Raw genomic sequence first — 45,943 nt, forward strand, 5'->3', positions numbered from 1 at the left:
GTGTCGAGAGGTCCAGCGCGCGGAGGCGCGCAGCGCCGAGCACGGTGGGCCTCTCGACACCGGCTTGAAGCGCCCCGAAGGCGACCGAACCAAAAGAGGGGCGAACGGCGCCTACCCAACACCGCCCCACCTCCCCGGCACCCACCCAACATCGCCCCAGTCAGCCCCCCCAACCCCCCCACCCCAAATCACCGCCCGATCAACCGGCAACGGCCGACCGGGCGGGAGCGTGCTGGGACCGATGTTCGTCCGGAAGGTCAACCTCGCTGACGAACCGCTGCGCAGGCTTCACCGCACCCACCCGACGCGCGGGCGTCGGTGCCGCCGCTGCCTCCGCAGGCGCTGTCGAGGGCGTAGCCGAAAGCATGAACCAAACAACCTTCCCGGACTCCCCCTCCGCCCGCACCCCCCAACTCTCGCTGACCGCAGCAACCATCGCGAGCCCCCGCCCACAAGTGGCAGTGGCCGCGACGTCGGAGATGTCGCCCACGACAGGGAGCCGGGGATCGTGGTCGTGCACGGAGACGACGAGGTGGTCGAGCAGCAGCTCGATCTCGACGGTGCACGTCTTGTCGGGCTGGGCGTGCCGGTGGACGTTGGTCAGAAGCTCGGTCACACCGAGCGCCGCCCGGTCTATGAGTGGATCGAGATGCCAGTAGCGCAACTGCGCAGATACGATTCTGCGGACCTGGCCGATCCGCGACGGCAGGGCTTGGAGCTCTACCGCGCAGTGCCTGCTTGGGTGAGTGATCACGGCTGCGACTCCCCGACGAGAGGCCCGGAAGAACACGGAGTTCGGATCCAGCAGGCTGGTCGAGGGAAATAGGCCGCCTGCTGTTGTGCCCGGCGGCTGGTTCGCAGCGTTATCGCCGGTAAACCCAGAGTGACGTGAGACCAGAGTGACGCAGGGGTGACGGTCTCGCAACTTGCCGCTGTTCACCGCCGGCTCGCGCCACGGTCAGCTGCCACCCTGCTCGGCCTGCCTGCCCGCCCGTCCCGCGCCGCCCGCCCGCCGACGGCACTCGGCACAGACCGGTCAGCCGCCCCCACGCCCGGCGGCCTTACGCACCGCCTCGATGAACCGCCGTGCCGCAGGAGGCCCGGGCTGCCCCGGTGCCGGGTCGTGCTCGCCGAGCGTCAACAGGTACCGATTCCCGTTCAGATCGGCCAGCGCCCGGTCCTCCGGGGCGAACCAGGGCTTCGACGCGCGTACCGCCTGCACCGGCGCGCTGTCGATCTCGCTGCCGTAACTGGTGAGCAACTCCAGTCGGCCGTCATTGATCCGGACCTGTCCGGCCCGGGTGAGTGACCGCAGCCGCTTCCCGATCCGCACGCCCGTGGCCGTGAACTCCGGCTCCGCCATGCTTCCCCGCCCCCTGTTCCAGGACATCCGGTGATCCAGTGTGATCCAGTGTGCGCCCCCGTTCAGGACGTTCGTCCCGCTCCGGTGCAGTCTGCCCGCACCGGGCGTCGAGCACCAGTACGTACAAGGCGGTCACGGTGAGTATCCGAAGCACTCGCACAAATGCGCCCCCAGGATCCGCGGTGATCGCTTCCCGGGATCCGCCGTGATCGCTCCCCAGGCTGCCTTTGAGCTCCCCAAAGGGACGTTTATGCAGGTGAGAAGCGTGCGGAAGGTGCATATGATCGAGGGGTCGGCCGCGCGACGCGCCGTCGGCGCGAAGCGTAAGGAGCCCCGCCGTGAGCACCACCCCACAGGCCCCGCCCGGTGCCACCCTCGATGTCGACCGCAGTGACACCGCCTACCGGAGCTGGCTGAAAGAAGCCGTCCGCAAAGTCCAGGCCGACGCGAACCGCTCCGCCGACACCCACCTCCTCCGCTTCCCGCTGCCCGAGCACTGGGGCATCGACCTGTACCTGAAGGACGAGTCGACCCACCCCACGGGCAGCCTCAAACACCGCCTGGCCCGCTCCCTCTTCCTCTACGGCCTGTGCAATGGCTGGATCCGGCCCACCCGCCCGGTGATCGAGGCGTCCAGCGGCTCCACCGCCGTCTCCGAGGCGTACTTCGCCAAGCTGATCGGCGTCCCCTTCATCGCGGTCATGCCGCGCACGACCAGCGCCGAGAAGATCCGCCTCATCGAATTCCACGGCGGCCGGTGCCACTTCGTGGACGACTCGCGCAGGATGTACGAGGAGTCGGCCACCCTGGCGGTGGAGACCGGCGGCCACTACATGGACCAGTTCACCTACGCGGAGCGGGCCACGGACTGGCGCGGCAACAACAACATCGCCGAATCCATCTTCCGCCAGCTGGAGTTGGAGCGTTTCCCGGAGCCCGCGTGGATCGTCGCCACGGCCGGTACCGGCGGCACCTCGGCGACGCTCGCGCGCTACGTCCACTACACGCAGCGCGACACCCTGGTCTGTGTCGCCGACCCGGAGAACTCCTGCTTCTTCGAGGGCTGGACCACCGGCGATCCGGACGTCACCTGCGACTGCGGCTCCCGTATCGAGGGCATCGGCCGCCCCCGCATGGAACCGAGCTTCGTGCCGGGCGCAGTGGACCGCATGATGAAGGTCCCGGACGCGGCCAGCGTCGCCGCCGTGCGAGCCCTGGAACAAGCCATAGGCCGCAAGGGGGGCGGCTCCACCGGCACCGGCCTCTGGAGCGCCCTGAAGATCATCGCCGAGATGGTGGCAGCAGGCCAACAAGGCAGCGTGGTAACCCTGTTGTGCGACCCGGGCGACCGCTATCTGGACAAGTACTACTCGGACACATGGCTGACGGAACAGGGCCTGGACATCACGCCGTACAGCAGGGCGATCACATCACTACTGAAGACGGGAGTATGGCCGAACTGACTTATGGACGCCGGTGGTGGAGCGCCCCGACAGGGGCGCGGGGAACTGCGCGCTCAGCCACAACGAACCCGCAGCCGAACAACGAGCCCTACCGCCCCAATCGCCGATCCAACTCAGCGACCGCCCCCTTGAACGCCCGCCCCAACCCAGGACCGGCCAACCGGACAACCCCCCGAAACACCGCAGTTCCGTCCGCGGCAAACGTCCACTGAACCCGAGTCCCGCCGTCCCCCGCAGGGACCAGTCGCCACTCCTCGGCCAACGCCCGCGCCCCCGGCGCATTCGTGACGTCGACCCGATACGCGTACACCTCCGCCTCCTTCGCCGCGATCACCGTCTCCCGGAAGTGGCCGCCACCCTTGAGCCGGATGTCGCGCCCGGCACCGTCGTCGACCGACTCGGCCCGGGTCACGGCCGCGAACCACTCGGCCCACCCCGGCACATCGTCGTTGAGGGCGTGGAAGACGGCGTCGGGCGCCGCCGACATCTCCTGCGCGAAGATCAGCCGTACCGGAGCGCTGTCGATGAAGTCGAGCCCGACGGGGCGGAGATGGTTGGCCATGAACGCGAACCCCCTTGACGGAGAAGGGAAGTTGACCCGAGCGACGTTGACCGAAACGACGTTGGCCGAAGCGAGGTCACGATAGCTGGCGATCCGTCAGATGTCTGCCCCGTCCCGTCAGATGTCGTCCTCGTCGTCGGGTTCGCCCGCCACCACGAGCCGCCGCAGATGCTCCGCGATGTCCTCGCGCGCCTCGGCCGGCAGCCCCGCGTCCGTCACCAGCGTGTCGACCTGCTCCAGCGCGGCGAACGAACTCAGGCCCACCGTCCCCCACTTGGTGTGGTCGGCGACCACCACGACCCGCCGCGCCGACTGCACGAGCCTGCGGTTGGTCTCGGCCTCCGCGAGGTTCGGCGTGGACAGCCCGGCCTCGACCGATATGCCGTGGACGCCGAGGAAGAGCATGTCGAAGTGGAGCGCCGCGATCGCCTGGTCGGCCACCGGTCCCACCAGCGAGTCGGAGGGGGTCCGCACCCCGCCGGTCAGGACGACCGTCGCCGCGCCCTGCCGCTGCCCCGAGGTGCGCTGTGCGGCATGGAAGACGTCCGCCACCCGCACCGAGTTGGTGACCACGGTGAGGTCGGGGACCTCCAGCAGGTGATGCGCGAGCGCATACGTCGTCGTACCGCCCGAGAGCGCGATCGCGGTACCGGGCGCGACCAGTTCCGCCGCGGCCCGCGCGATGTCCTCCTTGGCGGTGAGCTCAAGACCCGACTTCGCCTCGAAGCCCGGCTCGTGCGTGCTCGCCTCGACGACCGGTACCGCCCCGCCGTGCACCTTCTCCAGAACGCCCTGACGGGCCAGCGCGTCGAGGTCGCGGCGAACGGTCATGTCCGACACGCCGAGCTTGCGGGTCAGTTCGTTGACGCGGACGCCACCGCGGCGCCGGACCTCGTCCAGGATCAGGGCGCGCCGCTGCTCCGCGAGGAGGTTCTGATTCTCACTCACGTACGCTCCGGTCCTTTCGCCTCAACCCGTCCGACCGTCCGGCGCACCGGCTCGGAGCAGGACCTTCGTCCCGGCTGCGGTGCGCGGACGTCCCATCCTCGCACGCCCCCGCAAGCACTGCGCCATCGCCTGTCCCGACGCGCACATGTCATCGGGACCTCATCCGTCCCCCGCGTTGTCACCCGGATCGGGGGAGATTCGGTCACAGGGCGTGTGCGACGCGCCGAAAGGGGCGATCCTGGTGTGCACACGAACACAGTCAGACGGTACGTCACGGGGGATGTGCGAACAGTGGAGCGTGTGCAGGAACATGCCGTCACGAGCGGGGCCGACGAGCCCGCCGTACGGCCCGACCGGACCGAACCCGCCCTGGAACTCCTGGTCCACGGAGTCGGCGGCGCCACACCCGAGGAGATGCTCGGTGATCCGCGCACGGTGCGGATCACCGGCGACGACACGGCGGCCGTCTTCCGGCGCACCGCCGACGTCGACGCCGAGTCCAGAACCGCCGACGGCCGCGCCGGACCGATCCGCGAGGCGTACGTCTGGTGCAACCTGACCTCCGGAAACGGCACCCGCGCCCTGTGGCTGTTGCTGCTGCCGTTCATGGTCGTCAACCTCGCGCACTGGATGCGCCCCACCGCCCGCGACCGGAAGCGGACGGTGCGCTTCTACGGTCTGCTGGTGCGGCTCGCGGGACTCACCCTGACCGTGCTGCTCGTGGCGGCGGCCTGCGAGGTCGCCCTCGATCTCGCCGCCTGGCAGTGCGCCGGCACGCGCGCGTGCGCCGAGCGCCACTCCTGGCTGGGCTTCCTGTCGCCCGCCGTGTCGCACGACAGCTGGTGGAGCCGCCCCGGCCGCCGCCTCGCGCTCGCCGCCCTGGTGCCGACCGCGCTGACCGTCCTGCTCTGGTACCTCTCGCGCCGAACCTGGAGTGAGTACGAGTCCCAGCAGCCGATGCCCCGCAGAGCCGAACCCGACGACACGCCCGACAGCAGTGCCCTGGGCCGGCCCGGCTTCTGGTACGGCCGCCGCCTGGTCGCCCGACTCCGCGCCGCCCACACGGCGGCCGGCCTCCTGGTGGTCGCCGCTGCCGCCACCGTCTCGGCGGCCCGCTTCGACCGCGGACCCGACGGCTCCCACGCACTGGCCGGCCTCGGCGCGCTCCTGGAGACCGCGCTCGCCGGCCTCGCCTTCGTCGTGGTCTACGTCGTGTGCCGCCGGGGCCGCAGCGAGCACCGCCTCGACCAGGCCCTGGACCGCCGTCTCGTACGACGTTTGCCGCTCGGCGCGCTCCTGCTGCTCGCCCTCGCCCTGCTGTACGCAGGCTGGTCGCGTCCGGGATGGGAGTCCGCCGGGCGGCTGCCGGGCGACCCCGTCTTCGGCGGGATCGCCCTGGTCCAGGGTCTGCTGGTGATCGCCCTCGCGGTCGTCGCCCACCTGCTGCACCGCACCCACCCCGACCCGCGCGCCGCGATGCGCGGCCTCGGCGGACCGGCCGTCGCGATGCTGGCCTGCGCCCTGGGAGGTGTGATGTCCGGCGGGGTGTCCCAGCGGGTCTCCGACTGGCTGGACGGCACCGGCACGTCCATCGCGGGCCCGCCCGTCCTGCTCACCTGGCAGGCCTCGGTGATCCCGCTGCTCCTGGTCGTCGTACTCGTCCTCTGCGCCGTACTCGGGCACCGCACCTGGCGGCTGCGCCGCAGCGAACTGGCCGCCGTGGCGCTCGACTACCCGAGCGGGCGCAAGGACCGGGCGCGCACCGCCCGGATCGCGAGCACGCGCGCGATGGCCACGCTCACCGACCGTGGCCCCCTCCTTGTCGCCGTCACCGCGACCGCCACCCTGCTCCTGGGCGCCGGAGCGCTGATCGGCGCCTTCACGACCGACAGGACACCGTCGCGGGCGGGGCAGGGCGGCCACGCCTTCGTGCACGGTGCGGCCCAGACCTCCCAGGGCCTCGGCTCCTGGCTGATCGGGCTCGGCTTCATCCTCTTCGTCACCTGGGGCAGGCGCGCCTACAAGGACCCCTCCGCGCGGCGCACGATCGGCATCCTGTGGGACGTCGGCACCTTCTGGCCGCGCGCCGCCCACCCCTTCGCGCCGCCGTGCTACGCCGAGCGCGCGGTGCCCGACCTGACCTGGCGGATCGCCACCTGGACCCGGGCCACCGGCGGCCGGCTCGTGATCTCCGGCCACTCCCAGGGCAGCGTCCTGGCGGCAGCCGCGGCCTGGCAACTCAAACCGGCCCAGCGCAAACGAGTCGCCCTCCTGACCTACGGCTCACCCCTGGAGCGCCTCTACGGCCGCTGGTTCCCCGCCCACTTCGGACCGGCCGCGCTCAGCCGTCTGCACCACGAGGTCGACTGCTGGCGCAATCTCTACCGGCTCACCGACCCCATCGGCGGCCCGGTGCGCCTGTCCGGCGACTGCGGCCCCGAGGTGGACCACGGCCCCCTCAAGGACCCGCTGGAGTACGGCCGTACCGCCCAACACCCGCTGCCCGCACCGATCCTGGGCCACTCCGACTACCAGGCCGACCCGGCGTTCGCCGAGGAACGCGCACGGCTGCTGGCCCGGCTGCGGCCCGAGGTGCCGCCTCAGGGCAGCTCGGGCAGGTCCTCCGCGTAGAGCAGGGTCAGGTCGTCCGTGCTCGGCTCCTCGACCTGGGCGACCCGGCTCGCGTGCCGCTCCACCATCGCCTCGAAGGTCTGCCGCGCGGTACGGCCGTTGCCGAACGCGGCGCCCTTCGGGATCGCCGTGAAGTACTTCGTCAGTCCCTCGGACGCGCCCTCCGCGAGCCGGTACTCGTGCTCCTCGGCCTGCTGCTCGACGATCCTCAGCAGTTCCTCGGCGTTGTAGTCGCTGAAGGTGATGGTCCGTGAGAAGCGGGACGCCACACCGGGGTTGACGGACAGGAACCGCTCCATCTCGGCCGTGTAGCCCGCGACGATCACCACGACCGCGTCCCGGTGGTCCTCCATCAGCTTCACCAGCGTGTCGATGGCCTCTTTGCCGAAGTCGCGGCCCGAGTCCTCCGGGGAGAGCGCGTACGCCTCGTCGATGAACAGCACCCCGCCGCGCGCCTTGTCGAAGGCCTCCTGGGTGCGGATCGCCGTCGAGCCGATGTGTTCGCCGACCAGGTCGACCCGGGACACCTCGACGAGATGCCCCTTCTCCAGGACACCGAGCGAGGCGAGGATCTCGCCGTAGAGCCGGGCGACCGTCGTCTTGCCGGTGCCGGGGGAGCCGGTGAAGACCAGGTGCCGTTTGACGGAGGCCGCCTTGAGTCCGGCCTGCTGGCGGCGGCGGCCCACCTCGATCATGTCGATGAGGGAACGCACCTCGCGCTTGACGCTGTCCAGGCCGACAAGTCCGTCGAGTTCACCGAGGACCGCCTTGGAGGTGCGGGACTCCTTCTCCGGCTCCGGCGCGGCGACCGGGGGCGATTGTTCGGCGGTGCGCTGACCGGGGATGGCGCCCAGCACACTGGTCGCCTGGCTCGCCGTCTCCACGGCCGTCTCGTGGGCGGTCGGCTGCTTGAGGCCGCTCTCGTCGCTGGTGCAGTCCTCGACGACGGGCCCGGTGCCGGGCCCCGCGTCCGGTCCGGCGTCCGCGAACTCGTAACCACCGCGCGCGCACCGCTCCGTACGGCACTTCTTGAGCGTCGTACGACAACCGTCTATGACATGGAAGCCGTAGCCGCCGCTGCCCGTCACCCGGCAGCTCTGGAAGGTGCCCCGGCCGCCCGCGGAGACGTAGAAGCCGGCCTCGGCGGGGGAGTCGACCGTGCAGCGCTCGATGGTGGGGTCGGCGCCCTTGGTGACGATCACGCCGGTCTGGGTGGCGTCCACCGTGCAGTTGTTGAGGGTGCCGCCGCTGCCGTGGTCGCGGAACCAGGCGCCCGTGGCCGCGTCCCGGATCCGGCAGTCGTCGAGCTGCGCGGTCGCGCCGTCGCTCACTGACACGGCCGTGTTGCGCACCTGGGAGATGTCGCTGTCGACGACGTCCGCGCGGGAGCCGCGGTCGAGCACGAACAGTGCGTCCGGTACGTCGTGCACCCGGCAGGAGTCGAGGACCACCGTCGCCCCGTCGCTGACCCACACCGCCGGATAGTCACCCGTGCTGTCGAAGATCTCGCACTGGTTGGCGTCCACGCGCGTGCCCGGGTCCCACACCGACAGCCCGTTGCGCCCGAACTGACGCACCGTCGTCCGCGTCAGCGTCAGGACCGAGCGGGAGCGCAGGTCGACCGCGTTCTCCGGGATGTCGTGGATACGGCAGTCGGCGAGTGTCAGCACCGCGTCCGTGTCGAGCGTGACGCCGTCCGCGGCCGTACGGTGCACATCGCAGTCGGTGAGGTGCGCGGTGGCCCGGCCGGTGATCTGGACGCCGCTGCCGCGCGTCTCGTAGACCTCGCAACCCACCGCCTCCAGCGAGGAGTTCTCACCCGTCGCGGACAGGCCCACTCCCGAGGCGTGGTGGATGCGGCAGCGCTCCAGGCGCGGGTGGCCGCCGTCGCGGACCGCGACGCCCGCCTGGCCGGCCGAGACGACCTCGCACTCCTCGAACACCCCGCCACCGCCGTCGAGTACGGCGATCCCGATGCCTGCCGGGTTGTCGACCGTGCAGCGCCGCACGGTGGGTCGGGCACCGCCGCGCACCTCGATGCCGGACGCGGAGCGCGTGACGATCCGCAGATCCGTCAACTCCGGTGCACCGTCCTCGACAAGGAGGGCGGGCGCCGCCGAGTCCTGGCCCTCGACATGCAGGTCCTGGACGATCGCCGAGGCGCGCACGGTCAACGGCACGCCGTCCAGGGGCGCGATGCGCACCGAGCCGGGCGAACCCTCGGGGCCGCGCAGGGTCACCGACCGCTGCACGACGAGGTTCTCGCGGTAGGTGCCGGGAGCGACGGTCAGTACGTCGCCCTCGGCCGCGGCCTCCAGGGCGGCGGCGAGCGACGCGTACTCACCTGTGCGGCGCCGCCACCGCGATGTGCCGGTGTGCGTCACCTGGACCGTGCCCTGTGCCATGGCGCTGCTGTGCCCCCACCTCGTGGTACGCGGGTTGATGCCGAAGCCTTCGCCGGTCCACCGTAGCGTGCGTGCGGGCGGTGGGTTGACCAGAGCCGGAAGGCTGTCAGCTGCCGGTGCCGGTCCTGCCCCAGTCCGGGCCCGCCCGCTCCCATGCCCGGTCCCAACGCGCGTACCTGCGGCGGACCATGCGCCACAGCACGAACCGCCGTCCGCTGTCGACGAGCCCGGCGGTCAGCAGCGCCGCACCGAACCCGGCGAGCACGGCGTGCGTAGTCGCCGTGGCCGAGTCCAGCGGGCGGGCCACTATGTGCCCGTGCTGGTCCGTCCAGAGCCTGAAGTGGTCGCCCGCGTGCGGGGTGTTGAGGCTCGCCATCACCGCGCCGTGCTGGACGGTGCCGTCCGGCGCGGTCCAGTCGGCGAGGACCCGGGTGCGGACGTCCCGCGCGGTGGCCGAGTCGGGGTCGGGGTCCAGCTCGGCCCCCTTCAGCTTCTTGACCACCGTGGCCGTCACGACATGACGGTCCGCTCGCTGCTCACGCACCGACCGCTGCAGGCTGTCCTGCGCGACGGCGCCGACGAGCGAACCGATCAAGGGCGCGGCGACCAGGACCAGCAGCAGGACCACGAGGGCCAGCCAGGCCTCGACCAGATCGGTCGCGCGACGCAGTGGATTGCGCCGCCAGCGCCACAGACCCCTGATTGCTCCCACCGTCCCGCACCCCCTTCCCGCTCCGTGATAACTCCTGGGAGAGCCGTTCGCGCGAGACGAGCGTCGAAGAGAGAGCGAAATCACCTCTCCCCGGGCCTCTCATGAACTTCTCACGGATCTCAACGACCAGGCCCACGGGGAGGGTTCCCGCCCCGCACCTCCAACGACGGATCTTCGGCTACGCGAGAATCCGGACCGGATCACCGACGCGGATCGTGCCGGTGGACAGGGGCACCAGGTTCTGCCCGAAGATCAGCTTGCCGCCTATACGGCGGTGCCGGGCCAGGGTGCGCAACGGCTCCCTGCCGCGATCGGCGGTGCCCTGGTCGGTGGTGGTCACGACGCAGCGCCCGCACATCTTCGCGACCCGGAAGGTGACCTCGCCGATCGCGACGCGCGACCAGTCGTCCTCGGCCCAGGCGGCCGTGCCCGCCACGACCGCGTTGGGCCGGAACCGGTTCATGGGCAGCGGCCCCTCGGTGGGGTAATCGCCTTGCGCGATCAGGGAGTTGAGGGCGTCGAGGGAGGTCTCGGAGGTCAGCAGCAGCGGGTAGCCGTCGGCGAAGCCGACCGTCTCACCGGGAAGTCCGTACTCGGGGTCGACGGGGCGGCGGGTGGCGGGATCGTCCATGTGGACGAGACGGACCCGGAACCCCAGATAGGCGCCGCACCACACATGTGCGGCGGCGGAGGCCGGCACCGCGTCCACCTTGGTGCCGAAGATCTCCATCGCCACAGTGGCGACCGGCTCCGGGACGGGCACGGTCAGCGGGTCGAGGCCGGGCGCGGACAGACGAACACCGCCGCCGGGCAGAAGCTCGGCGGCGGCCAGTGCGAGACGCGGGTGCTCGCGTTGCGTGACGACCTTTCCCCCGTCGTCGATCAGCGCCCAGCGTCGGTCACCGGCCAGCCCCCAAGGCTCCACCTGAGCCTCCCGGGGCGAGAAGCCCCGGAGCGCCTTGACCGGATGAACGTGGACAGACCGCAGCTCCGCATTCCCCATCACTCCATCGTGCCAGGCGGCACCGACAGCGCAGGGTGCGGATCAGTAACCGCGGTACTGCTGGTTGTTGCTGTACGGGTCCTGCTGGTACGGAGCGGGAGCCGGGCGGGGAGCCGCCGGACGCATCGCCTCGTAGCCGGCCGGAGCCGCCATCGGACGCGGCTGCTGTTGCTGCTGGCCGTAGCCGCGCGGCGGGGCCTGCTGCGGGATGTAGGCGGCGGGCGCCTGCTGCAGCGGTGACGGCTGCTGCGCCTGCGGGTAGCCGTAGGGGGTCTGCGAGGGACCCGCCGGGAGGGCGGGCAGCGCCGACGGCAGCGCGGGCAGGTTGCTCCCCGGCATGTCGTACGCGGCGGGAACCCGGATCGGGGCGATCTGCGGGGTCCCCCGCTCGGCCACGAGGGAGTCGTAGATCGGAGTGTCCGGGAAGGAGGCGGAGTAGTAGCCGCCGCCATAAGTGGAGCGGGGGGAGGTCATGGCACATAAGTTAAGCCCACGATGTGGTGGTTGGGGAGACCGATTAGAGGGTTGTTTTCCGTGTCGGCAGTGGCATGGGATCCCCAATGCGAGCGAACTTGTCAAAATAGGGCATGGATCCGTGTTCTGATCGTGTAAAGCCCGAGTTCCCGGCGGGTTACCAGCGGTTGGCCGCGGGTGTTGGCGCGCTCCTCATGGGCGTTCGCGGCCCCGGGGAATAGGTTGTGCGAGTAGACACCCAATGGGCTGCCGGGGCGTGTCCTGGCACGGTGACACGCGATGGGGGCAGGACATGTCAATGCCGAAAGGATCGAATGTTCCGGTGCCGACGACGGCACTGCGCGTCGAATTGGGGTGGCGGCCAGGCCCCGGAGTCCCCGACGCGGACGCCTCGGCCCTGCTTCTGGTCGACGGGAAGGTCCGCACCGACGCCGACTTCGTCTTCTACAACCAGCCTGCGCACTCCTCCGGCGCGGTCCGCCACGAGGGCAAGAACAACGCCGGCGGGCGGATGACCGACACCCTGCTCGTCGACCTCGCGCGCGTGGAGCCCGCCGTGGAGCGTGTCGTCCTCGCCGCCTCCGCCGACGGCGGAACGTTTGGCCAGGTCCCCGATCTGTACATCGAGGTCCGGGACGCCGCGCAGAACACCGTCGTCGCCCGCTTCGACAGTACGGGCGCCACGGTCGAGACCGCCTTCGTGCTCGGCGAGTTCTACCGCCGCCAGGGCGCCTGGAAGTTCCGGGCCGTCGGCCAGGGCTACGGCACCGGGCTCGAAGGCCTGGCGACCGACTTCGGTATCACCGTGGACGAACCGCAGCAGGCGGCACAGGCCGTCACCATGCCGCCGCCCTCGGGACCACCGGTGAACCTGCCCCCGCCGCCCGTGACCGTGGCTCCGCCCGTGACGGTGACTCCGCCGCCCCCTCCGCCCCCGATGCCGCCCACCGCCCCCGTCCGGCTGTCCAAGGTGACGCTCACCAAGGCGGCCCCCTCGGTCTCCCTGACCAAGCAGGGCGGCACCTCGGGCGCCATGCGCGTGAACCTCAACTGGGAGGTGCGCAAGCAGTTCTCGGGCTGGGGCAGCAAGCGCGGCCGGGCGGTCGCGATGCACGCGGACCTCGACCTCGACCTGTGCGCCCTGTACGAACTCGCCGACGGCCGCAAGGGCGTCGTCCAGGCCCTGGGCAACGCGTACGGCTCCCTGCAAGGGCCTCCGTACATCCACCTCGACGGCGACGACCGCACCGGCGCGTCCGCGAGCGGCGAGAACCTCACCGTCAACCTCGACCACATCAAGGACTTCCGGCGCATCCTCGTCTTCGTGACCATCTACGAAGGCGCCCGTTCCTTCGCCGACCTGCACGCCACCGTCACCCTCCAGCCCCAGCACGGCGCCGCGATCGACTTCTCGCTCGACGAGTGCACTGTCCCCTCCACGGTGTGCGCCCTCGCCCTGATCACCAACACCGGGGGCGACCTCGTCGTCCAGCGCGAGGCCCGCTACCTCGTCCCCGACCGTGGCGTGAGCCCGCAGCGGACCGTGGACCGCGTCTACGGGTGGGGCATGAACTGGACCCCCGGCCGCAAGTGAGCGCTCAGCTCTCCTCGCCGACGACGGCGTCAGGACGCGCGTACGTGCGGCCCTTCCAGGCCGCACCGCGTCCCCTGTAGTGCTGCACCGCGGAATCGACCGTCATCAGGAGGTACAGAAACGCGGTGAACGGCAACAGGGGAGCGAGCCACAGCGGCTGTCCGTAGTAGCGGAGCATCGGGACGTACGTCCCCGTCATCACCAGCCACGCGAGCCCGCCGAGAACCGCGGCCCCCGAACTGCCCGCGCCCAGCCCCACGAACAGGGCCACCGGGGGCACGAGATACACCAGCGCCAGCCCCACGACGGTCCCCAGGAGGAGCAGCGGGTTGTGCCGCAGCTGCGCGTACGCGCTGCGCGAGACCATCCGCCACAGGTCGTGCAGCCGCGGATAGGGGCGCACACTGTCCACCCGCTCGGCGAGCCCCAGCCAGATGTGGCCCCCGCCGCCCTTGACGGCACGCGCGAGCGCCACGTCGTCGATCACCGCGTGCCTGATGGCGTCCGGGATCCGCGCCCGCTCGGCCGTGTCGGCACGCAACAGGACACAGCCGCCCGCCGCTGCCGCGGTGCGGGCCCCCTTCCGGCCGATCCGGCGGAACGGATACAGCTGCGCGAAGAAGTAGACGAACGCCGGCACCACCAGCCGCTCCCAGGGACTCTCCACGCGCAGCCGGGCCATCAGCGACACGGCGTCGAAGCCACCGGTGCGCGCCGCCGCCACCAACTCCCGAAGACTGTCCGGGGCGTGCGTGATGTCGGCGTCCGTCAGCAGCAGATACTCGGGGCCACGCGCGCGTGCCAGCTCGACACCGTGCCGTACGGCCCACAGCTTGCCCGTCCAGCCCGCCGGAGGTTCACCGGGGGAGTCCACGGTGAGCGGCAACCCGCCCCGCGTCCGCGCGAGTTCACGGGCCAGTTCCCCGGTGCCGTCCGAACTCCCGTCGTCGACAAGGAAGATCTCCGCCCGCCCCGGATAGTCCTGGGTGAGCAGCGAGGGCAGACTCTCCGGCAGTACGGCGGCCTCGTCACGGGCCGGCACGACCACGCAGACGGACGGCCAGTCGTCCGGGTCGGTGCGGGCCGGCAGTCTGACGTCCGTGCGCCAGAAGAAGCCCTGGCAGAGCAGCAGCCACAGCCAGGCGGCGAGTGATACGGCGGCGGTCCACACGAGGGTGCTCACGGCCGCAGTCTGCCCCAAGGGAGCGGCTCCACAGAGGCCATCGTCTATCGTGGCCGGGTGAAGATCGCGCTCATGGACTCCGGAATCGGCCTTCTGGCGGCCACCGCGGCGGTACGGCGCGTACGCCCCGACGCGGATCTCGTGCTCTCCTTGGACCCCGACGGCATGCCTTGGGGACCGAGGACTCCGGAAGACCTCACACGGCGCGCGCTCGCCGTCGCCGAGGCCGCCGCCGCGCACCGGCCCGACGCCCTGATCGTCGGGTGCAACACGGCGACGGTCCACGCCCTGACCGCACTGCGGGACCTCCTGGAGCCGGGCATCCCGGTCATCGGCACGGTCCCGGCGATCAAACCGGCCGCCGCCGGCGGCACGCCCTTCGCGATCTGGGCCACGCCCGCCACCACCGGCAGCCCCTACCAGCGCGGTCTCATCGAGGACTTCGCCGAAGGAGTGCCGGTGACGGAGGTCCCCTGCTGGGGACTGGCCGAGGCCGTGGAGCACGCGGACGAGACGGCCATCGACGCCGCCATCGCCGCGGCCGCCGCGCTCACCCCCGACGATGTAACGACCGTCGTCCTGGGCTGCACCCATTACGAAATCGTCGCCGAACGCATCCGGGCCGCCGTCCAGCGCCCCGACCGTCCGCCGCTCGTCCTGCACGGCTCCGCCGACGCGGTCGCCGCCCAGGCGCTGCGCCGGATCGGTGCGCAGCCCGCACCAGAGGCGCCGTCCGACGGCACGCTGACGGTGCTGCTGAGCGGTCGTGAGGGCGCGCTGCCCGTCGAGGCGGCGGCCTACGCGGAAGGCCGGCTGCTGCGGGCCGTCACCCCCGCCCACTGACGACCTGCGACGAAGCGGATGCTGTGCGTCCACGTTGTCGGCGCGCAAAACGGTCACCCTCCGCAACGCGGTACCCGCGCAGCGAAACCTGAGTAGTCTCGTAGGCATGAGGGACCACCCCCGCGACGAAACCTTCCCGCAGACCGAGATCTGGACCGGACGGGCCACCAACCGGTTCCAGTGGCTGCTGGCGCTCGCCGGTGCCGCCTGCATGGCGCTCGGCATCGAGCTGGCCGTGGACTCCGCGTGGACGTCCGGTGTCGCCCCGCTCGCCATGTCCGTCGTCGGGTGCATCGCGGCCGGACTGCTGATGCTGTTCGGCACGCTCGCCTTCGTGCACGTCGCCCTGAAGGTGGACACGGAGACCCTCGAAGTGCGCTGCGGCCACATCGGTGTGCCGCGCCGCCGTATCCCCCTCGCCAGCGTCGCGGGCGCCGAGTTCGCCCCGCACGTCACTCCGCGCCAGTGGGGCGGCTGGGGCTACCGCTGGCGGCCCGAGAAGGGCACCGCCGTCGTCGTACGGCGTGGTGAGGGTATTGTGCTGCGGCTGTGGGACGGGCACACGTTCACCATCACCGTGGACAACGCGGAGGCGGCCGTAAGGATCATCACGGACCGGCTGGTGCCGCCCGCGCCCGGCGCGGTGCACTGACGTCACCCTCGCCCCTCATGGGGCAAGGCGGTCGCCACGCGCGCGTGCGTCCGGGGCGGTGCGTGAGGCGTCGTCGGTGATCGGGTGGGCCGTGGCCAGCCCGGCGAGGAAACCCGCGCCTGCCGTGACCGCGGTGAAGCTCAGCGCGTTGCCCACCGAGGCGATGACCGCGAGGCCCGTCAGCGCTGCCCCTGCGGTGAGCGCGACCGGGGTGGAGCGCGGAGTGCGCCACAACGCGTGGAGCACCCAGCAGAAGGCCGCCGCCAGCAGGAGCACGCCGACGATCCCCTGCTCGGCCGCCATCTGGAAGGGCGCCGAGTGCGGCTTCCCGTCCGGCAGCAGGGCATCGGCCGCCGCGTTGCTCAGCTCTCCGAAGCGCCCCGGTCCCACCCCCAGGGCGGAATCCCGGTGCGCCATGTGCAGGGCGTCCTGCCACAGCTGCACCCGGTGCAGGCTCAGCTGGCCCTCCAGGGACTCGGTGAGCCCGTCCGGCAGCACGTTTCCGGCGATGGCCCAGGTCGCCCCGGTCACCAGCGCCGCGGCCAGGCCGAGGCCCACCACACCGAGACCGCGGTGCCGCATCCGGCCGGCCGCGAACGAGCACAGCAGCACCGCCGTACACGTGACGAACCCCGAGACCGAGCCCAGGACGAGCGCGGTGACCGTGATCCCGGCGGCCAGCAGCCACAGCGCGAGCCGCACCGCCGGGGCCGGGGCGGCCCAGGCCGCGCAGCAGGCGCAACCGACGGCCAGGGTCAGCAGGGCCGCCGTGGCACCGGCGTCGCCGAGCGGGGCGACGAACTGGGGGCCGGGGGCGAGACGCGGCTCGGCGAGTGCCAGACCGAGGCCCGCCAGCGCTCCGGCACAGGGCGCGGCGACCGGCACGAGCGCCCCGGAGATCCGCCCCGACGCGTACCCGGCGGAGACCGCCAGGACCGCGAGCAGCACCCCCTCGGGCCGGCCGTCGTGCATCGCCGCGGTGATCAGCGACCACGCGGCACATGCCCCGAGCACCGCGACACCCACGGCATCCGAAACGTTTCGTCTCTCGCTGTCAGCGTCCGGACCGGTCGCCGACGCCATCCCCGTGGAACCCACCCCGCCGCCCCCTGAACCGAGCCCCCCGACCCGTGACCGACCCCGGCCGCCGGCCTGGACCGACCGCACGACAGGGGCTCCGGCACACCGTAACGGCTGATGACCGATTTGTGGACGAGTTGCGCAGGAACGATGCGGCTCCTGTCCTGTTCAGTGCCCCGTGCTGCCATCCGGACCGCGCTGTCGGCCCCAAGGTCAACCGCCGTACACTCCCGGAGTGACCGTCACCGCAACTTCCGTGGACGAGTCGGACCAGCTGGAGCCCCAGGCCGCGCCCGCAGCGCGCCTCGCCCGGCTCGTCCGTCTGGTCCCGGCCGCCGTAGCCGCCCTCTCCGGAGTGCTGCTCTACGTCAGTTTCCCGCCCCGCACGCTGTGGTGGCTGGCGCTGCCCGCATTCGCCTGTTTCGGGTGGGTGCTGCGCGGCCGCAGTTGGAAGGCGGGCCTCGGCCTCGGCTACCTCTTCGGCCTCGGATTCCTGCTGCCGCTGCTGGTGTGGACCGGCGTCGAAGTCGGCCCCGGCCCCTGGCTCGCGCTGGTCGCGGCCGAGGCGATCTTCGTCGCGCTGGTCGGCGCGGGCATCACCGCGGTGTCGAAACTGCCCGCCTGGCCGCTGTGGGCGGCGGCACTGTGGATCGCCGGTGAGGCGGTACGCGCGCGTGTCCCCTTCCATGGCTTCCCCTGGGGCAAGATCGCGTTCGGCCAGGCGGACGGCGTCTTCCTGCCGCTCGCCGCGGTGGGCGGCACCCCGGTCCTCGGCTTCGCCGTCGTACTTTGCGGCTTCGGCCTGTACGAGATCGTGCGCCTGGCCCTGGAGACCCGGCGCACCCATGAGGTACGGCGGTCCGCCGCGGCCGTGGCCCTGCTGAGCGTGGCCGTACCGGTGGTCGGCGCGGTGGCGGCGCGTTCCTTGGTGAGCGACAAGGCGGAGGACGGAACGACGACCGTCGCGCTCATTCAGGGCAACGTCCCGCGCGCGGGGCTGGAGTTCAACGCCCAACGGCGCGCCGTCCTCGACTACCACGTCAAGGAGACACTGCGGCTGGCCGCGAAGGTCAAGGCCGGCAAGGTCGCGAAGCCCGACGTGGTCCTGTGGCCGGAGAACTCCTCCGACGTCGATCCGTTCGCCGACGCCCAGGCCTACGCCGACATCGACGAAGCCGCGAAGGCGATCGGCGCGCCCATCTCGGTCGGCGGTGTGGTCGAACGCGGCGGCAAGCTCTACAACGAGCAGATCCTCTGGGACCCGGTGAAGGGCCCGACCAGCACCTACGACAAACGTCAGATCCAGCCGTTCGGCGAGTACCTCCCGATGCGCTCGCTCCTCGGGGCCATCAACAAGAACTGGACCAGCATGGTCCGCCAGGACTTCAGCCGGGGCACCAAGCCGGGCGTGTTCACCATGAACGGCGCCAAGATCGGCCTGGTCACCTGCTACGAGGCCGCCTTCGACTGGGCCGTGCGCTCCGAGGTCACCGACGGCGCCCAGTTGATCTCCGTGCCCAGCAACAACGCGACCTTCGACCGCAGCGAGATGACCTACCAGCAGCTCGCCATGTCCCGGGTCCGCGCGGTCGAACACAGCCGGACCGTCACGGTCCCGGTGACCAGCGGCGTCAGCGCGATCATCATGCCGGACGGGAAGATCACCCAGAAGACCGGCATGTTCGTGGCCGACTCCCTGGTCCAGAAGGTGCCGCTGCGCTCCTCGGAGACACCGGCCACCAAGCTCGGCATCCTGCCCGAAATGGCCCTGGTCCTCGTCGCCGCGGGCGGCCTCGGCTGGGCGATCGGCGCGGGTCTGCGCCGGCGGCGCACGGGTGACGCGTAGCCGTACACCCGTCGTATACCCGTCGCACACACGGCAGTTCGTGGAGTGGCCATGGATCGTCCCGTTAGGGTCTGACCATGGCTACTCCTGATTTCATTCGTACGATCCGGGAATCCGCCGGGCACCAACTGCTGTGGCTTCCCGGGGTGAGCGCCGTGGTCTTCGACGACGCGGGACGCGTGCTGCTGGGCAAGCGGTCGGACAACCACGAGTGGGCGTTGCCCTCCGGTATTCCCGAGCCCGGTGAGCAGCCCGCGGTGTGCGCGGTGCGCGAGGTGTTCGAGGAGACGGCCGTCGAGTGCGTGGCCGAGCGGATCGTCATGGTCAAGGCCGGGGGACCGATCAACTACCCGAACGGTGACACCTGCCAGTTCATGGACATCACCCTGCACTGCCGGGCCGTCGGCGGCGAGGCCGCCGTGAACGACGACGAGTCCCTGGAGGTCGGCTGGTTCGAGCTGGACGCGCTGCCCGAACTCAGCGATCACCAGCTGTTCCGGATCAAGCAGACCCTGGCCGACGCACCCACATGGTTCGACACCACGACGTCCGACTGAGACGACTGCGCTCCGCCGCCGAGGACCCCGGCTTTCCGGACCCCCGCTCCTCGGCGCGGACCGGCAGGACCCGTCCCGCGCCCCGGAGATCCAACTCACCCTGGGGTCGCGGGTGTTGGCGGCTCCGGGGCGGCGTCGGCGTTCACCCTGGATGACTCGTGCCCCGTGAACTGACACCCCCTCAGGGATCCGCTTCAACTCCACGGGGTCCAGCATTCTCGGGTTCCTCCCCGCCGTGTCTCCGTGGCGATGATCGCAGCTGCAGGCCTGCCGCCCGCCTCGGGATCCTGCCCTACAGGTCGCTGGACTCCGGCTCGCGTTGAGAGGCGTGGCGACCCCGCAGCGCGACAAGGGCCAGCAGTGCCGAGACCAGGGCCGCGCTGCCGCAGACGACGAAGCCGATCGAGTAGCCGTGGCCCAGGGCGTCCAGGGCGAGGGGGTGCAGTTCGGCCAGTTTCGGTGAGGCCGCCGAGGCGCCGTTCACCGCGAGGGGGCCGCCCTCCTCCAGTACGGCCGTGCCCGCGCCCTTCAGTGCCTGCGGCAGGGCGGAGTGGTCGAGGGAGTCGGCGAAGCTGCTTGCCGCGCGGCTCAGGGCGACCGCGCCGATGACGGCCGGGCCGAGGGTGAAGCCGAAGTCGCGCAGCAGGTTGGTGGTGGCGCTCGCCATGCCCGCCAAATGGGTCGGCACGGTGTTCACGGCGGTCGCCGTGATCGACGAGACGGTGATCGCGAAGCCCAGGCCGACCAGGCCGAGTGGCAGGATCAGTGAGGTGAAGGCGGTGTCGGTGATCGGGAGCGTGGCCGCCCAGTAGTCGCCCGCCGCGATCAACAGCAGCCCGGTGCCCAGGAGTAGACCTGGGGCGACGGTTCGCAGCAGTCGTTCCGTCAGGGGCAGCATCGCCAGGGTGATGCCGTTGAGGAGGACGAACGCCAGACCGGTGCGCATGGGTGCCTGGTCCTGCACCGGGCCGAGCCGGATGCTCACGGAGTAGGCGGTGCCGAGGAAGGCGAACATGCCGACCACCGCCACGACCGAGGCGACGGCGAAGGCACGGTTGCGGAAGAGGTCCAGGCGCAGGAGCGGGGACTTGGCCTGCTTCTCCGCCAGCACGAAGGCCGCGAGGAACAGCGCCGCCAGGACGAAGGCGATGACGATCGAGGGCGAGGCCCAACCGTCCGTCGGGCCCTGGATGATGGCGTAGAGCAGGGCGAACAGGCCCAGGCCGATGGTGACCTGTCCCGCGATGTCGAGTGAACGGCCCTCGGGGGCACTGGAGTTGACGGCGAACAGCGCGCTGACCGCGACGCTCGCCACGGCGACGGCGGTGACTACGACGAAGGACCAGCGCCAGGAGCCGTAGGTCGCGGTGACACCGCCGAGCAACGGGGCGATGAACCCACCGGTGGACAGCAGGGCCGCCCACATCGCGATGACGCGGGCCCGTTGCGCGGGTGAGGTGGTGCCGGCGGCCAGGATGGCCAGCGAGGTCGGGAACAGGGCGGCGGCTCCCAGCCCGGCCAGGGCCTGTCCGGCCCAGAGCTGGTGGACGCCGGACGAGGTGGCGCTGACCAACTCACCCACGGCCAGCAGCGCAGCGCCTCCGACCAGCAGCCGCTTGCGGCCGAAGAGGTCGCCGAGCAGGCCGAAGGTCAGCTCCAGTACGGCGACCGGGAGCAGGAACGCGTCGGAGATCCAGGTGAGTTGGGAGCCGACCGGATTCAGGTCGGACTGGAACAGCCCGTTGAGCGTGGCCGGTATGGCCAGGCCGATCTGCGCGAGGCAGACGGCGAGGAGACCGGCGACCAGGGTGCCGGTGCTCAGGCCGGGGCCGGTGGCGGTTCTGGTGGAGGGTTCGGTCGGTTCGGTCGTCATCGACACGGGGGCTCCTGATGCGTGCAGGACGGGCGGGGACGGTAGGGAGATACGGGCGGAGTTTTCGGTGTCAGCGTTTGCCGGTCAGGCGGCTCGGCCGGTAGTCGGTGAAGGCGGCGCCGCCGAGGCCCAACTCGTCAGCGCTGCGCTGGAGTTGGGCGGCGGAGGCGGCGTCGTCCCAATGTCCGGTGTCAAGGCGGTGTTCCACCGCGTGCAGACCGGCGACCACTTCGGCGGTGGCGAAGTTGCAGTGGCTCTGACGGGCCACATACGCCTGGCGGAGGAGCGCGGAGTCGCCGGCCGCGCGCACCCGCCCGGCGAAGGCCGACTCCTGCTCCACGGGCACCAGTTGGTCGGCGGTGGTGTGGATGTCCAGCAGCGGTACGGACAGGCTCTGCCCGGCGGTCGAGGTCCGCTTCAGACGGGCCACCGCGGCGGGGTCGGCCGTGATGTCCGCACCGCGGGTGAGCCGGTTCAGATCGGCGCGCAGGTCGAGCCCGGCGTCGCGGTAGAGCGCCATGACCTGTTTCACGTGGGCGGATTCGCGCAGCAGCCCGGCGTAGTCGACGCCCTTGTTCCAGGAGGTGTTGCCGCCGGCCGACTGCTCCACCGACCAACGCGCCGGGACGATGAACCCCAGCAGACCCTGAGCCAGCCACGCGTACTGCTGCTGCTCCTGGCCCGCGAAGTCACCGCGTGCGGGCGGCTGTTGACCGGGAGCCCAGTCGGTCAGGTTGAGGTAGGCGGCGGCCAGGGCGATCCGGGCGCGTCCCGCCGGAGTCTGCTGCGCCGCTTCCACGGCCTTGGTGAGCCGACCGGCGAGGGCTCCGCCGTCGGCCTGGCTGTCCAGGTTCACCAGGGCGTCGGCGTCGGCCGGGTCGAAGAACGTGGCCAGGGTGTACTCGGCGTCCAGCTGATAGTTGTCCAGATCGACACCGCCCGCGACCAGGCCGCACAGGCCGAGCGCACCGTCGACACGTCCGGCGCCGTCGCGGGCGATCTCCGCGTTGACCAGGCCGCCCATCGACTGGCCCACCGAGATGACCCGGGTCGGGGCGCCGACCTCTCGGCGGAACGCGGTGAGCGCGGCGAACTGGTCCCGCTCGGCCGAGTCGAGCGCCCACATCGAGCCGTTCGGGTCGTAGGAGGAACCGGCGAGGGCGTAACCGGCGGCCAGCAGGGCCTGGGCCACCGCGGGCGACGGGGCGTCGGCAGCGGTCGTAGGGCCGAAGCCGTGGCTGAACAGCAGCAGGGTGCCGTTCCAGTTTTCGGGTGTGTCCGCGATCCAGGTGGCGCCGTCGGCCAGCGTGCCGGAGTAGTGGGCGCTGGTGGTGGCGTGGGCGTCGGTCACCGGGCCGATCAGGGCGGCTGCGAGGGCGGTCGCGCAGGCTGCGGCGAGGGTCGAGAAACGGGGTCGGGGCATGACGGCGGCTCCGCGGGTCGAGTGGGGACCAAGTGGGGGAGCGGGCGGGAAGGCCGAGCGGGAAGAGCGCTGCGAATGTAGGGCTCTTTTTTCATCGCCGTCAATAGACTGACCAATAAAGGGCCGGACGTGTCCGCGTGGGGACGCGCCGGATCCAGTGCGAGCGGGGATCAGCCCAGCGTCAGGGTGTCCAGCAGACGTGCTGCGGCGCGAGCCGCCGGACGCTCCCAGCGGCTCGCCAGACCGCGGAAGACGGTCTCCGCCTGGGCGGCCGGCCAGTCCGCGGGCAGGTGCTCGGCGGGCAGGTGCGGGTCCCGTCGTACGAGGTCCAACCAGTCGGTGTGCAGCAGGAGTTGGCCCGCGAGTTCATCGCCGGAGGCTGCCGCGGGCAGCGGGTCGGTGCGGTCCCAGCGCTCCAGGAACGCCCGGTAGCGCGCGCCGATGGCCGGTACGTCGAAGGCCTGCTCAAGCACCTCGCGGACGTCGGTCGGCGACTCCACCTCCGCCCGGAACACCCGCAGATACGGCTCCAGGCCGAGGCCCGCCACCATCTCGCGGACGTCGACGGGCGCCGGGGCCACCCACAGGCCGTTCTGCAGCGGGCCGAAGCCCGCCCAGATCAGCCGGGAGCGCAGATCGTGCCGCTCGCGGCTCCACGCCTCCGGCAGTGAGAAGCCGACCATCGTCCAGCGGCCGTCCCAGTCCCGGTTCACCGCGCCGGTGTGCCAGATGCGATCACGGCCGTCCGTCAGTACCTGGACGGCGTGCGGTGTCAGTCCGAAGTACGTCTTGCGGCCCTGGCGGCTGCGCTCCAGCAGATCGCGTTTGACCATGCGGTTCAGGGTGGTGCGCACCGCTTCCTCGGTGCTGCCCAGCCTGCCGAGCGCGGCGATCACGCTGCCCGACGACACGGCGATGGGCCGCCCCAGCACATGGGCTCCGAAGAACGTCAGCATCAGGGACTGGGTGCGCGGCTCGGGACCGCTCTCGGCGGCGGGTCCGACGGCGACATCGACACTGGTCACCGGCACAGCGTAGGCCCGGGGCGGGCGTGCGGTGCCGTTGGACCACAAACTGTGTCACGTCCGTAACGGCAGTTTTCTGCGTGCCTAATGAAGAGGTCGTCCGGCCTCGAGGCCGTCAGAAGGCGAACGCCTCCGTCAGGCGCAGGTTGTAGCCGTCCTCTTCCATCAGGACGACCGTGACGCCGAACGGGGAGGGGTGGTCCAGATCGAGGGGAGTGAAGGCGTAGTCGACCGCGGCCTGCACGGGCGGTACCAGCTTGGCGTCGGGCCGGGGAGCCGGGGCCGGCTGCCAGTGCGGTGCGGCCGATGCGGAGTCCTCGGTGTAGGGGAACTGGTGGAGCGTGTGGCCGTCCTTCGTGGCGTGCACCATGTTGAGGCAGGGCGACGGGCCGTCGACGGGAAGTTCGCAGACGGTGGCCACGTCGTGGGTCTCCCAGGCGAGGACGATCTCGTCGGCGCCGGCCGCCGCGGCGATGTTCGAGAGCGACGCGATCGCGGTGAGGGCGTCCCGGCCGGGCTCGACCGGGCGCAGCCAGATCAGGCCGACCAACTCGCCGCGTACGAGCGGCATGATGACCGGGCGCGGCACGGCACCTTCACTGAGACCCGCGACGTACGCGCTCTTCATCGACTCGGTCAGCGCGTCGAACGTACGCGTGTCCATGAACTCCCCATCCGCAGCGGCTGTGTGGCGTCCATTCTGCCCTTGTCGCGGAGTGCGGGAGGTCGCTCCCGGGAGTGAAAGGGGCCCCGGCTGGACGGGGGAGACCAGCCGGGGCCGCACACCTGCACAACGGTCGACCGGCCCGGGTTGTTCCCTCAGTCGAGGTAGTCGGCGATCAGGATGGCGAACTCGTCCGGGGTGGCGAGGCGGATGCCGAGGGTCTCGGCCTTGGCGCGCTTGGAACCCGCGTTGTCGCCCGCGACGACCAGGGTGGTCTTCTTGGAGACGCTGGAGGAGGAGCGGCCGCCGGCGCGCTCGACGAGTTCGTTCATCTGGTTGCGACTGAGCTTCTCCAGGGGGCCGGTCATCGCGCCGGTGACGACCACGGTCATTCCGGCCAGCGGCCCGTCGGCCGCGTCCGGGGCTTCAGCGCCGTCGGCCCCGGGGTCGTCCGACACGGGCGCCGGCGGCGTCGCGCCGGGTTCGGTCATGTTGACCCCGGCGGCGGCCAACTTGTCGATGAGCGGGGCCAGTTCAACCAGTTCGGCGACGATCGAGGGCGCCTTCTCCGTGCCGATGCCCTCGACCCGCTGCATCGACTCCGCGTCGGCGGCGCGGATGTTGTCCATGGTGGCGAAGTACCGGGCGATACGGCGGGACATGGACCGGCCGGTGCCGCGCACCCCGAGCGCGCACAGGACCCGGGACAGCGGCTGCCCCTTGGCCGTGACGATCGCGGCGAGGAGGTTGTCCGTGCTGGTCTCGCCCATCCGCTCCAGGCCCAGGAGTTGGTCGCGCGTGAGAGCGAACAGGTCGGCGAGATCGGCGACCAGGCCCGCCTCGACGAGCTGGACGACGCGGGTGTGGCCCAGGCCCTCGATGTCGAGCTGGTCGCGGCCGGCGGCGTAGGAGAGGGCGGCGACCAGGTGGCAGTTGCGGCCCTGTTCGCAGCGCCAGCGGAGTTCGCTGGTGTCGATCCCGGAACCGCAGCGCGGGCACACCTCGGGGAAGACGATGGGCTGTTCCTCGCCGGTCCGCAGATGCGCGACGGGCGCTTCGACGCGGGGGATGACATCGCCGGCCCGGTGCACCATGACGTGGTCGCCCAGGCGCAGATCGCGGCGGGTGATGTCGCCCGGGTTGTGGAGGGTGGCGTAGGTGATGGTGGCCCCGTCGATCTCCACCGGTTCCAGGACGGCGCGCGGGGCGATGATGCCGGTGCGGCCGACGTTCCACTCCACCTCCAGCAGCCGGGTGATCTTCTCGACGGCGGGGAGCTTGTAGGCGGTCGCCCAGCGCGGGGCCCGTGAGCCCGACCCGGCGGCCCGCTGGTCGGCGGCGAGGTCGGCCTTGATGACGATCCCGTCGATCCCGAACGGCAGCCCGGCCCGCAGCGCGGCGATCTCCCGCACCCGGGTCAGCACCTCCTCGACCGTGTCGGCGGTGATGCCCGGCACAGGGGTGGTGGCGGTGGTGTTGATGCCCAACTCGGCGGTCCGGCCCATGAGTTCGCTGTGCGCCAGCTCGCCCAGTCGCTCCGCCAGCGCCGCCTCCGTGCCGGCGAGGGGGAGCAGGCCGTAGCCGAAGAATGTCATCGGCACGGTGTAGGCGCGTTCCTTGGCGCGCAGCGTGCCCGCCGACGCGCCGCGCGGGTTGGCGAACGGCTGCCCGTCGTGCGCGGTGCGGACCTCATTGGCGTGCTCGAACTGGGCGGTGGTCATGAGGACTTCGCCGCGCACCTCGACGGTGACCGGCTCGGTCAGTTCGGCGGGCAGGCCCTCGATGGTGCCGATCGCGTGGGACACGTCCTCCCCGGCCGTCCCGTCGCCGCGCGTGATCAGCCGGGTGAGACGGCCGCCGGTGTAGCGGGCCGCGATCGCCAGACCGTCGAGCTTCGGCTCCACACTGAACCGCGTGACCTCGTGGCCGGTTCTTCGGGCCAGCGAGACGGTCCAGGCGGTGAACTCCTCGGCGGAGAAGACGTTGTCCAGGCTCAGCATCGCCACCGTGTGCGGGACGTCGCCCTCGACCGCGCCGCCGGCGACCTTCCCGGACGGGGACTCGGGCAGCACCTGATCGGGATGGGCGGCCTCCCACGCGGCGATACCGCGCACCAGCCGGTCGTAGGAGTCGTCGTCCAGCACCGAGGTGCCGCCGGTGTAGTAGGCGGCCGAAGCCTTCACCGCGTCCTCGACCGCCTGTGCGTAGCCGGCGGCATCCACGATCACTGCAGCTGGTGTAGTCATGACGTCCATCCTGCCTGCCACCACTGACAATGCCCCGGGAGCGAGCGGCCGGGGGAGCGCGGAGTCAGGTGCCCGTCAGTCCTCCGGCTCGGACGTGCGCTGGAGGTCGGCCCGGCCCTCGGCGGCGCGGATGAAGCGGGTCATGCCGAACTGGCTCGTGCCGGCGGTGTCCTGGGGAGTACCGGCCGTGGTCTCGCCGGCGCGGGGCGCGGACGGCAGGACGTAGGGGCGGCGGAGCACCTCGTCCAGGATGATCACCGTCTCGGTGGCGCGGACCGCGGGAATGGTGGACAGCCGGTCGGTGACCAGGCGGTGCACGGCGGAGACATCCGCCACCCGGATCTGGATCATGGCGTCGTGCTGGCCGGTGGTGACGGCGCAGTACTCCACCTCCGGCATCTGGGCGAGCGCCGTACGGAACTGCTTCCACAGCTCCTGGCGGACCGTGACGAAGATCAGGGCGCAGATCTCCAGCCCCACCCGGGTGTGGTCGACACGGGCGCTGAAGCCGTTGATCACGCCGTCGGCACGCATGGCTTCCAGGCGGGTGTAGGCGTTGGCGCGCGAGACACCGACGCGTTCCGCGAGGGCCGCGACGGAGATCCGGCCCTGGGTGCGCAGCACGTCGAGGATTTTGAAATGCACCGAATCCAGGCCAAGACCGATGCCGATCCGTCCAGAGCGGCGTTCGCCCGGGGGCTCCGGAGTGGACTGATCTTCCATGTTCGCGCCTCTCCGTCGATTTTCGTCTCGCGCTGGTCCCGTCGGCCGAGAGTCCTGGTTAGTTTCAGCCCACCTTAACGGCGAATCGTCCAGGTCCCCTCCCGGTGTCCGCCCGTTCCCGCCCGGCCTTCTTCCGCTCCGCCCTGCTCACGGAGGCACGCATGCCCAGATCCAGTGCCGGGTCGTACCCGGTGGCACTCTCCCTCGTCGCGGTCGCCGCGCTCGCCCTGAGCGCCTGCTCCGGCGGTACGAGCGCCTCCGGCACCTCGGCCGGCAAGACCCTGGTCGTCGACACGTCGTTCAACCTGAAGACCGCCGACCCGGGCCGTGAGTTCGAGCCGACCGGGCAGATCGTGGACAAGGCGCTCTACGAGACGCTGCTGACCTTCAAGGGCTCCGACGTCACCAAGCCGGTGCCGGGCCTCGCCTCCTCCTACGAGCAGTCCGCGGACGGCAAGACGCTCACCCTGCACTTGCGGACGGGCGCGAAGTTCGCGGACGGCAGTGCGGTCACGGCCGACGACGTCGTCTTCTCGCTGAACCGGGTCATCGCGCTCAAGGGCAACCCGTCGTTCCTCCTCGACGGCGTCACGGTCACCAAGACGGACGCCTCGACGGTCACCCTGGTGTCGAAGAAGGCCAACCCCGCCCTGCCGTTCATCCTCCCCAACCCCGCCCTCGGCATCCTCAGCGCCAAGACGGTCCAGGCCCACGGCGGCTCGGCGAGCTCGACGGACGGGGCGGAGAAGTACCTCAACACCGCGTCGGCCGGCTCCGGCCCGTACACGCTGACCTCGTTCAACACCAACACCGAGGTCGTCCTGACGAAGAACCCCAAGTACACGGGCACGGACAAGCCGTCCTACGACAAGATCGTCATCCGCAACGTCCAGGCCCCCACCCAGAAGCTGAACGTGCAGCGCGGCGACAGCCAGATCGCCCTCGACCTCACCTCCGACCAGGTCAGCGGCATCGGCGGGGGACTCAAGGTGGACAGCGGCGCGTCCTCGGACGTGATCTTCCTGCTGCTCAACCGGAACACCAAGGTCAGCTCCACGACCGCCAACGCCAAGTTCGCGGAGGCGGTGCGCAAGGGCATCGACTACAAGAGCCTGCTCTCGCTCGCCGGCAGCGGCTCCGTCCAGCCCGCCGGGATCATCCCCTCGACCTTCCTCGGCGCGCTGCCCGCCTCCGAGGCCGCCGGCCGCGACCTCGCCGGAGCGAAGGCGGCCCTGAAGGCCAGCGGGATCGCCAAGCCGTCCGTGACACTCGGCTACGCCAGTGACCTGACCGTCGACGGACTCTCCCTGCAGACCCTCGCCGAACGAGTCCAGGCCCAGCTGAAGGAGGTCGGCATCACCGTCACGCTGGCCCCCGCGCCGACCACCACCGAACTGGACAACTACCGCAACGGCAAAGAGCAGTTGGGCCTCTGGTACTGGGGCCCGGACTACCCGGACCCCAGTGACTACCTGACCTTCCTGCCCGGCAACCTGGTCGGCCTGCGCGCGGGCTGGAAGGCCGGCGCCGACCCCGCCCTCACCGCGCTCGGCGACAAGGCCGCCACCACGATCGGCGACGACACCCGAAAGACGCTGTACGAGCAGATCCAGACCAAGCTGAACGCCGACGGCCCCTTCGTCCCGCTGATGCAGCCGAGCCGCAACACGGTCTACGCCGCGTCGGTCACCGGCGTCGCCTACAACCCCGTATGGACGATCGATGTCGCCGCGCTGGGCACGAAGTAGGGACACAGGGGGCGGCAGACGGCTCCTCGCCCGCCACCCCCTCGCCCGCTTCCTCCTCCGCCGTACCGCCACCGCCGTCCTGCTGGCCGTCGGCGTGACCCTGGTGACGTTCGTCCTCACCAACCTCGTCCCGGGCGACCCGGCGGCGGCCAACCTCGGCCAGCGGGCGATCGGCGACCCGGCGATCGTCGCGCAGTTCCGCCACCACTACGGCCTCGACAAGCCGTTGCCGGTCCAGTACGTCACCTACCTCGGCAACCTCCTCCACGGCGACCTCGGCGAGTCCCAGCAGAGCCATCAGTCGGTGCTCACCGACCTGTCCACCGCCGTCCCCGCCACCCTGGAACTCGCCGGGGCCGCGATCGTCGTCTCGCTGATCGTGGGCGTGGCGTTCGGCGTGGTGGCGGCGCTGCGCCGGGACCGCCTCACCGACCAACTCCTGCGTGTCGTAAGCCTGTTGGGCGTTTCGGTGCCGACGTTCTGGCTGGCGCTGCTCGCCTTCTACATCTTCTTCTACCGACTCGGCTGGGCCCCCGGCAGCGGTCGCCTCGACCCCGGCATGACCGCCCCGCCACACGTCACCGGCCTCTACACGGTCGACGCGGCACTCGCGGGCCAGTGGCCGGTGTTCTGGAACGCGGTGGGTCATCTCGCCCTGCCCGCACTGGTGTTGACGGCGTACACCGTCGGCCTCCTCACCCGCTTCACCCGCTCCGCCGTCCTCGAAGTACTGAACCAGGACTACGTCCGCGCGGCCCGCGCCAAGGGCCTGCCCGGCCGGACGGTCCTCTTCCAGTACGTGCTCCGGGCGGCCCTCGTCCCCGTCGTCACGGTCGCCGGACTGGCCTTCGGCGCGCTGCTGTCGGGCACGGTCCTGGTCGAGTCGATCTTCGCCTGGCCGGGCCTGGGCGCCTACGCCTACCGCAGCGCGACCACCCTCGACCTGCCCGCCGTCATGGGCGTCGGACTCGTCGTGGGCCTGGTGTACCTGACCGTCAACCTCGCCGTGGACGTCCTGTACGGCGTGATCGACCCGAGGGTGAGGGTGCAGTGAGGCTCAACCTGTTGAAACGGCTGCCGCCAGCCTGGCGCCGCCCCCTCGCCGTCACCGGCGGCCTGGTCGCCGTGTTCTGGCTGCTGATCGTGGTCGCCGCACCGCTGCTCGCCCCGCACGACCCCCTCGCGCAGAACCTGCCCCGGCTGGCCGCCCCCGGCGCCGGACACTGGTTCGGCACCGACGAGTTGGGCCGGGACGTGCTGAGCCGGGTGCTGTACGGCGCCCGCGTCTCCATCCCCCTCGCCCTCCTGCTGGTGGCCATGTCCCTGCTGGTCGGCGGGGTGTTGGGAGCCTGCGCCGGGTTCTTCGGGCGTTGGGTGGACGAGACCGTGATGCGGATCGCGGACCTGGTGTTCGCGTTCCCCACCGTCATCCTCGCCATGGTGGTCGCCGCCGCGCTCGGCGCCAGCCTGCAGAACGCGGTGCTGGCCGTTCTGGTGGTCTCCTGGCCGTCGTACGCACGCGTCACCCGGGGCCTGGTGATGGGACTGCGCAACCGTGAATTCGTGCTCAGCGGACGGCTGTTGGGCTTCTCCGCCTGGCGTTCGCTGCGCGTCGACATCCTGCCCAACGTCCTCGGACCGCTCCTCGTCCTGGCCACACTCGACATCGGTACGGCGACCCTGTTGCTGTCCGGGCTGTCCTTCCTGGGGCTCGGGGCCAAGCCGCCGACCGCCGAGTGGGGCGCGATGGTGGCGGACGGCACGCAGCAGTTCGACAAGTGGTGGATCGGGGTCTTCCCGGGCCTGGCCATCCTCACCGTCGTGCTCGCCTTCAACTTCCTCGGCGACACGCTCCGGGACGCCCTCGACCCCGGCACGGCCCGAACCATCGGCGCGGAGAAGGAGCGTGTCGGATGACCGCCGGCAATGTGCTGGAGATCAGCGGCCTCACCCTCGACCTGGGCGGCCGGCGCATCCTCGGCGGTGTCGACCTCGCGGTGCGGCCCGGTCAGGTGCACGGGCTCGCGGGGGAGAGCGGCTCGGGCAAGACCATGACCGGGCTCGCCGCGCTCGGTCTGCTGCCGCCGGACGCCCGTACCGGCGGCCGGATCGAGCTGGAGGGCACCGACCTGCTGACCCTCCAGCCCCGTCAACTGGCCGCGCTGCGCGGCCGATCGGTGAGCATGGTGTTCCAGGACCCGTCCACCAGCCTGCACCCGATGCTCAGCATCGGACATCAACTCACCGACCATCTGCGCCATCACCTGAAGCTGAACCGAAAAGCCGCGAAGGAGAGGGCGGTTGATCTGCTGACGCAGGTCCGCATCCCCAACCCCCTTGAGGCGTTGGGGCGTTACCCGCACCAGTTCTCCGGCGGAATGCGGCAGCGCATCGCGATCGCCATAGCCCTCGCCTGCGAACCGAAGGTACTGATCGCCGACGAGCCGACCACCGCCCTCGACGTGACCGTGCAGGCAGGCGTACTGCGCCTGTTGCGCGGGCTCTGCGACGAACTCGGCCTCGCCGTCCTGCTGGTGACCCACGACCTGGGTGTGATGTCCGCGATCGCCGACGAGGTGAGCGTGATGCGCCACGGCCTCGTCGTCGAGACCGGCCCGCGCGGCCGGGTCCTCACCGAACCGCGGCACGAGTACACCCGTCAGCTCCTGGACGCGCTCCCCGGAAGGAGCACCGTATGACCCCCCTCCTCTCCGTCGACGACCTCGTCGTCCAGTACCACCGGCCGGGCGCCTCGCCCACCCGCGCCGTCGCCGGGGTCAGTCTCCAGGTGCGGGCCGGTGAAGTCGTGGGCCTGGTGGGCGAGTCGGGCTGCGGGAAGTCGACGCTGGCCCGCGCGGTCTGCGGCCTCACCCCCGCCGCGGAAGGGCGGATCACCTACGACGGCACACCGGTACGCCCGTTGCGCGTCCGCCGTCGCGATCCGGCCCTCACCGGCGTCCAGATGGTCTTCCAGGACCCTTACGGCTCCCTCAACCCCCGGCGCCGGGTGGGCGCCCAGATAGCCGACGGCATCCGTACCGCGACCGGGCGGGGGGAGGTGGCGGACGGGGCGACCCCGGAGGACCTGCTCACCCGGGTCGGGCTGCCGGCGGAGGCCGCCGAGCGCTATCCGCAGGAGTTCTCAGGCGGGCAGCGGCAGCGCATCGCCATCGCCCGCGCGCTCGCCGCCCGGCCCCGACTGCTCGTGGGGGACGAACCGATCTCCGCGCTCGACGCCTCCGCCCAGCTCCAAGTGGCCACGCTGATGCGGTCGTTGGCCGTCGAGTCGGGCGCCGGGCTGCTGTTCATCAGCCATGACCTGTCCGTCGTACGGCTGATCGCGGACCGGATCGCGGTCATGTACCTCGGGCGGATCGTGGAGACCGGCCCCACCGCCGAGGTCTGGGCCGACCCCCGACACCCTTACACCCGGGCCCTGCTGGCCGCCGTACCCAAGCCGGACGGAGCGGGTGTGCTGCCCGCCGAACTCCCCGGTGACGTCCCCGACCCCGCCGAACCGCCCACCGGATGCCGCTTCCACCCCCGCTGCCCCCAGGCCTTCGACGGCTGCGACCGCGAGGAACCGCAGTTGATCGCGGGGGGTGTCGCGTGTCGTCTGTACGCGGCGTGAGAGGGAGGGGTGGCGGGGGCCGTGCGCTCGCCGCAACGCCGATCCGCACCCCTCGCGGCTCGCGCGCGGCGCCGTTCCACCCCGGCAGCGCTTGATCGCGGTGCCCTGCGCGCCGTCCGTGTGCCCGGGGCTCCCTTCCGCACGCGGCGGAACCTCGCCCGCGGATCGTCCTACCGACCTCACGCCGAGCCTCGCGCCGAACCTCACGGAGAGCCGATGTCCGCCACCCAGCCGCCCGACGGCGACCACCCCCGCCGGCCCGCCGCACCACTCACGAGCCTCTACCCGGCCGACCGCCTCCACCGCGCCCGGCAGGCCACGGCCCGCGCCGGTCTCGACGCCCTGCTGATCTCACCCGGGGCGGACCTGCGCTATCTGACCGGCTACGACGCCATGCCGCTGGAGCGGCTGACCTGTCTGGTCCTGCCGGCCGAGGACGACCCCTTCCTGCTCGTTCCGGCCCTGGAGGAACCCGCCGCCCGGGCGTCCCCGGCCGGCAGTATGGGCATCGAGATCACCGGCTGGCAGGAGACCGACGACCCGTACGCGCTCGTCGCGGCCCGGCTGCCCGCGCGGACGTCCCGAGTGGGTGTCGACAACCACATGTGGGCGGAGAAGACCCTCGCCTTCCGAGTCGTACTGCCGGGCGCCGAGCAGCAGTTGGCCGGAGAAGTGCTCAACGGGCTCAGGATGCACAAGACTTCGCAGGAGGCGGACGCCCTGCGCCGGGCCGGTGCCGCCATCGACCGGGTGCACGCCCGCATGGGGGAGTGGCTGCGGGCCGGACGCACCGAGCGCGAGGTCGGCCGTGACATCGCGGACGCCATCCTCGCCGAGGGCCATGTGCGGGCCGACTTCGTCATCGTCGGCTCCGGCCCCAACAGCGCAAGCCCGCACCACGAACTCTCCGACCGCGTGATCCGCCCCGGTGACCCGGTGGTCGTCGACATCGGCGGTACGACCCGGGACGGCTACTGCTCCGACTCCACGCGCGTATACGCGGTCGGTGAGCCGCCCGCCGAGTTCCGCCGCCTCCACGACGTGCTGCTGCGCGCCCAGCGCACCCAGACCGACGCCGTACGGCCGGGTCTGACGGCCGGTCAACTCGACGCCGTGGGACGGGAGATCATCACCGACGCCGGATACGGTCCGCACTTCATCCACCGCACCGGACACGGCATCGGACTGGAGAGCCACGAGGAGCCGTACATCGTGGCAGGCAACCCGCTCCCGCTCGCGCCCGGCATGGCCTTCTCCGTCGAGCCCGGGATCTATCTGCCCGGCCGGTACGGAGCGCGGATCGAGGACATCGTGATCTGCGCCGACACGGGCGGCGAACGCCTCAACCGCAGGCCGCGGGACCTGGTCGTACTGCCCTGATCGCCCCGCTCCACCAGTCACCCACCCCAAGGACCCGCCATGCCCGCTCCACCGCCCCCCTCCGCCCGTCCCGCAGCCGGCGGCGGCGCCCGCCCGGGTGGCGCGCCCGCCGAACTGGCCGCGGTGTGGACGGTGATCACGGGAATGTACGAGGGCTACACCGCGGGCGACCGGGAACGCATCGACTCCTTCCTCGACCCCGAAGCCACCATCTGGGACTCGGCGACCCGCGAACTCATCCGCGGCAGAACGGAGTTGAACCGCGTCCGGGACGGCCGCCCCACCTCCGAGGACGGCCCCGACGAGACCGGACTCACGGCCTACGGCCAAGTCGTCGACGTCTTCGGGGACTTGGCGGTGGCCCGCTACTGGCTGCGGGTCGACTACCGTGCGGCGCCACCGGAACTGGCCCGCATCACGGCGGTCCTACGGCGGGCCGGCCCCGACGGACACTGGCTCGTCGTGCATCTGCACGAGGACATCCACGGGCAACTGGCGGCCGATGGCGGCCAGTTGGCCTGAAGTCGGTGATCGCACCCCTAGTATGTCGGGTCGGAGCCCGGCCGAGTCGACCTCACGGTGGATCCGGTGATCGTCGGGCCCGCTCAAGGAGGACATGTTCCGTGCTTTCGCTCGATGGCTCCGACCCCTCGCACATAGGCCGCTACCGTCTGGTCGGCAGACTCGGCGAAGGCGGGATGGGGAAGGTGTACCTCGCCCGGTCGCCCGGTGGCCGTCCCGCCGCCGTGAAAGTGATCAACGAGCACCTCCGGCACGACGAGCACGCCCTGAGCCGGTTCCGCCGCGAGGTGGAGACCCTGGGCACGGTCCGCAGCGCCTACACGGCCTCGCTCATCGACGCGGAGCTGGACACACCGCCGTACTGGCTGGCCACCGAGTACGTGCCGGGGCCGACGCTGCACGCCGCCGTGGTGAGCGGCGGACCGCTCCCCGCGGACCTGGCCCGGGTCATGCTGGCCGCGCTGGCCGAGGGGCTGGAGGCCATTCACGTCCGAGGTGTGTGGCACCGGGACCTCAAGCCGCACAACGTCATCCTCTCCGCCACCGGCCCGCAGCTGATCGACTTCGGCATCGCCAGGTCCACCGACGCGTCCAACCTCACACAGGCCGGCAGTGCGATGGGCAGTCCCGGCTACATCGCGCCGGAGACCTTCACGGGCGGCCGTACCGGTCCGGAGGCGGATGTGTTCGCCCTCGGGGCCACCCTGGCGTTCGCCGTCACCGGCCGACCGCCCTTCGGGGACGGGCCGTTCGCGGTCGTGTCCTACCGCTCGGTGCACGGGGAGATCGACCTGCGGGGTGTGGACCCCGGCGTCACCGAGCTGATCGAGGCCTGTGTGCGCAGCGATCCCGCGCAGCGCCCCACCCCGCAGCGCATCATCGAACTCAGCCGGGCCGAGGCCGATCTCGTCCACCATCCCGCCTATCAACGCGCCCTCGCCGTGGGCTCGTCGACCGACCGGGAGCGCGCCACGACCGTCGCCGACCTCGGTGCCGGTGCCGTGTCAGTGGCCCCGGACGCGGTGACGGCCACCCTGGACGGCGCCCGGCAGCACCACGCCGTCACGCTCCTCGCACCCGAAGCGGGCCTCGACACCCCCGCGCCGGGCGCCTACGGTCCCTACCCGCCCGCGCGGCCGGACACTGGCGGGACCGGACGCGGGCGCCGAGTGTTGTGGGTTGCCGTCGGCGCGGCCTCGCTGGTCGTCGCGGGCACCGGTGCGCTGCTGCTGTCCCACGCCTTCGAGGACAAGGACTCCACCTCCGCCCACGCCTCACCGTCCGCGAGCTCCGGCCGGGCCACCGACACGTCGGCCAGTCCGTCCGCGAGCGGAGCGAGGGCGTCTCCTTCCCCGTCAGACACTGGCGCGGCCGGCCTGCCCGACGCCGTGGTGGTGAAGCCGCCCTTCACGTTCGAGCCCGGGAAGTTCGTGGAGACCGTCCGCTCCAAGCTGATCATGCAGCCGGACGGCAACCTGGTGCTCTACGACCAGGACGGCACCGCGCATTGGGCGAGCCAGACCTCGGGCGAGGGGAACACGGCGGTGTTCCAGGCGGACGGCAACCTGGTGGTCTACAACGCCCGGACGCAGCCGGTGTGGGCCAGCAACACAGGGGGCGCCAACGGGGCGACCCTCAAAGTGCTGGAGGACGGCAACATGGTCATCGCGACCGACGGCGGCGTCGTATGGCAGACCAACACCGCGCATTGAGGGCGCGGCGGAACCGACGGCTCAGGGGATCCGCGCGACCGCCGCGTAGATCCCGCTGCCCTCCGGGGTCTCGCCCGGCGCCGGGGGATTCCACTCCGTCGCCGTCACCAGGCCGGGCGGCACCAGGTCGAGGCCGTCGAAGAAGCGGGCGACCTCCGGGCGGGTGCGGAAGCCGAGCTTGATGCCGCCCTTGGCGTATTCGGCGGTGACCTGTGCGGCCAGCTCGGGGTAGAGGTCGGACGCGGCGTGCGACAGGACCAGATAGCTGCCGGACGGCATGGTGGCGACGAGATCGCGGACGATGCCGTGGGCGTCCTGCTCGTCCGGGATGAAGTGCATCAGCGCGATCAGCGAGAGGGCGACCGGGCGGCCGAAGTCCAGGACGTGGCGGGCGTGTTCGACGATCGCCTCGGGCTGTCGTACGTCGGCCTGGATGTAGTCGGTGACCCCGTCGGGGTGGCTGATCAGCAGGGCCTCGGCATGGCGCAGCACGATCGGGTCGTTGTCGGTGTGGACGACCTTCGCGCCCGGTACGGTCCGCTGCACGATCTGGTGCAGGTTGGGGGCGGTGGGGATGCCCGTGCCGACGTCCAGGAACTGGTCGATGCCCCGGCCGGCCAGCCAGGTCGCCGCGCGGTGCATGAACTGACGGTTCTGCCGGGCCGCGTCCTTCGCCTCGGCCGGCAGTTTCTCCCCCACGGCCTCGTCGACCGGGTAATTGGCCTTGCCGCCCAGCAGCCAGTCGTAGACCCGCGCGGGATGTGCCCTGCCGGTGTCGATCTGCGGGGCCGACTGCGGGTCGGTCGTCATGGCGACTCCATCGTGCCGAGTGGAACGGATCGGGACGAGCCCTCGATCATCGTACTCGGGACGGCCATATGGCCTGTGGGGAAGGGGAGTTGGGCCCGCCTGCCGGTCACCGGCCCAGCGGAGCCCCCCCCACGGAGGTCACTGCGCGCGCAGGTCCTTGACCCGGCGGATCTTGCCCACCGAGCGCTCCAGCGTCTCGGGGTCGACGATCTCCACGTCCACGGTCACGCCCACGCCGTCCTTGACGCCCTTGCCGATCGCCGCCGCCGCGGCCGTCCGCTGTTCGGGGTTCGCGCCGGGGCGGGCCTCCGCGCGGACCGTCATGTGGTCCATCCGGCCGCGGCGGGTCAGCTGGATCGTGAAGTGCGGGGCGACGGCGGGGGTGCGCAGGATGATCTCCTCGATCTGGCTGGGGAAGACGTTCACCCCGCGCAGGATGATCATGTCGTCGCTGCGGCCGGTGATCTTCTCGATCCGCCGGAACGCCGGGCGGGCCGTGCCGGGCAGCAGCCGGGTCAGGTCGCGGGTGCGGTAGCGGATGATCGGCAGCGCCTCCTTGGTGAGGGAGGTGAAGACGAGTTCGCCGCTGTCGCCGTCGGGGAGCACCTCGCCGGTGAACGGGTCGACGACCTCCGGGAAGAAGTGGTCCTCCCACACATGGAGGCCGTCCTTGGTCTCGACGCACTCCTGCGCCACACCTGGGCCGATCACCTCCGACAGGCCGTAGATGTCGACCGCGTGGATGTCCATGCGCTCCTCGATCTCGCGGCGCATCTCCTCTGTCCACGGCTCGGCGCCGAAGATTCCCACCTTGAGCGAGCTGCTGCGCGGGTCGATGCCCTGGCGCTCGAACTCGTCGAGGAGGGTCAGCATGTAGGACGGGGTGACCATGATGATCTCGGGCTCGAAGTCCTGGATGATCTGCACCTGACGGGCGGTCATGCCGCCGGAGGCGGGGATCACTGTGCAGCCCGCGCGCTCCGCGCCGTAGTGCGCGCCCAGACCGCCGGTGAACAAGCCGTAGCCGTACGACACATGGACCTTGTGACCGGGACGGCCGCCGGCCGCGCGGATCGAACGGGCCACCACGTCCGCCCACATGGAGAGGTCGTTCTCCGTGTAGCCGACGACCGTGGGGCGGCCGGTCGTACCGCTGGAGGCGTGCACGCGGCGGACCCGGTCCATGGGGACGGCGAACATGCCGAAGGGGTACGTGTCCCGCAGATCGGCCTTGGTGGTGAAGGGGAACCGGGCCAGGTCCTGAAGGGTGTGACAGTCACCGGGTTTGCCCCCGGCCTCGTCGAACTTGCGGTGGTACAGCTCCACGTTGTCGTAGGCGTGCCGCAACGTGGCCTGGAGCAGGCCGAGTTGGTTTGCGCGCAACTCGTCGCGGGTGAGGCGCTCGGCGGCGTCCAGCAGGCCTTCGGGGAGCGGTTCGCCCAGGCGCGGGCTCGTGGCCACCGGGGCCTTCGGGGCGCTGCTCATGGAGACTCCTTCGTCTTCGTGCTGCCGATACTGCGGCTCCGTCCCCGGAACTCCGCGATCACCTGGTCGCCGCGCGCCACGGTCACGTCGTAGATGCCACTGCGGCCGAACCGGGTGCGCTCACGCGCGGTCGCCACCAGGAGGTCGCCCTCGTGCGCCGGGGCGACGAAGTCGATGTCGGCCGCTGCGGCCACGGTCACCGGGCCGTGGCTGTTGCAGGCACAGGCGAAGGCGGAGTCGGCGAACAGGAACAGATAGCCGCCGTGGGCCGTCCCGTGTCCGTTGACCATGGCCCGGGTCACGGTCATGCGGAGTACGGCGGTCCCTTCGCCGTGCTCGACGAGCTCGATACCGAGAGCCCGGGACGCCTCGTCCGCGGCGAACATCCTCTCCACCGGACCGGAGGCCGTGTTCGTGGCCTGCGTCATTTCCACCACCTTGTGGACCGACCGAACATTCGGTTAGCGTGCGCCACGGCCAAGTAATCCAGCATCACCACTGCCTGTCAAGAGGTGTAACGCATGCCCCAGACCAGCTCCGAGCCCTCCTCCGACGAGGTCTTTCTGATCGACGGGGCGCGCACCCCGCAGGGCCGCTACGGCGGCGCCCTGGCCTCCGTACGGCCCGACGGCCTCGCGGCGCTGGTCGTCGGCGAGGCGGTCCGCCGGGCCGGGATTCCGGCCGAGGAAGTGGACGAGGTGATCCTCGGCGCCGCCAACCAGGCCGGCGAGGACAACCGGGACGTGGCCCGTATGGCCGTCCTGCTGGCCGGGCTCCCGCACACCGTGCCGGGCTACACCGTCAACCGGCTCTGCGCCTCGGGACTGACCGCCGTGGCCTCGGCCGCCCAGGCGATACGCGCCGGAGAGGCCGACCTCGTCGTGGCGGGAGGGGTCGAGTCGATGACCCGCGCGCCGTGGGTGATGGCCAAGCCCGGCACCCCGTGGGCCAAGCCGGGAGAGGTGCACGACACCTCACTGGGCTGGCGCTTCACCAACCCGCGCTTCGCCGCGCAGGACACCCTGTCCATGGGCGAGACGGCCGAGGAGGTCGCCGCGCTCGACGGCATCACCCGCGCCGACTCCGACGCGTTCGCGCTGCGCAGCCATCAACGGGCCGTCACGGCACAGGAATTGGGCCACTTCGACCGGGAGATCGTGGCGGTCGCGGTGAAGGGCGGCGAAGTCACCCGCGACGAGGGCCCGCGCCCCGGCACCACGCTGGAGAAGCTCGGCTCCCTGCGCACCATCTTCCGCGCGGGTGGCATCGTCACCGCGGGATCCTCCTCACCGCTGTCCGACGGCGCCGCCGCCCTGGTGGTCGCGAGCGGAGCGGCGGTCCGACGCCACGGGCTCACCCCCAGGGCCCGTATCGTCACCTCCGCCTCGGCCGGAGTGCAGCCGCACCTCATGGGCCTCGGCCCGGTCCCCGCCACAGAGAAGGCGCTCGCCCGCGCCGGATGGGGGACCGGTGACCTGGACGCCGTAGAACTGAACGAGGCCTTCGCCGCGCAGGCGCTCGCGGTCACGCGCCGACTCAAGCTCGACGAGGACAAGGTCAACGCCGACGGCGGCGCCATCGCGCTCGGCCATCCCCTCGGCTGCTCCGGCGCCCGCATTCTGCTCACGCTGCTCGGCAGGCTTGAGCGGGAGGATGCCCGCCGGGGGCTGGCCACGCTGTGCGTCGGCGTCGGACAGGGTGTCGCGATGCTCGTGGAGCGGGTGTGAGCGCCCCCAGGTCGTACGAGACCCTGGTCGTCGAAGACCGCGCGGACCGTGTCGTCGTCACCCTGCACCGCCCCGAGGCCCACAACGCCATCAGCGGGCTGATGATCCGCGAACTGCACGCCGTCTGCGAGCAGTTGGAGCAGGATCCGAAGCTGCTCCTGCTCACAGGTCACGGCGGGGTCTTCGCGGGCGGCGCCGACATCGCGGAACTTTTGGAGCGCGGGCGGGACGAGGCGCTGCAGGGCATCAACAGCCGGCTGTTCGAGCGCGTACGGCGGCTGCCGATGCCGACCCTCGCGGCGGTGGACGGCTGGGCGCTGGGCGGCGGCGCGGAGCTGTCGTACGCCTGCGATCTGCGGATCGCCGGTCCGGACGCCGTCTTCGGGAACCCGGAGCCCGGCCTCGGGATCCTCGCCGCGGCCGGTGCCTGCCGGCGGCTGCCCGAGCTGGTCGGCGAGTCGGTGGCCAAGCAGGTGCTGCTCGCCGGACGGAACCTCGACGCGGCGGCGGCTCTGGCAACCGGACTTGTCATCGACGTCGTACCGGCGGAGAAGCTGCTGGACGAGGCGCACGCGCTGCTCGACCGCATGGCCCGGTCCTCGGCCACCGCGCTGCGGCTCACCAAGCTCGTGGTCGACTCGCCCGGCGCCCACCCCATCGCCGACGACCTCGCGCAGGCCGTGCTCTTCGAGGGGCAGGACAAGAGGGACCGTATGACACGCTTCCTGGAGAAGAGGAGTAGCCGCGCATGAGCCCAACACCCCACTCCGCGCCCGCGGTTGTCGGTGTGATCGGCGGGGGCCGGATGGGCGCCGGTATCGCGCAGTCCTTCGCCGCCGCCGGTTCGTCCGTGACCGTCGTGGAAAGCGGTGAGCAGGCCTCGGCCGCCGCGCTGGACCGGGTCGCGACCGGACTGAAGCGGGCCGCCGAGCGCGGTCTGCTCGGCGAGCCCGCGGAGCAGGTTCTCGCCCGCGTCACCATGACCGGATCGGTGGAGGGGTTGCCCGCCGACGCCGACCTGGTCGTCGAGGCCGTCCCCGAGGACGCCGGGCTCAAGGCGCGGGTGCTCGCCGCGGCCGAGCGGGCGGTGGGTGCGACGACCGTGCTGGCCACCAACACCAGCTCCCTGTCGGTCTCCGAGCTCGCCGCCGCGCTCGGCCGGCCCGGCCGTTTCCTGGGCATGCACTTCTTCAACCCGGTGCCCGCCTCGGCGCTGGTCGAGATCGTCGTCGCGCCCGGCACGGAGGCCGCCGCGGTCAGTGCCGCGCTCGACTGGACGCACGCCCTCGGCAAGAAGGACGTGACGGTCAAGGACTCGCCCGGGTTCGCCAGCAGCCGCCTCGGGCTGGCGCTCGGCCTGGAGGCGATCCGCATGGTCGAGGAGGGCGTCGCCGAGCCGGAGGCGATCGACGACGCCATGAGCCTCGGCTACAAGCACCCCATGGGGCCGCTGCGGCTGACCGACCTGGTCGGCCTCGACGTACGCCTGGCGATCGCCGAGTACCTCCACTCCACCCTCGGCGAGCGCTTCGCCCCGCCGCAGCTGCTGCGCGACAAGGTCGCGCGCGGTGAACTGGGCCGCAAGACCGGACAGGGGTTCTGCACGTGGGAGTGAGCATGGGGCGGGCGGAGGCGTTTCGTGGGCCGCTGACCAGCCATTCGCCCGGCAGGTCTTGCCTCACCGGGGGAAACCCTTCACACTGGGAACCGAACGAATGGTCGGTAGGGGAGTTGAGGTGTCGATGACCAGCACAGGCACGGAGGCGTCAGCCGCCGACCGGGACGACACGCGGTACGAGGAGCAGTTCGACGCCACGATCGCGAAGGACCAGCGGATCGAGCCCCGCGACTGGATGCCCGACGGCTACCGCAAGACCCTGATCCGGCAGATCGCGCAGCACGCGCACTCCGAGATCATCGGGATGCAGCCGGAGGGCGAATGGATCACCCGCGCGCCCTCCCTGCGCCGCAAGGCGATCCTCTTCGCGAAGGTGCAGGACGAGGCAGGACACGGGCTGTATCTGTACTCGGCCGCCGAGACCCTGGGCGCGGACCGCGCCGAACTGACCGAGGCGCTGATCGAGGGCCGGCAGAAGTACTCGTCGATCTTCAACTACCCGACGCCCACCTTCGCCGACGTCGGCGTGATCGGCTGGTTCGTGGACGGCGCCGCGATCTGCAACCAGGTGCCGCTGTGCCGCTGCTCGTACGGGCCGTACGCGCGGGCCATGGTGCGGGTCTGCAAGGAGGAGTCCTTCCATCAGCGCCAGGGCTTCGAGCTGCTGCTCACGATGATGCGGGGCACGGACGCCCAGCGGGCCATGGTCCAGGACGCGGTGGACCGTTGGTGGTGGCCATCTCTGATGATGTTCGGCCCGCCCGACGACGACTCGCCCAACTCGGCGCGCTCCATGGCCTGGAAGATCAAGCGGCACAGCAACGACGAACTGCGCCAGCGCTTCGTCGACATGACCGTTCCGCAGGCGGAGAAGCTCGGAGTCACCCTGCCCGACCCGGAGTTGAGCTGGAACGAGGAGCGCGGCCACCACGACTTCGGCACGCCCGACTGGTCCGAGTTGCAGCGCGTGATCAAGGGCGGCGGACCGCGCAACGCCGAGCGGGTCTCCCGCCGCCGGGCCGCCCACGAGGAGGGCGCCTGGGTCCGGGAGGCGGCCACCGCCCATGCGGCCAAGCAGGCGGCCGCTCGTACGAAGAAGACCGAAGGAGCGGCGGCATGACGCAGGACTGGCCCCTGTACGAGGTGTTCGTACGCGGCAAGCGCGGACTGAACCACGTCCACGTCGGCTCGCTGCACGCCGCCGACGACGCGATGGCCCTCACCCACGCCCGCGACCTCTACACGCGGCGCAACGAAGGCGTGTCCATCTGGGTCGTGCGCTCCGAGCACATCGCCGCCTCGACCCGCGACGAGAAGGACCCGTTCTTCGCGCCGAGCGCCGACAAGGTCTACCGCCACCCCACGTTCTACGACATCCCCGACGACGTCCCCCACATCTAGGAGCAGGGAATGAGTGACGACCACGTCTATCTGTCCCTGGCCGAGGGGCACGACGACGGCGACGCCCGCTGGGCCTTCGGCACCGGCTTCGAGGACCCGCTGCACGGCGTCGACCAGAGCGTGCCGGAGGGCACGGACACCGCCCAACTCGCCGCGTACTGCCTGGCACTCGGCGACGACGCGCTCGTCAGCGCCCAGCGACTGGCCCAATGGTGCACCGCAGCCCCCGAGTTGGAGGAGGAGGTCGCGCTCGCCAACATCGGACTCGACCTGCTCGGCCAGACCCGCCTGCTCTACGCCCGTGCCGGACAGGTCGACGGCACCGGACGCGGCGAGGACGCGTACGCCTACTTCCGTGACCCGGACGAGTTCCGCAACGTACGGCTGGCCGAGCTCCCCAACGGCGACTTCGCGTTCTCCATCACCCGCCTGCTGGTGCTGTCCGCCTGGCGGCTGGCCCTTTTCGAGCGACTCGCCGTCACCACGTCGGACCCGGTGCTCGCCGCCATCGCCGCCAAGGGCGTCAAGGAGCTGGCGTACCACCGCCAGTACGCCGCCGAGTGGGCCGTCCGGCTCGGCGACGGCACGGACGAGTCGCAGCGGAGGATGCGCGATGCGCTGGCCGCCGTCGCGCCCTACCTGGACGAACTCTTCGCGGGGACCGGTGAGTTGAAGGCCGAGGTACTGTCCGTGCTCCGCCAGGTCGCCGATGCCGCGGGGCTCGCCCGGCCCGAGGCGGCACCGGTCCCCGGACACGGCCGCGACGGCGACCACACCGAACACCTGGCCCCGCTGCTCACCGAACTCCAGAGCGTGGCCCGCGCCCACCCGGAGGCGACATGGTGACCACCGTGCTCGACGCGCTGCGCGCCCGGCACATCGCCGCGCAGGTGCCCGACCCCGAGATGCCCATGCTCACGCTGGCCGACCTCGGCGTGCTGCGCGAGGTCGAGGTGGGGGAGGACGGCACGGTCGTCGCGAGCCTGACGCCGACCTACTCGGGCTGCCCCGCCATGGCCGAGATGCGGGCCGAGGTGGCCGCGCGGCTGACGGACGCCGGGTACGCGCGCGTGGAGATCCGTACGGTCCTGAGCCCGCCCTGGAGCAGCGACTGGATCACCCCGGCCGGTCGCGCCAAGCTCGCCGAATCCGGCATCGCGCCGCCCGGCGCCGCCCCGCGCGGACCGGTCGGGCTCACGCTGGCGCCGACCCGCCGTACGGTGGCCTGCCCCCGCTGCGGGGCGACGGACACCGAGGAGACCTCGCACTTCGCCGCGACCTCCTGCAAAGCCCTGTGGCGGTGCCGTGCCTGCCGCGAGCCGTTCGAGTACGTCAAGGAGATCTGATGGCGAGCCCCCGACACCCGCTCGCGGAGGGCACGGCGTGTCCTCAAGTTCCGCTCGTGGAAAGGACGGTGGACCAGTGACCGCCCCGGCCCCCACCACTCCCGCCCGCCCGGCGCGCCGCCGCCCCGCCTTCCACGCGCTGCGGGTCGCCGCCGTCGAGCCGCTGTGCGAGGACGCCGCCGCCATCAGCTTCGACATCCCCGAGCACCTCGCCGAGGAGTTCGCGTACCGGCCCGGCCAGTCGCTCACGCTCCGCCGCGAGGTCGAGGGCCGCGACGAGCGCCGCTCGTACTCCATCTGCTCCCCGGCGGGAGCGCGACCGCGCATCGGCGTACGCGTCGTCCCCGGCGGCCTTTTCTCCTCCTGGCTGGTCAACGACGTACGCCCCGGAGACACCGTCGAGGTGATGGCCCCCACCGGCGCCTTCACCCCCGACCTCACCGTCCCCGGCCACCACGTCCTGATCGCCGCCGGCTCCGGCATCACCCCGATGCTGTCCATCGCGGAATCCGTCCTCGCCGCCGACACCCGCTCCCGCGTCACGCTCTTCTACGGCAACCGGCGCTCCGACACCGTGATGTTCGCCGACGACCTCGCCGACCTGAAGGACCTGTACCCGGGCCGGTTCCAGCTCGCGCACATCCTGTCCCGCGAGCCGCGCGAGGCCGAGATCCTCTCCGGCCGCCTCGACGCCGACCGGCTCACCGCGCTCGTCGACGCCCTCGTGGAGGTGGAGACCGCCGACCACTGGTGGCTGTGCGGCCCGCACGGCATGGTCCGCGACGCCCAGCAGCTCCTCGCCGGACTCGGCGTCCCCGCCGAACGAGTCCACCAGGAGCTGTTCTACGCCGACGACGAGCCCGTCCGGCAGAACGAACACGTCGACAAGGCCTACGACGGCCCCGTCAGCCAGGTGAGCGTCACGCTCGACGGGCGCACCACCAACTCCGCGCTGCTCAAGGGCAGTTCGATCCTCGACGGCGCCCAGAAGACCCGGCCCGACCTGCCCTTCGCCTGCAAGGGCGGCGTCTGCGGCACCTGCCGCGCGCTGGTCACCGACGGCACGGCGGACATGCGGCGCAACTACGCCCTCGAACCGGCCGAGGTCGACGCCGGTTACGTCCTCACCTGCCAGACGTTCCCGGTGTCCGACACCCTCGCCGTCGACTACGACAGCTGACACTTCCACCGACGTGAAGAGCGGGCCGGGAGGGTTACCCGGCCCCCCGTCGGGCACCACAAAACGGGACCCGCGGGCAGCCCGCGGGGGTTGGCCCCCGGGTGGCCCCGGTG

At 71.5% G+C, this 45,943-nt stretch carries 42 protein-coding genes; 23 read left to right on the plus strand and 19 right to left on the minus strand.

Annotated features, from left to right (window positions below; genetic code table 11):
- Positions 1-199 precede the first annotated feature (199 nt).
- Both ACFXC1_RS28265 and ACFXC1_RS28270 read right to left on the minus strand, forming a co-directional pair.
- Positions 200-754, minus strand: a complete 555-nt coding sequence (locus ACFXC1_RS28265; RefSeq protein WP_381247318.1) for an ATP-binding protein — start codon at positions 752-754, stop codon at positions 200-202.
- Positions 755-1,036: 282 nt separating this feature from the next.
- Positions 1,037-1,363 carry a hypothetical protein gene (locus ACFXC1_RS28270; RefSeq protein WP_019075127.1) on the minus strand — a complete coding sequence of 109 codons (327 nt, stop codon included), beginning with the start codon at positions 1,361-1,363 and terminating at the stop codon, positions 1,037-1,039.
- 338 nt (positions 1,364-1,701) lie between these two features.
- On the opposite strand from ACFXC1_RS28270, the gene ACFXC1_RS28275 reads away from it, so the two are divergent.
- Positions 1,702-2,826, plus strand: a complete 1,125-nt coding sequence (locus ACFXC1_RS28275) for a PLP-dependent cysteine synthase family protein (RefSeq protein ID WP_381247321.1) — start codon at positions 1,702-1,704, stop codon at positions 2,824-2,826.
- Between the two features lie 88 nt (positions 2,827-2,914).
- On the opposite strand, the gene ACFXC1_RS28280 is transcribed toward ACFXC1_RS28275, so the two are convergent.
- Together ACFXC1_RS28280 and ACFXC1_RS28285 are read right to left on the minus strand one after the other, a co-directional pair.
- Entirely contained in the window at positions 2,915-3,388 is a 474-nt protein-coding gene (locus ACFXC1_RS28280) for an SRPBCC family protein (protein ID WP_381247324.1), read from the minus strand.
- 117 nt (positions 3,389-3,505) lie between these two features.
- Complete coding sequence (locus ACFXC1_RS28285) at positions 3,506-4,336, minus strand: DeoR/GlpR family DNA-binding transcription regulator (protein ID WP_362976214.1); 831 nt, start codon at positions 4,334-4,336, stop codon at positions 3,506-3,508.
- Between the two features lie 291 nt (positions 4,337-4,627).
- Between ACFXC1_RS28285 and ACFXC1_RS28290 the strand changes: the two genes are divergently transcribed.
- On the plus strand, positions 4,628-6,967 hold the full coding sequence (locus ACFXC1_RS28290) for a hypothetical protein (RefSeq protein ID WP_381247327.1): 2,340 nt from the start codon (positions 4,628-4,630) through the stop codon (positions 6,965-6,967).
- Here the strand turns inward: ACFXC1_RS28290 and ACFXC1_RS28295 are convergent.
- The 4 genes from ACFXC1_RS28295 to ACFXC1_RS28310 all read right to left on the minus strand — a co-directional run bounded on the left by ACFXC1_RS28295 (position 6,937) and on the right by ACFXC1_RS28310 (position 11,561).
- Positions 6,937-9,372 (minus strand): right-handed parallel beta-helix repeat-containing protein, encoded by a 2,436-nt coding sequence (locus tag ACFXC1_RS28295; protein ID WP_381247330.1) that lies wholly within the window; start codon positions 9,370-9,372, stop codon positions 6,937-6,939. The two genes, ACFXC1_RS28290 and ACFXC1_RS28295, sit on opposite strands and share 31 nt — an antisense overlap.
- A gap of 106 nt (positions 9,373-9,478) precedes the next feature.
- Entirely contained in the window at positions 9,479-10,084 is a 606-nt protein-coding gene (locus ACFXC1_RS28300; RefSeq protein WP_381247333.1) for an Rv1733c family protein, read from the minus strand.
- 178 nt (positions 10,085-10,262) lie between these two features.
- Positions 10,263-11,087 (minus strand): MOSC domain-containing protein, encoded by an 825-nt coding sequence (locus ACFXC1_RS28305; protein ID WP_381247336.1) that lies wholly within the window; start codon positions 11,085-11,087, stop codon positions 10,263-10,265.
- Between the two features lie 42 nt (positions 11,088-11,129).
- A complete protein-coding gene (locus ACFXC1_RS28310; RefSeq protein WP_019075119.1) occupies positions 11,130-11,561 on the minus strand; it encodes a DUF6643 family protein in 432 nt (143 codons plus the stop codon).
- A gap of 298 nt (positions 11,562-11,859) precedes the next feature.
- On the opposite strand from ACFXC1_RS28310, the gene ACFXC1_RS28315 reads away from it, so the two are divergent.
- Positions 11,860-13,155, plus strand: a complete 1,296-nt coding sequence (locus ACFXC1_RS28315; protein WP_381247339.1) for a TerD family protein — start codon at positions 11,860-11,862, stop codon at positions 13,153-13,155.
- 4 nt (positions 13,156-13,159) lie between these two features.
- On the opposite strand, the gene ACFXC1_RS28320 is transcribed toward ACFXC1_RS28315, so the two are convergent.
- On the minus strand, positions 13,160-14,326 hold the full coding sequence (locus ACFXC1_RS28320) for a glycosyltransferase (protein ID WP_381247777.1): 1,167 nt from the start codon (positions 14,324-14,326) through the stop codon (positions 13,160-13,162).
- Between the two features lie 69 nt (positions 14,327-14,395).
- On the opposite strand from ACFXC1_RS28320, the gene ACFXC1_RS28325 reads away from it, so the two are divergent.
- Together ACFXC1_RS28325 and ACFXC1_RS28330 are read left to right on the plus strand one after the other, a co-directional pair.
- Positions 14,396-15,181 carry a glutamate racemase gene (locus tag ACFXC1_RS28325; protein WP_381247342.1) on the plus strand — a complete coding sequence of 262 codons (786 nt, stop codon included), beginning with the start codon at positions 14,396-14,398 and terminating at the stop codon, positions 15,179-15,181.
- Between the two features lie 106 nt (positions 15,182-15,287).
- The gene (locus ACFXC1_RS28330) at positions 15,288-15,833 is read left to right on the plus strand and encodes a hypothetical protein (protein WP_381247345.1); all 546 of its coding nucleotides are present in this window, start codon (positions 15,288-15,290) and stop codon (positions 15,831-15,833) included.
- Between the two features lie 15 nt (positions 15,834-15,848).
- Here ACFXC1_RS28330 and ACFXC1_RS28335 read toward each other — a convergent pair whose 3' ends face one another.
- On the minus strand, positions 15,849-16,916 hold the full coding sequence (locus tag ACFXC1_RS28335) for an O-antigen ligase family protein (protein WP_381247778.1): 1,068 nt from the start codon (positions 16,914-16,916) through the stop codon (positions 15,849-15,851).
- Between the two features lie 232 nt (positions 16,917-17,148).
- Here ACFXC1_RS28335 and lnt point away from each other — a divergent pair, with 232 nt between their 5' ends.
- A complete protein-coding gene (gene lnt / locus ACFXC1_RS28340) occupies positions 17,149-18,759 on the plus strand; it encodes an apolipoprotein N-acyltransferase (protein ID WP_381247347.1) in 1,611 nt (536 codons plus the stop codon).
- Positions 18,760-18,836: 77 nt separating this feature from the next.
- Complete coding sequence (locus ACFXC1_RS28345) at positions 18,837-19,316, plus strand: NUDIX hydrolase (protein ID WP_381247349.1); 480 nt, start codon at positions 18,837-18,839, stop codon at positions 19,314-19,316.
- Between the two features lie 292 nt (positions 19,317-19,608).
- Here the strand turns inward: ACFXC1_RS28345 and ACFXC1_RS28350 are convergent, their stop codons facing one another.
- From ACFXC1_RS28350 to ACFXC1_RS28375, 6 genes are all read right to left on the minus strand, one after another.
- Positions 19,609-21,189, minus strand: a complete 1,581-nt coding sequence (locus ACFXC1_RS28350; RefSeq protein ID WP_381247351.1) for an MFS transporter — start codon at positions 21,187-21,189, stop codon at positions 19,609-19,611.
- Positions 21,190-21,259: 70 nt separating this feature from the next.
- Positions 21,260-22,612, minus strand: a complete 1,353-nt coding sequence (locus ACFXC1_RS28355; RefSeq protein WP_381247353.1) for an alpha/beta hydrolase — start codon at positions 22,610-22,612, stop codon at positions 21,260-21,262.
- A 170-nt stretch (positions 22,613-22,782) separates the two neighbouring features.
- Positions 22,783-23,643, minus strand: a complete 861-nt coding sequence (locus tag ACFXC1_RS28360) for a PaaX family transcriptional regulator (RefSeq protein WP_381247356.1) — start codon at positions 23,641-23,643, stop codon at positions 22,783-22,785.
- Positions 23,644-23,752: 109 nt separating this feature from the next.
- Entirely contained in the window at positions 23,753-24,301 is a 549-nt protein-coding gene (locus ACFXC1_RS28365; RefSeq protein WP_381247359.1) for a hypothetical protein, read from the minus strand.
- A gap of 155 nt (positions 24,302-24,456) precedes the next feature.
- Positions 24,457-26,556, minus strand: coding sequence for an NAD-dependent DNA ligase LigA (gene ligA / locus ACFXC1_RS28370; protein ID WP_381247362.1), 2,100 nt, complete (start codon positions 26,554-26,556; stop codon positions 24,457-24,459).
- A 66-nt stretch (positions 26,557-26,622) separates the two neighbouring features.
- Positions 26,623-27,192: an Lrp/AsnC family transcriptional regulator gene (locus ACFXC1_RS28375; protein ID WP_381247364.1), complete on the minus strand. Its 570-nt coding sequence runs from the start codon at positions 27,190-27,192 to the stop codon at positions 26,623-26,625.
- A 239-nt stretch (positions 27,193-27,431) separates the two neighbouring features.
- On the opposite strand from ACFXC1_RS28375, the gene ACFXC1_RS28380 reads away from it, so the two are divergent.
- The 8 genes from ACFXC1_RS28380 to ACFXC1_RS28415 all read left to right on the plus strand — a co-directional run bounded on the left by ACFXC1_RS28380 (position 27,432) and on the right by ACFXC1_RS28415 (position 36,263).
- Positions 27,432-29,018, plus strand: coding sequence for an ABC transporter substrate-binding protein (locus ACFXC1_RS28380; RefSeq protein WP_381247366.1), 1,587 nt, complete (start codon positions 27,432-27,434; stop codon positions 29,016-29,018).
- Positions 28,993-30,072: an ABC transporter permease gene (locus tag ACFXC1_RS28385; RefSeq protein WP_381247369.1), complete on the plus strand. Its 1,080-nt coding sequence runs from the start codon at positions 28,993-28,995 to the stop codon at positions 30,070-30,072. Before ACFXC1_RS28380 ends, ACFXC1_RS28385 begins: the two co-directional genes overlap by 26 nt.
- Entirely contained in the window at positions 30,069-30,935 is an 867-nt protein-coding gene (locus ACFXC1_RS28390) for an ABC transporter permease (RefSeq protein ID WP_381247371.1), read from the plus strand. Before ACFXC1_RS28385 ends, ACFXC1_RS28390 begins: the two co-directional genes overlap by 4 nt.
- A complete protein-coding gene (locus tag ACFXC1_RS28395) occupies positions 30,932-31,717 on the plus strand; it encodes an ABC transporter ATP-binding protein (RefSeq protein ID WP_381247373.1) in 786 nt (261 codons plus the stop codon). The genes ACFXC1_RS28390 and ACFXC1_RS28395 overlap by 4 nt, the downstream gene beginning before the upstream one ends.
- On the plus strand, positions 31,714-32,649 hold the full coding sequence (locus tag ACFXC1_RS28400) for an oligopeptide/dipeptide ABC transporter ATP-binding protein (protein ID WP_381247376.1): 936 nt from the start codon (positions 31,714-31,716) through the stop codon (positions 32,647-32,649). The genes ACFXC1_RS28395 and ACFXC1_RS28400 overlap by 4 nt, the downstream gene beginning before the upstream one ends.
- 216 nt (positions 32,650-32,865) lie before the next feature.
- Positions 32,866-34,029, plus strand: a complete 1,164-nt coding sequence (locus ACFXC1_RS28405) for a M24 family metallopeptidase (protein ID WP_381247378.1) — start codon at positions 32,866-32,868, stop codon at positions 34,027-34,029.
- 39 nt (positions 34,030-34,068) lie between these two features.
- Positions 34,069-34,551 (plus strand): DUF4440 domain-containing protein, encoded by a 483-nt coding sequence (locus tag ACFXC1_RS28410; protein WP_381247381.1) that lies wholly within the window; start codon positions 34,069-34,071, stop codon positions 34,549-34,551.
- Positions 34,552-34,652: 101 nt separating this feature from the next.
- Positions 34,653-36,263 carry a protein kinase domain-containing protein gene (locus ACFXC1_RS28415; protein WP_381247383.1) on the plus strand — a complete coding sequence of 537 codons (1,611 nt, stop codon included), beginning with the start codon at positions 34,653-34,655 and terminating at the stop codon, positions 36,261-36,263.
- A 21-nt stretch (positions 36,264-36,284) separates the two neighbouring features.
- Here the strand turns inward: ACFXC1_RS28415 and ACFXC1_RS28420 are convergent, their stop codons facing one another.
- From ACFXC1_RS28420 to paaI, 3 genes are all read right to left on the minus strand, one after another.
- Positions 36,285-37,073 (minus strand): SAM-dependent methyltransferase, encoded by a 789-nt coding sequence (locus tag ACFXC1_RS28420; protein WP_381247386.1) that lies wholly within the window; start codon positions 37,071-37,073, stop codon positions 36,285-36,287.
- A gap of 138 nt (positions 37,074-37,211) precedes the next feature.
- Positions 37,212-38,558, minus strand: coding sequence for a phenylacetate--CoA ligase PaaK (gene paaK, locus ACFXC1_RS28425; RefSeq protein ID WP_381247389.1), 1,347 nt, complete (start codon positions 38,556-38,558; stop codon positions 37,212-37,214).
- A complete protein-coding gene (gene paaI, locus ACFXC1_RS28430) occupies positions 38,555-38,986 on the minus strand; it encodes a hydroxyphenylacetyl-CoA thioesterase PaaI (RefSeq protein WP_381247391.1) in 432 nt (143 codons plus the stop codon). Before paaI ends, paaK begins: the two co-directional genes overlap by 4 nt.
- 93 nt (positions 38,987-39,079) lie before the next feature.
- Here paaI and ACFXC1_RS28435 point away from each other — a divergent pair, with 93 nt between their 5' ends.
- The 8 genes from ACFXC1_RS28435 to paaE all read left to right on the plus strand — a co-directional run bounded on the left by ACFXC1_RS28435 (position 39,080) and on the right by paaE (position 45,830).
- Positions 39,080-40,285, plus strand: a complete 1,206-nt coding sequence (locus ACFXC1_RS28435) for a thiolase family protein (protein WP_381247394.1) — start codon at positions 39,080-39,082, stop codon at positions 40,283-40,285.
- Positions 40,282-41,037, plus strand: coding sequence for an enoyl-CoA hydratase/isomerase family protein (locus ACFXC1_RS28440; protein ID WP_381247396.1), 756 nt, complete (start codon positions 40,282-40,284; stop codon positions 41,035-41,037). Before ACFXC1_RS28435 ends, ACFXC1_RS28440 begins: the two co-directional genes overlap by 4 nt.
- The gene (locus tag ACFXC1_RS28445) at positions 41,034-41,900 is read left to right on the plus strand and encodes a 3-hydroxyacyl-CoA dehydrogenase family protein (RefSeq protein WP_381247398.1); all 867 of its coding nucleotides are present in this window, start codon (positions 41,034-41,036) and stop codon (positions 41,898-41,900) included. The genes ACFXC1_RS28440 and ACFXC1_RS28445 overlap by 4 nt, the downstream gene beginning before the upstream one ends.
- A 127-nt stretch (positions 41,901-42,027) precedes the next feature.
- Positions 42,028-43,023 carry a 1,2-phenylacetyl-CoA epoxidase subunit PaaA gene (gene paaA, locus ACFXC1_RS28450; protein ID WP_381247401.1) on the plus strand — a complete coding sequence of 332 codons (996 nt, stop codon included), beginning with the start codon at positions 42,028-42,030 and terminating at the stop codon, positions 43,021-43,023.
- A complete protein-coding gene (gene paaB, locus ACFXC1_RS28455) occupies positions 43,020-43,304 on the plus strand; it encodes a 1,2-phenylacetyl-CoA epoxidase subunit PaaB (RefSeq protein WP_019075091.1) in 285 nt (94 codons plus the stop codon). Before paaA ends, paaB begins: the two co-directional genes overlap by 4 nt.
- 9 nt (positions 43,305-43,313) lie before the next feature.
- Complete coding sequence (gene paaC, locus ACFXC1_RS28460; protein WP_381247404.1) at positions 43,314-44,150, plus strand: 1,2-phenylacetyl-CoA epoxidase subunit PaaC; 837 nt, start codon at positions 43,314-43,316, stop codon at positions 44,148-44,150.
- Positions 44,144-44,650, plus strand: a complete 507-nt coding sequence (gene paaD, locus ACFXC1_RS28465) for a 1,2-phenylacetyl-CoA epoxidase subunit PaaD (RefSeq protein WP_381247407.1) — start codon at positions 44,144-44,146, stop codon at positions 44,648-44,650. The genes paaC and paaD overlap by 7 nt, the downstream gene beginning before the upstream one ends.
- Positions 44,651-44,726: 76 nt before the next feature.
- Positions 44,727-45,830: a 1,2-phenylacetyl-CoA epoxidase subunit PaaE gene (gene paaE, locus ACFXC1_RS28470; RefSeq protein ID WP_381247415.1), complete on the plus strand. Its 1,104-nt coding sequence runs from the start codon at positions 44,727-44,729 to the stop codon at positions 45,828-45,830.
- Positions 45,831-45,943 lie beyond the last annotated feature (113 nt).

Origin of the sequence: Streptomyces hokutonensis, from assembly GCF_042751305.1 — a bacterium.
GTDB lineage: Bacteria > Actinomycetota > Actinomycetes > Streptomycetales > Streptomycetaceae > Streptomyces > Streptomyces hokutonensis_A.

Excerpts from the sequence above, each read along its gene's own strand:
- paaD (WP_381247407.1), top strand. The coding sequence starts at position 44,144 with ATGGTGACCACCGTGCTCGACGCGCTGCGCGCCCGGCACATCGCCGCG.
- ACFXC1_RS28405 (WP_381247378.1), top strand. The coding sequence starts at position 32,866 with ATGTCCGCCACCCAGCCGCCCGACGGCGACCACCCCCGCCGGCCCGCC.
- paaA (WP_381247401.1), top strand. The coding sequence starts at position 42,028 with ATGACCAGCACAGGCACGGAGGCGTCAGCCGCCGACCGGGACGACACG.
- ACFXC1_RS28310 (WP_019075119.1), bottom strand. The coding sequence starts at position 11,561 with ATGACCTCCCCCCGCTCCACTTATGGCGGCGGCTACTACTCCGCCTCC.
- ACFXC1_RS28335 (WP_381247778.1), bottom strand. The coding sequence starts at position 16,916 with ATGGCGTCGGCGACCGGTCCGGACGCTGACAGCGAGAGACGAAACGTT.
- ACFXC1_RS28350 (WP_381247351.1), bottom strand. The coding sequence starts at position 21,189 with ATGACGACCGAACCGACCGAACCCTCCACCAGAACCGCCACCGGCCCC.
- ACFXC1_RS28420 (WP_381247386.1), bottom strand. The coding sequence starts at position 37,073 with ATGACGACCGACCCGCAGTCGGCCCCGCAGATCGACACCGGCAGGGCA.
- ACFXC1_RS28280 (WP_381247324.1), bottom strand. The coding sequence starts at position 3,388 with ATGGCCAACCATCTCCGCCCCGTCGGGCTCGACTTCATCGACAGCGCT.
- ACFXC1_RS28295 (WP_381247330.1), bottom strand. The coding sequence starts at position 9,372 with ATGGCACAGGGCACGGTCCAGGTGACGCACACCGGCACATCGCGGTGG.
- ACFXC1_RS28435 (WP_381247394.1), top strand. The coding sequence starts at position 39,080 with ATGCCCCAGACCAGCTCCGAGCCCTCCTCCGACGAGGTCTTTCTGATC.
- ACFXC1_RS28380 (WP_381247366.1), top strand. The coding sequence starts at position 27,432 with ATGCCCAGATCCAGTGCCGGGTCGTACCCGGTGGCACTCTCCCTCGTC.
- ligA (WP_381247362.1), bottom strand. The coding sequence starts at position 26,556 with ATGGACGTCATGACTACACCAGCTGCAGTGATCGTGGATGCCGCCGGC.
- paaK (WP_381247389.1), bottom strand. The coding sequence starts at position 38,558 with ATGAGCAGCGCCCCGAAGGCCCCGGTGGCCACGAGCCCGCGCCTGGGC.
- paaI (WP_381247391.1), bottom strand. The coding sequence starts at position 38,986 with ATGACGCAGGCCACGAACACGGCCTCCGGTCCGGTGGAGAGGATGTTC.
- ACFXC1_RS28395 (WP_381247373.1), top strand. The coding sequence starts at position 30,932 with ATGACCGCCGGCAATGTGCTGGAGATCAGCGGCCTCACCCTCGACCTG.
- ACFXC1_RS28270 (WP_019075127.1), bottom strand. The coding sequence starts at position 1,363 with ATGGCGGAGCCGGAGTTCACGGCCACGGGCGTGCGGATCGGGAAGCGG.
- ACFXC1_RS28330 (WP_381247345.1), top strand. The coding sequence starts at position 15,288 with ATGAGGGACCACCCCCGCGACGAAACCTTCCCGCAGACCGAGATCTGG.
- paaB (WP_019075091.1), top strand. The coding sequence starts at position 43,020 with ATGACGCAGGACTGGCCCCTGTACGAGGTGTTCGTACGCGGCAAGCGC.
- ACFXC1_RS28400 (WP_381247376.1), top strand. The coding sequence starts at position 31,714 with ATGACCCCCCTCCTCTCCGTCGACGACCTCGTCGTCCAGTACCACCGG.
- ACFXC1_RS28305 (WP_381247336.1), bottom strand. The coding sequence starts at position 11,087 with ATGGGGAATGCGGAGCTGCGGTCTGTCCACGTTCATCCGGTCAAGGCG.
- ACFXC1_RS28355 (WP_381247353.1), bottom strand. The coding sequence starts at position 22,612 with ATGCCCCGACCCCGTTTCTCGACCCTCGCCGCAGCCTGCGCGACCGCC.
- ACFXC1_RS28345 (WP_381247349.1), top strand. The coding sequence starts at position 18,837 with ATGGCTACTCCTGATTTCATTCGTACGATCCGGGAATCCGCCGGGCAC.
- ACFXC1_RS28315 (WP_381247339.1), top strand. The coding sequence starts at position 11,860 with ATGCCGAAAGGATCGAATGTTCCGGTGCCGACGACGGCACTGCGCGTC.
- paaC (WP_381247404.1), top strand. The coding sequence starts at position 43,314 with ATGAGTGACGACCACGTCTATCTGTCCCTGGCCGAGGGGCACGACGAC.
- ACFXC1_RS28365 (WP_381247359.1), bottom strand. The coding sequence starts at position 24,301 with ATGGACACGCGTACGTTCGACGCGCTGACCGAGTCGATGAAGAGCGCG.
- ACFXC1_RS28445 (WP_381247398.1), top strand. The coding sequence starts at position 41,034 with ATGAGCCCAACACCCCACTCCGCGCCCGCGGTTGTCGGTGTGATCGGC.
- ACFXC1_RS28410 (WP_381247381.1), top strand. The coding sequence starts at position 34,069 with ATGCCCGCTCCACCGCCCCCCTCCGCCCGTCCCGCAGCCGGCGGCGGC.
- ACFXC1_RS28385 (WP_381247369.1), top strand. The coding sequence starts at position 28,993 with ATGTCGCCGCGCTGGGCACGAAGTAGGGACACAGGGGGCGGCAGACGG.